The 57,671-nt window shown below is 32.9% G+C and carries 38 protein-coding genes (1 of these 38 running past the window's edge); 12 read left to right on the top strand and 26 right to left on the bottom strand.

The features are described from left to right. Together HNV08_RS11575 and HNV08_RS11570 are read left to right on the top strand one after the other, a co-directional pair. A protein-coding gene (locus HNV08_RS11575; protein WP_173281492.1) for a sulfatase-like hydrolase/transferase crosses the window boundary here: on the top strand, positions 1-116 show its 3' end. Its footprint begins 1,405 nt before the window's first position; the window shows 116 of its 1,521 coding nt (coding positions 1,406-1,521); the start codon falls outside the window, past its left edge; its stop codon occupies positions 114-116. Positions 117-296: 180 nt separating this feature from the next. Then, positions 297-2,789, top strand: a complete 2,493-nt coding sequence (locus HNV08_RS11570; protein ID WP_173281491.1) for a sulfatase-like hydrolase/transferase — start codon at positions 297-299, stop codon at positions 2,787-2,789. A 27-nt stretch (positions 2,790-2,816) separates the two neighbouring features. On the opposite strand, the gene HNV08_RS11565 is transcribed toward HNV08_RS11570, so the two are convergent. The 4 genes from HNV08_RS11565 to HNV08_RS11550 all read right to left on the bottom strand — a co-directional run bounded on the left by HNV08_RS11565 (position 2,817) and on the right by HNV08_RS11550 (position 10,868). Next, positions 2,817-5,531, bottom strand: coding sequence for an outer membrane beta-barrel protein (locus HNV08_RS11565; RefSeq protein ID WP_173281490.1), 2,715 nt, complete (start codon positions 5,529-5,531; stop codon positions 2,817-2,819). A 207-nt stretch (positions 5,532-5,738) separates the two neighbouring features. Further along, entirely contained in the window at positions 5,739-6,521 is a 783-nt protein-coding gene (locus HNV08_RS11560) for a T9SS type A sorting domain-containing protein (RefSeq protein WP_173281489.1), read from the bottom strand. 236 nt (positions 6,522-6,757) lie between these two features. Then, a complete protein-coding gene (locus tag HNV08_RS11555) occupies positions 6,758-8,902 on the bottom strand; it encodes a putative glycoside hydrolase (RefSeq protein ID WP_173281488.1) in 2,145 nt (714 codons plus the stop codon). A 55-nt stretch (positions 8,903-8,957) separates the two neighbouring features. Then, a complete protein-coding gene (locus HNV08_RS11550; RefSeq protein ID WP_173281487.1) occupies positions 8,958-10,868 on the bottom strand; it encodes a sulfatase in 1,911 nt (636 codons plus the stop codon). A 342-nt stretch (positions 10,869-11,210) separates the two neighbouring features. Between HNV08_RS11550 and HNV08_RS11545 the strand changes: the two genes are divergently transcribed. Together HNV08_RS11545 and HNV08_RS11540 are read left to right on the top strand one after the other, a co-directional pair. Beyond that, positions 11,211-13,136: a T9SS type A sorting domain-containing protein gene (locus HNV08_RS11545; protein WP_173281486.1), complete on the top strand. Its 1,926-nt coding sequence runs from the start codon at positions 11,211-11,213 to the stop codon at positions 13,134-13,136. A 13-nt stretch (positions 13,137-13,149) separates the two neighbouring features. Continuing rightward, positions 13,150-14,616 carry an autotransporter outer membrane beta-barrel domain-containing protein gene (locus HNV08_RS11540; protein WP_173281485.1) on the top strand — a complete coding sequence of 489 codons (1,467 nt, stop codon included), beginning with the start codon at positions 13,150-13,152 and terminating at the stop codon, positions 14,614-14,616. A gap of 335 nt (positions 14,617-14,951) precedes the next feature. On the opposite strand, the gene HNV08_RS11535 is transcribed toward HNV08_RS11540, so the two are convergent. The 6 genes from HNV08_RS11535 to rhaD form a co-directional block, all read right to left on the bottom strand. Beyond that, positions 14,952-16,139 carry a carboxypeptidase-like regulatory domain-containing protein gene (locus HNV08_RS11535; RefSeq protein WP_173281484.1) on the bottom strand — a complete coding sequence of 396 codons (1,188 nt, stop codon included), beginning with the start codon at positions 16,137-16,139 and terminating at the stop codon, positions 14,952-14,954. A 202-nt stretch (positions 16,140-16,341) separates the two neighbouring features. After that, entirely contained in the window at positions 16,342-16,686 is a 345-nt protein-coding gene (locus HNV08_RS11530; RefSeq protein ID WP_173281483.1) for a hypothetical protein, read from the bottom strand. A 112-nt stretch (positions 16,687-16,798) separates the two neighbouring features. Then, positions 16,799-20,920 carry a hybrid sensor histidine kinase/response regulator transcription factor gene (locus HNV08_RS11525; RefSeq protein ID WP_173281482.1) on the bottom strand — a complete coding sequence of 1,374 codons (4,122 nt, stop codon included), beginning with the start codon at positions 20,918-20,920 and terminating at the stop codon, positions 16,799-16,801. A gap of 265 nt (positions 20,921-21,185) precedes the next feature. Next, positions 21,186-22,514, bottom strand: a complete 1,329-nt coding sequence (locus HNV08_RS11520; RefSeq protein WP_173281481.1) for an FGGY family carbohydrate kinase — start codon at positions 22,512-22,514, stop codon at positions 21,186-21,188. A 65-nt stretch (positions 22,515-22,579) separates the two neighbouring features. Continuing rightward, a complete protein-coding gene (locus tag HNV08_RS11515; protein ID WP_173281480.1) occupies positions 22,580-24,367 on the bottom strand; it encodes an L-fucose isomerase in 1,788 nt (595 codons plus the stop codon). Positions 24,368-24,382: 15 nt separating this feature from the next. Then, positions 24,383-25,177 (bottom strand): rhamnulose-1-phosphate aldolase, encoded by a 795-nt coding sequence (rhaD, locus tag HNV08_RS11510; protein WP_173281479.1) that lies wholly within the window; start codon positions 25,175-25,177, stop codon positions 24,383-24,385. Positions 25,178-25,360: 183 nt separating this feature from the next. On the opposite strand from rhaD, the gene HNV08_RS11505 reads away from it, so the two are divergent. The 4 genes from HNV08_RS11505 to HNV08_RS11490 all read left to right on the top strand — a co-directional run bounded on the left by HNV08_RS11505 (position 25,361) and on the right by HNV08_RS11490 (position 30,709). Beyond that, positions 25,361-26,260 (top strand): AraC family transcriptional regulator, encoded by a 900-nt coding sequence (locus HNV08_RS11505; protein WP_173281478.1) that lies wholly within the window; start codon positions 25,361-25,363, stop codon positions 26,258-26,260. 387 nt (positions 26,261-26,647) lie between these two features. Further along, positions 26,648-28,087: an aldehyde dehydrogenase gene (gene aldA, locus HNV08_RS11500; protein WP_173281477.1), complete on the top strand. Its 1,440-nt coding sequence runs from the start codon at positions 26,648-26,650 to the stop codon at positions 28,085-28,087. A gap of 90 nt (positions 28,088-28,177) precedes the next feature. Continuing rightward, positions 28,178-29,482: an L-fucose:H+ symporter permease gene (gene fucP, locus HNV08_RS11495; protein ID WP_173281476.1), complete on the top strand. Its 1,305-nt coding sequence runs from the start codon at positions 28,178-28,180 to the stop codon at positions 29,480-29,482. Positions 29,483-29,557: 75 nt separating this feature from the next. Beyond that, a complete protein-coding gene (locus tag HNV08_RS11490; protein ID WP_173281475.1) occupies positions 29,558-30,709 on the top strand; it encodes an alpha-hydroxy acid oxidase in 1,152 nt (383 codons plus the stop codon). Positions 30,710-30,946: 237 nt separating this feature from the next. On the opposite strand, the gene HNV08_RS11485 is transcribed toward HNV08_RS11490, so the two are convergent. The 8 genes from HNV08_RS11485 to HNV08_RS11450 form a co-directional block, all read right to left on the bottom strand. Continuing rightward, a complete protein-coding gene (locus tag HNV08_RS11485) occupies positions 30,947-31,414 on the bottom strand; it encodes a pyridoxamine 5'-phosphate oxidase family protein (RefSeq protein WP_173281474.1) in 468 nt (155 codons plus the stop codon). 135 nt (positions 31,415-31,549) lie between these two features. Further along, entirely contained in the window at positions 31,550-32,350 is an 801-nt protein-coding gene (locus HNV08_RS11480; RefSeq protein ID WP_173281473.1) for a glycerophosphodiester phosphodiesterase, read from the bottom strand. Between the two features lie 91 nt (positions 32,351-32,441). Continuing rightward, a complete protein-coding gene (locus HNV08_RS11475) occupies positions 32,442-34,055 on the bottom strand; it encodes a RagB/SusD family nutrient uptake outer membrane protein (RefSeq protein ID WP_173281472.1) in 1,614 nt (537 codons plus the stop codon). A 19-nt stretch (positions 34,056-34,074) separates the two neighbouring features. Continuing rightward, the gene (locus HNV08_RS11470; RefSeq protein WP_173281471.1) at positions 34,075-37,149 is read right to left on the bottom strand and encodes a SusC/RagA family TonB-linked outer membrane protein; all 3,075 of its coding nucleotides are present in this window, start codon (positions 37,147-37,149) and stop codon (positions 34,075-34,077) included. A gap of 301 nt (positions 37,150-37,450) precedes the next feature. Next, the gene (locus HNV08_RS11465; RefSeq protein WP_173281470.1) at positions 37,451-40,243 is read right to left on the bottom strand and encodes a helix-turn-helix domain-containing protein; all 2,793 of its coding nucleotides are present in this window, start codon (positions 40,241-40,243) and stop codon (positions 37,451-37,453) included. Positions 40,244-40,330: 87 nt separating this feature from the next. Continuing rightward, entirely contained in the window at positions 40,331-41,059 is a 729-nt protein-coding gene (locus HNV08_RS11460) for an MIP/aquaporin family protein (protein ID WP_173281469.1), read from the bottom strand. Between the two features lie 10 nt (positions 41,060-41,069). Next, complete coding sequence (glpK, locus tag HNV08_RS11455; RefSeq protein ID WP_173281468.1) at positions 41,070-42,569, bottom strand: glycerol kinase GlpK; 1,500 nt, start codon at positions 42,567-42,569, stop codon at positions 41,070-41,072. Between the two features lie 54 nt (positions 42,570-42,623). Then, positions 42,624-44,189: a glycerol-3-phosphate dehydrogenase/oxidase gene (locus HNV08_RS11450; RefSeq protein WP_194242007.1), complete on the bottom strand. Its 1,566-nt coding sequence runs from the start codon at positions 44,187-44,189 to the stop codon at positions 42,624-42,626. Positions 44,190-44,372: 183 nt separating this feature from the next. Between HNV08_RS11450 and HNV08_RS11445 the strand changes: the two genes are divergently transcribed. Both HNV08_RS11445 and HNV08_RS11440 read left to right on the top strand, forming a co-directional pair. Next, positions 44,373-45,134, top strand: a complete 762-nt coding sequence (locus tag HNV08_RS11445) for a DeoR/GlpR family DNA-binding transcription regulator (protein ID WP_173281467.1) — start codon at positions 44,373-44,375, stop codon at positions 45,132-45,134. A gap of 10 nt (positions 45,135-45,144) precedes the next feature. Next, positions 45,145-46,635 carry a sulfatase family protein gene (locus tag HNV08_RS11440; RefSeq protein ID WP_173281466.1) on the top strand — a complete coding sequence of 497 codons (1,491 nt, stop codon included), beginning with the start codon at positions 45,145-45,147 and terminating at the stop codon, positions 46,633-46,635. A 92-nt stretch (positions 46,636-46,727) separates the two neighbouring features. On the opposite strand, the gene HNV08_RS11435 is transcribed toward HNV08_RS11440, so the two are convergent. The 8 genes from HNV08_RS11435 to HNV08_RS11400 all read right to left on the bottom strand — a co-directional run bounded on the left by HNV08_RS11435 (position 46,728) and on the right by HNV08_RS11400 (position 54,997). Beyond that, positions 46,728-47,156 (bottom strand): FKBP-type peptidyl-prolyl cis-trans isomerase, encoded by a 429-nt coding sequence (locus tag HNV08_RS11435; RefSeq protein ID WP_173281465.1) that lies wholly within the window; start codon positions 47,154-47,156, stop codon positions 46,728-46,730. 171 nt (positions 47,157-47,327) lie between these two features. Next, positions 47,328-49,565: a TonB-dependent receptor gene (locus tag HNV08_RS11430; RefSeq protein ID WP_173281464.1), complete on the bottom strand. Its 2,238-nt coding sequence runs from the start codon at positions 49,563-49,565 to the stop codon at positions 47,328-47,330. A gap of 118 nt (positions 49,566-49,683) precedes the next feature. Further along, positions 49,684-50,190 carry a hypothetical protein gene (locus tag HNV08_RS11425; protein ID WP_173281463.1) on the bottom strand — a complete coding sequence of 169 codons (507 nt, stop codon included), beginning with the start codon at positions 50,188-50,190 and terminating at the stop codon, positions 49,684-49,686. 324 nt (positions 50,191-50,514) lie between these two features. Beyond that, a complete protein-coding gene (locus HNV08_RS11420; protein ID WP_173281462.1) occupies positions 50,515-52,902 on the bottom strand; it encodes a protein-disulfide reductase DsbD family protein in 2,388 nt (795 codons plus the stop codon). Positions 52,903-53,041: 139 nt separating this feature from the next. After that, positions 53,042-53,452: a rhodanese-like domain-containing protein gene (locus tag HNV08_RS11415; RefSeq protein ID WP_173281461.1), complete on the bottom strand. Its 411-nt coding sequence runs from the start codon at positions 53,450-53,452 to the stop codon at positions 53,042-53,044. Between the two features lie 16 nt (positions 53,453-53,468). After that, positions 53,469-53,786 carry a rhodanese-like domain-containing protein gene (locus HNV08_RS11410; protein WP_173281460.1) on the bottom strand — a complete coding sequence of 106 codons (318 nt, stop codon included), beginning with the start codon at positions 53,784-53,786 and terminating at the stop codon, positions 53,469-53,471. Between the two features lie 121 nt (positions 53,787-53,907). Next, positions 53,908-54,519, bottom strand: coding sequence for a thioredoxin family protein (locus HNV08_RS11405; RefSeq protein ID WP_173281459.1), 612 nt, complete (start codon positions 54,517-54,519; stop codon positions 53,908-53,910). Between the two features lie 4 nt (positions 54,520-54,523). After that, the gene (locus HNV08_RS11400; protein WP_173281458.1) at positions 54,524-54,997 is read right to left on the bottom strand and encodes a TlpA family protein disulfide reductase; all 474 of its coding nucleotides are present in this window, start codon (positions 54,995-54,997) and stop codon (positions 54,524-54,526) included. Positions 54,998-55,232: 235 nt separating this feature from the next. Here HNV08_RS11400 and HNV08_RS11395 point away from each other — a divergent pair, with 235 nt between their 5' ends. Next, entirely contained in the window at positions 55,233-56,633 is a 1,401-nt protein-coding gene (locus HNV08_RS11395; protein WP_173281457.1) for an anthranilate synthase component I family protein, read from the top strand. A gap of 345 nt (positions 56,634-56,978) precedes the next feature. Continuing rightward, positions 56,979-57,557, top strand: a complete 579-nt coding sequence (locus HNV08_RS11390; protein WP_173281456.1) for an anthranilate synthase component II — start codon at positions 56,979-56,981, stop codon at positions 57,555-57,557. Positions 57,558-57,671 lie beyond the last annotated feature (114 nt).

Genomic DNA, 57,671 nt, shown 5'->3' with positions numbered 1-57,671 from the left:
TTGATATTATTAACGATCCAACAGAACAGAACAACTTAGCAACGAATCCCTTATACCAAGAGCAACTCATTCATTATAGACACAGATGTAACAAATTGGTTAAAGAACTATTCTAAAACAGTGATGGAAAGAATTTAATGATTCAATTAAAATATTACATTATTTATCAAAATAACCAAAGTCCTTTTACAACTAATAATATTATAAAACAAATGGTTGATTCGAGTAACATTTTGGTGGTTTAAAGCATAATGTAGGATTGAAAGCCTTATACCTTTACTCAAAATAATTTCAAAATGAAAACCACTACACTCCTTTGTATCCTTAGTTTATTTTTTATCGGTCAAACACATGGACAAACCATTGACAGACCCAATGTTATAATTTTTTATGCAGATGATTTAGGTTGGCAAGACACCGAATTGAATGATGAAGGTGCCATTGTACCATGGGAAACTCCAAATATGTTAAGCTTAGCTGCAGAAGGCGCTAACTTCTCTCAAGCTTATTCTCCTGCACCAACGTGTGCACCATCTCGAAGTGCAATGATGAGCGGTCGCCATACGATGCAAACAAAGATGACACATGTTGGTGGTGGTCGTATACCTTCAGTAAATAGTAGTAATAACGCCAATAAATTGATCCATCCTTATTTCCCAGGACGATTAAAGACAGAAGAATCTACAATCGCTGAAGCATTAAGTACCAATGGCTACACCTCAGGACATGTAGGCAAATGGCATATGGCTTTTAGTCATAATACATATCCTGAAGCAGTAGATCAAGGCTTCGGTTTTCAGTTTACCGGACGAGGAATTGCATCAGGAATGGGAGATAGAACTACGGGTTATGCTACAGATGCTGTAGATGACCCTTACAGAATTGACGAAGACGGTAGACCTTACGATACCGTAACTGAAAATGGTTTACAATTTATGGAAGACAATAAAACAGAACCTTTCTTCTTATATATGGCCACTTGGTTAGTACATACACCAATACAAACAAGGGATTTAGCCTTACTAACCTATTATTGTAACAAATTAGAAATTCCAGTACCAACTACAGATACGGATATAACTACTGGAGGTCAAACCAATCCATATTATGGTGCCATGGTAGCCTCTTTAGATTGGAGTCTAGGTAAAATAGTTAATTATTTAAAAGAAACTGACGATCCAAGACATCCAGGAATGAAATTATATGATACCACGTATATCATTTTTGCATCAGATAATGGTGGAGCAGAATCTAACAGTGGAGAAATCATTACCGATAATTACCCTTTAGATCAAGGAAAAAAGTACATTCAAGAAGGCGGTATACGTACTCCTCTTGTAATTACAGGGCCTGATGTTTTAGTTGGGGACTACGATGAACTCGCTTCACATTTAGATTTCTATCCAACCATTTTAGGTTTAACAGGTACAACTGTAGACCCAAGTATTTCAAATAATTTAGATGGTGTAGATTTATCTTCCTTTTTAAAAGGCACGTCTCCAATAATAGAAGATTCAACCGGAAATGAAAGAACCGATTTGTATTGGCATTTCCCGCACAATAAAGATACCCAAATGCAATCGGCCGTTAGAAGTAATGAGTTTAAACTTTATAAAAATCACATCGATGGCTCTTATGAACTTTATCAACTATATAATACCGATGGTTCCAACCACGATTTAGAAGAAACTACCAATATCATTAACACCGCTAATGCAACAATCGTTAATGAATTAACAAACAAGCTAGAAACATTTTTAGCAGCAAACAATGCGAGATATCCGCAATGGAATTCGGATTATTCCGGTAGTGACTATCCTTTAGAAAACCAGAATAATGTCCCGTCGATAGTCTCAACATACTTCGATCAAGACACACAAACGGCAACCACCTTGGTTACAACTCAACCCACTGAAGCCACAATTAGCAAAGCCTACATGCTTTATACTGAAAATGGTTCAGAATGGTTTGAAGTAGATGCCACTATTAACGGCAATAGTATTACTGCTGATGTTCCTATTTCTTCATCTAGTATTGTTTTTACGCTAATCGATTCGAATAACTTCTTAATTATTTCTGAGCAAGTTTCTACAATACAAACAACGTATATAACCTTAAATGATTCAGATCTTATACAACTTTACAATCCAGGAACAGATCACTCAGAACTCATTGGAGGCACAACAATAAACGGTAATGGTAGTTATTTACAAACACGTACAGAAGGCGGAGGAGATGGCGCAAAATTTCTTGTAAAATCTACTACAGATACTGCAGTAACGTGCAGCAATATCACTTTTGGTGTGAGGTCTCAAGTAGACGACGTTGTAAGTTTTGATGTTACCATTGGCGAGCACACTCAGAGTTTTAATTACACTAGTCTATCTAGTACAGACGATGTAGATTTTAATTTTAACATACCAATAACCTTTACCAATGCTAGCCAAGAATTAGAAATTGTAACCACAGGGCTCACAAATAACAACGGACTGAGTCCTAGATTTAGAATCTATGATCTTACATTTGAAATAGACGAATTTTTAAGTGTTGATGACCAGCATTTAAATGTGCAACCTCTAGGGTTGTATCCCAATCCTGTGACAGGAACTTTTAGTTTATCTAAAGCAGTAAAATCTGGTGTGTTATATAGTCTGCAAGGTGCTAAGACCTTTGAGTTTAACGATCAGTATGAAGATATAGACATCTCAGAACTTAAAGCAGGTTTGTATTTTTTACAAATTACCAATACAGATGGAAGTCAGTCTGTTTTAAAATTATTAAAAGAATAAATAAATAGGTAATACGCTTTTTATTGATTAACTTTTTTGTTGCTTTCGGCTACCTAATCGGTATGTATAACTCAATATAATATAGCGTCCTAAACTCTCTGAAGTGGTTTCTTCAAAATAATTAGTAGTGCTTCGTCTTTGAAAATCTACATTTTTATCTAAAAGATCTATAAAAATGAGTTTAAAACTATTATGGCTATTTCTTAAATAATAAGAAATAGCCATATTCCATATTGGAAGTTCTAGATTAGTGGCGAATTGATTATCAGAAAAAATGAAATAATCTAATTGCGTATTGAAATTCAGTTTTTCAGTAAAATCATAGTCAATAGCCGAGAAATAATGCTGTTGTCTGTAGCTACGATTAAGGTTTTGTTCTATAGAAAACGAGGTATGATTTAAACTGTAATTAACCCCTAACTTTAAATCTACTAAATTTTTATTAGCATTTTCTACAGATAACCCTAGAGTAAAATCTTTTGATACCACATCATTGAGTTGTTGATTAATTAATGAGGTATAGGCGTTATATAAATTACTGTTTTTTAATGTATACCTAATGCCCAACCCTTTTATTTTTTTGCTAAAATTAAAGGCAGTAGTTAATCGTTGACGGTTTCCACTATTAATATAGCTTCTTGTTTTTACAAAATCATCATCAATGGTAATATTTGGGATAATAGCATCATTTGAAAACTGATATTTAATACTACCTGTAAAATTTAATGATGATTTGTAATTAAAAATATTAGCCGTTAATGTAAAATCATCCGTCTTTTCAGTTTTTAAGTTAGGATTACCTTGTCTAATAAACAACGGGTTTAAATCGTTGATAACGGTTGAGCTTTCTGAAGAACGAGGACTACGTATTCTTCTATTATAAACTAATCGGTATTTAATACCTCTCTTTGGTTTATATTGAAAGATAGAAAACGGATTTAAATAAAATTGGGTGCTGTTAAAAGGATTTTCTGAAACGACACCAAAAGATCTATCTAACTGTTGAAACTCCATACCTGTATAAACATTCCATTGCTTAGTGCTGTAATTATAGCCTGCTCTATTTTGGTAACTCCCTTCTCTATTGTTGTATTTGTATGTTAGAAGATCCTGCTCATTATCATCCGTTAATGTCGTTTTAAGTTGGTAGATATCTTCATTTTGGTTTAAAATTTTTAAAGAAGAATGCAATTTAAAATAATGATTATTTCCTAATGGTTCTGTGTATTTAAAATTTAAATTATATAACCCATTATCAAATGTTTCATCTCTTACTGCAAAAATCTCTCTAGGCGATGGTGTATCTGTATTCACATTTCTTACAGTCAAAGTAGATTGTTCATTATCTTTTGTTTGCCCATTAATACTCGTTCTAAAGCCAACACTAAAGCTACGACCAATCTTATCTAACTTCTGATAAAAGTTAATATTGATATTGAATAATTTTTTTAGATTATTGTTTTGATACGCTTGATTGTTTGTTGTTACCAATACAACATCTTCATTATAATATAAGCCCGTTCTCGTAGAATTTTGTATAATTTTATCCGTATTCAACCTGCCTCTTATGGTAAGACTGTTAGTACTATTGGATTTGTTTTTATAATTAAAATTGAAATTATGATTATTAGATATTTTATTGAAACTATTTTCAGCGAGGTAATTAAAGTTATTAGAATTAGCAAATGATATGCGCTTTGAGAACGTGGTTCCGCGATTATCCGAAAAATTATAAAAATAGTCAGCATTAAATACTTCTTTGTCTTTAAACTCATGGCTCATATTAATACCGCTAATTCCCGTTTTTAAAAAACCGCTTAGGCTTTTTGATTTGGAGGTGTTGGCATTATCATCATCAGACTCGTCTGAAATACCATCAGCATTTTCTAAAAATCCCTGTATATTAGACCCTGTAATATTTATGTTATTGTATTTACCAATAACGGCCAATTGTGTTTTTGGCGAGAATTTGTTGTAATTAAGATTTGCAAAATAGCGTCTATCTAACCCTATACCCGAAGAAGCCTTACCAAAACCTTGATTTTTTTTTGACGGTTTTAATGTAAAATTAATGACCAACTGCTTATTACCATCATCTACTCCAGTTAATTCAGCTTCATCACTTTTTTTGTCTATAATTTCAACCTTCTCTATAGCATCTGCAGATAAATTTTTTAAAACAATAGCCGGATCACCACCAAAAAATTCCTTACCATCTACAAATATCTTTGTAACCTCAGTGCCTTGAGCGACCACCTTTCCATTAGACCCAACTTCTAAACCTGGAAGTTTCTTTAAAAGTGTTTCTAGATTATCATTTGGATTAACCTTAAACGAATTGGCATTAAACGCAATGGTATCTTCCTTAATTTGAATAGGTACTACAGCAGACAATGTAACAGCATCTAATTCAAAGGTGTCTTCTTTAAGCACAACTTCCCCAAGCCGTATGGGTTGTTTTTTGAAATGAATTTCCTTGTAATGCGTTATATATCCTAAATATGAAAATTGTAATAACAGGGAATCCTTAGGAACATCAAAAAATGTAAACTCCCCTTTTACATCTGTTATTGTATACGTAACAAAAGTAGAATCTTTTTCTTTAAGTAAAGCTACAGAAACAAACTCTAATGGAGTTTTAGACTCACTAACAACAATCCCATTTATGACTGGTGTCGTTTGGCTGTACAAGCCGTAAGTAACAATACAGAAGATTAACCCCAATATTTTTAAAGAGTTCATATTTTAATTGAGCAACTTTGGTTTTGTGTTTACACTTATAATTTATTCAAACTGTAGTTAATAGGTAATACTTTTAAGAAAGCATAGAAAAATAAGAAGATTAGTTTTTAATCAATTTAAGGAATAAAAAAAGGTAGCAATTTAAATTACTACCTTTCATTACGTTGTTATTACTATTTAATTTGTTAAAAAAAATGAAATCAAAACTTATTCTTTTAAAACTTTGAATGTTTTAGTTCCAAATTCTGTATTAATAGTAGCAAGATAAATTCCATTTGTTAGATCACTTATATCATAATAAGTAGATGCTTCTTTATAAGTCTTAACCAACTGACCTGTAATGTTATACAACTCAACGCTTTCAATATTATTATTAGAATCTAATTGAAAACTGTTTTTTACTGGGTTAGGATAAAGCTTTACACTTGTTTCAGGAGTCTCAAAATCACTTGCCGACAATGTTCCATTTACAGTGACATCATAAACTCTTAATCGAACATTATTAGCTGCATTCTGAGCTAATTCATCAACAGTAATTGTTATATTAGTCGTTGTTGGAGATAAGGATAAAGTTGTAGTGTATTCTAATGTCTTTTCTACTAAGTTATCTGTTCCACCATCGTCTGCTGACGTATCAGGTAAAGTATAAGTCACATCACTTTGACCAGGAATAGAAATGGTTATTACTCCTGTCATAGCTGCTCTTTTTCTATAAGCAAAAGTTAACGTTGCGTCAATTGTACTGCCTGAGGTATTAATACCAAACGATTCTGAAACAGGGCTACCGCTTGCAACCTCTGAGTTATAACTAATAAAACTATTACCTTGGCTAAATTCTGTACCTGAAAGTGCATATATACCTGCAGATGATCCAAAAGAGAAATTCTCACTGTCAGAAGATGTACCAGTAAATGTAAATGTGTTCGATTGTGCAGATGCGCCGCAAATTACTGCGAAGAATGCAAATGCTAAAAGTAGTTGTTTTCTCATAATATAAATGTTTTTAAATTAGTTAGTCAAATTTAGACACATAAAACGAACCTTCTTTGCTTAATTCACCCAAAAGCGTTCTCAAATCTTGTAAAACCACTAAAAATCTTATAAAAATAAGGCACATTAAAAAAAATGAATATATCTAGTACTTAATTGTAAATAGGAGAATAAAGTAAAATTTATTAAATTCTACAGTAGGTAGTTAAAAACAAAACTAGCGAGACAAATGCTACTTATTTTTTTACAAAACGAATGGAATGCTTTTCGCCATTTTGTAATTTGATCGTAATAATATAAATACCATCTTGTAATTGAGATACGTCATATTCTTTTTTATACTCAGAAAACGACAAAACCTTTTGACCATACATATTATATATAGTAGCCATATTTATTCTTTTTGAAATACTAAGCGTATGGCTAACTGGATTAGGAAAAATATATACCGTATCCTTAATATCTATATCGCTGATAGATAATGCGGTCTCATCTATCCAATTAAAAACAGTTTCCTTGGTTTCTATATTTACCCATAGATCTAAATTTTCGAAAGAGCGTTCGTATATATATCCATTTTTAATAGGATCGCTTAGTGGCTCCCCCAAAAAATAACTAAACTCGTCTATAAAACTAGTATCCCATAAGTCAGAACTATTACTTGCAGCATTTACGCCTGTTTTATAACTAAAATAAGCATTTTCTTCAACGATAAGTAAAAATACGGCCAACGGAAATTTAACGTTATCTATCGTATAAGCCAATAATTCATCGGGATCTGCAGGTTCTTCTTCAATTGCGGAATAACTTGGACTTGATTGAAAATTAATCATTTTCCCTTTTTGTAATGCCTCCCTCATTAATTGTATAGACACGGCTATTGCATCTGCACGCGATTGGTCTGTACTCGGAAAATCCCAACGCTCTATATAAGAACCATCCATAATTTCCATCAGCGCTCTATTTCCTCCTTCGCGCTCATTCCTTAAAGTATTTCCTACAATAAGCTTATCGGATGGCAACTGATCATTAAGGTCACTTAACATCGTCACATAATTATTTGCCAATGCTCCGTTGGTGTTATACAAATCCCCATTTTCATTTGGGTTTGTAATTTTATCTACAAACACGCCATCAATAACATCTAAATTTGCCATATTAACACAAGTATTAATCCACCAATTTCGCATAGCTTCAACATCATGATTATACCAATAATAAAGATCTTTAAAAAGATATATCTCACCATCTAAATATGTGCTCCAACTAGCAACATTGCTATTATATTCTTCATTGGCTTCATAACCAAAGTAGTTGATACGTGTGTTGTAATAAAATAGAGTTGTTAGATTAGGGTTCTGTGTTTTAATCCTTGAAGCTAAATTTTCGATACCATCTTCAATATATTCAAAACCTTGAAAATTTGCTTTTTCTAACATAACTAACTGATAATTCTCAGCTATACTTGTAACCGCTTCTTCTGATAGTGCATTATTACTTCTAACGGCTACCCATCTAGGAATTTTATTCCAAGAAAAGTTGGGTAAAGTTGGAAGTAATACCGTTTGTTCAGGGTAATCATGATAAAAATCTGGGCCTTTTTCAAAAACAGAATAATCCGTTACATCCCAAATGGTATTATCTGGCCCGTTTATTTCTAACTTTAATTTTAAAGCTTTAATAGCAATTTCGCGCGGTGCCGTTGTAAGACTTCCTGTACCTGTAACCGAAAATAAATTACTTAACTCAGAAAACATATAACTTTGATTACTATCAATTTCGAGAGATTCCAAACCGTTACCTAAGCCAAAAATCATAGTATGGTCTCTACCACCATTTGTTTCTACCAAATCAATTGCCGAAAAACCTATAGCATAAGTAAAATTAGAGTTTAATCCATTGATCATTAAATTATCGATTTCAAAAACTAATGATTCGCCTGGGTCAATATCAAAATCGCTCATAACTCCCCAAGAATTATCTATATTAGTGACGTCAGTTTGGGTTCCATAATTAGTAACAGAAGAAGCGTTTGGTTCTGCACTGTAAGTGTACGTGGCATCGGTATAGGCTTTAATTACGACATCGAAAGCTACTTGTTCATTATCACCATCATTGTCTAAATCATCTTCGATATAGGTAACTGAATACACTAATTCATTAGCATCGTTAAGAACAAAGCAACCGACGTTACTCGACGTGAAATTTTGAATTATAGTTCCGTTGTTAATACTTATATCCTCATTTAACTGAGTGGAATGACCTGCATTAGGGTTGAGTTCAACCCATAAATTAGAAACTTGACCATATGACAGCCAACAAACAAAAAACAATAAATGGTTAACGACCACTTTTAAATTATTACATAACTTTTGTCCCATACTGATTGTGACTTAACGTGAAGTTTTTTTATTTCTTATTTTGATATTTTCAGCTTTAATTATTCAATGCATATTCAGAGTACTTCTGTTTATTCATCCTAAGTGTTTTATTCGCAGGAATTTCGGGATAACTTATTAAGAAATTATTTGAATCTACTAAGTTAATAATATAGTGCGTTGTACTTTTCGGTAAGATTGCAGTTATGGTGCCATTAGAATTTACGGTAGCATCAGTCTTAAACCATTCTTCATATCGATGTCCTCCATTAGTGGTATAAATTAAATCTGCCTTTACCACCGCAGCACCATTTTCTTTGAACTTAAAAACAACTTGATTATTTTCTTTTGAATCTGATAATACCGTAGGTACTGTTTCTTTATGCTCTAAGTCATTTTTATAAAAAGGATTGTAATACGGATAACTTGCCTCCATTTCGGTTAATATTGAAGTTAATTGGTCATTCATCTCCTTTGTTTTCTCCGGATAAGTTGTTGCTAAATTATGAGCCTCTTCGATATCTACACGTTTCACTTTACCATTACGCGTACTGTATAATTGATATAATTCAAATTCTGGTGTATCAGCATTCGATTTATAGTCATAATTTCTTATCAACTTATAATCCCCTACTCGCAAAGTACTTTGAAAAGAAGCATGTGGAAAATGCCACATCATCTCAGATCGGGTGTTACCATTTTTATCCTTTACTAACTTAGAATCGGTTGGATCTATTAATAACAGGTCTGATAAATCAGCGCCATCCAAAAGTTTGTCTTTTGGCTTTTCTATACCTAACAAGGATAGAATCGTTGGGTAAAAATCAAGCCCATTTACAACAACCTCAGATGCTACTCCAGACTTAATTCCAGGTCCTGAAATTATAAGAGGCACTCTAGTTCCACCCTCTTTAGCATTAATTTTCCCTTTGTCTAATGGGTAATTATCAGTAACAATATCGCCATGTGCCTTTTCCATACCGCCATTATCCGAAGTAAAAATAATATACGTGTTTTCAATTAACTTATGCCCTGGCCAACGCGGATCATCGGTTGCTTCTAAATAATCAAAAACCTGCCCAACGTAGTAATCTAGCATTTCTACCATAGCACAGTAATACGGATTATTTTGCCCTTCTACCTCCCAATGTTCTGGGTCTGTTGGAAATGGCACCCCTAATTTTTTACAATATTTTTCTAAAAGTGCTTTACTTCTAGTATGTATAGGCGCATGGACTAAAAACGTTGCATAATACAAGAAAAATGGATCTTGTTTATTTTCTTTTAAAAAATTTAAAGCATCTTGGTTGTTTTGATGATAAGGAAAGCCATTATCATCTAGACGGTAAGGGTCTGTGGCATTTGTAGTGGCAAAATCTGTTAAACGATGTGGTTTTTGTGGACTTGTTGCTCCTCGATCTGAGGTAGTAACATCAAATCCTTGATCTTCGGGCTGAGGAAAGGCGTGATGATTTATAGCCATATGCCATTTCCCTGCATGTCCTGTTGTATAACCATTTTGTTGTAATACTCTTGCTAATGTTATTTCATTTTCTGGCATACGACCACTATACCAAGGATCCATAATGCGTTGTACATTTTTATGACCACTAACTGTTGGAGGAGCACCACCTACAACATGTGTCTTTTGTGCTCTAGCAGGATGATTGCCACTCATAATAGCACATCGACTAGGTGCACAAGTAGGTGCTGGAGAATAAGCTTGCCAAAACTGAATTCCTTTTTTAGCTAAGGCGTCAATATTTGGTGTTTCATAAGGAGAAGGCTCATCAATGTCATAGGCTTTAACATCTTGCCAACCCAAATCATCCGTAAGTAAAAGCAAAACGTTAGGTTCTGGTCTACCTGTATCTTTTTTACTTTGAGTAACTACATCTAACTTTTTGGAATTACAATTAAAACACACAGCTAAAGCTATAAAACCTATCACATAATTTCTGTACTTCATTTTTGTTTTTTTTTAATCACTTGCCATCCAAATGTTTTTCTACAACATCTTTAAATATAAAACACGATCTAAATTCTTTTGCTAAATAACAAAACTATTTAGAAATACCGTATCTGAAATAGCCATTTGTGTTGCTTTAATCCATCAATTTATTTTAGTCTAGCAATGCAGTCTGTAATATTTCAATTTATTATGACTAAGCAAAAAATTAATCTCACTACAACCTTAACACCTTAATAACCAAGCACAAAAATGTGTATAGATGGATTACAGAAAGAGAATGGGTCATTTGAGAAAACAATGTTTTTCGATTCGCTTTATCTTTATAAAAAAATATCAGGCATGGTTAAAAAAATTAATTTATTAATTCTATTTACATTTATTTACATAATTCCCATCTCTTCGCAACAAGTTTGGTATGAGAATGCAAGTAGTACTGAGCATATTAGTTTTAACAGCGTTTCAGCTGGCGTATTTACCACCAATGAAACCAATCCAGAAATCAATACTATTAATTCTAACGCTACCGTTTCTAAATTTGTAAGAGATGGGAATCCTGAACCTACAATAAGTTTTGATCTCACAAATCCCATTACAGATTTAACATCATATACTATTTCACTTAAAGCATATACATCTTTAGCAACTTCAGAATTTAATGCAACCAATACTTCTATTAGACTATATTTAAGGAACTCAAATCTTGGAGATTCTGATGCTATTTTTGAAGAATTACTATTTTCAGAAGGTGAGACTTGGGCGTCTTTTACCTTTGATTTTAACAACGAATCCATCCCAGCGAATGTACTTTTAGAAGGAGGCTATGACCAAATACAAATTGAGTTAGCTTCTGAAGATACTACGGCGTTAACTTCAACATATTATTTTGACACTATTTCTGGATATTCTGAGCAAACCATACCTAAAGCTCAATTTTTGTCAGGATCTTGGGGAATGCGATTTAATCTTCATGGAGGTATTAGGTTAGACAATACAGATCACTATGATTGGGTAATTGGTGCACAACAAATAGTAGATAATTTACCTAGTGTTGGACATATAATCACCAATTTTACACATCCTGCGCACGGCTACTTTTATACTTTAAGAGATAATGCTTACGTAGATATTGCTAACGAAATTCATCCAGGCATGGTACCTACAATAGAAAATGAACAAATAATATTAGATGTCATTAATGTTTTTAAAACAGCAGGAAAAAAAGTAATACTGTATGTAAATGGTGCTGGACCATCGGTTATTCAAGGAAATGTTGATGCTACTGAAGCTGGAATCATTACAGGATGGGAGAATTATTATAACACTAATTTTGCGGGAGATGAAGGCTTAGCATGGCAAACCTTAGCAAGAGGTTTTTTTGAACGTTTTAGCGGACTAGTTGATGGGTATTGGATTGATAATGTTTCAAATTTACCCGGTGACTTAGATGCTTTTATTGCCATGATTAGGGACGTACATCCTGAAGCCGCTATTGCTACAAACCTAACTAAATCATTTATAAAAGATGAGGATGGAAATAACATATATGTTGATTCCGATTCTACAACAGACGAAGACCCAACGGACTATAGAGTGTTCTTTTTAGAAGCAAATGACCCTTACACGGATTTCACAGCCGGACACCCAACTCCATTAGGTCAAGGCGCGCCTCCAAACTCATGGGCTTACGAAGAATTCTCTTTTCCTTTAGTTACAGAAAACCCTTGGTCTTCTTATAATGGAGTTAAGCAAGCGCTAAAACACTATTTTGTTCCAATACGACAACAATGGAGTGTAGCTAGTGCAGATTTAGTATTTGAAATTGAGCAGGCATATCGTTTTGTAAGAACGTTTACAGATCCAGGAGCCACTATGACATGGAGTACTACCATTACCGATGGTTATATCACCGCTGATGAAATGGCTATAATGCAAGAAATAAACAATAGAATGGTTCAGTCACCTAAGCCAGATTTTATTCCCTATACCCGACCAGAAGGCGCTTATTTAGTTGGTGAAACGCTAAGTATAGATTCTGAAACTGATTTTAATCAAATCGTCTTATATCCTAACCCAGTAAAAGATTCCTTTAGACTAACAAAAAACATTTCTTCAGCAATCATATATAATATTGAAGGGCAACAAATTTTAAAATTTAATCAAAACGAACCCTATTTTAACGTGTCTTCATTAAAGGAAGGTGTCTACTTTGTAAAAGCATATTCATCCAATAATGACGTACAGGCTTTTAAAATAATAAAGAAATAATAATCATCTAAATATGAAAAATAACATAATTAAACAACAAGGAATGTATTATAGGAATATTGTATTTTATATCATATTGCTTTTTTCAACTTTTTCGTATGCTCAAATTGGTATAGGAAACACATTACCACAAGCTACATTAGATATAACTGCATCTAATCAAGCCGCACCAACAAATGAAGACGGTTTATTAATCCCAAGAATTGATGACTTTCCATCAACACCACCTACAGCAGCCCAAAATGGAATGCTGGTATACCTTACTACAACAGTAGGTTTAAACACTAAAGGTTTTTATCATTGGGACCAAGTGAATGGATGGACACGACTGTCTAGTATTGAAAAATTAAATGATCTATCGGACGCAAAATCTGATGTAGATGGGTCAGAAGACGGGTCTTCTATTTTTATTGGTATAGACGCTGGTGCTAACGATGATGGCAATGACCGAAGAAATATAGGCATAGGCTATAGAGCTTTAAATGCCAATACAAACGCTGATCATAATTCTGCTTTTGGCTATGCATCACTTGAAAACAATACTACTATCTCTGGAAATAGTGGTAATAACAACTCTGCCTTTGGCTATGTTGCAATGCGAGAAAACACCACAGGTCAAGGCAACTCTGCATTTGGAAAAAGAGCTTTAGAAAACAACACCATTGCCAACCACAATACCGCATTTGGTGCAGATGCCTTAGGCAATAATAATCCTGTTTCTAATAATAGTGGCGGAAGTGCCAACTCTGCAATAGGAAATGCTGCCTTGAGTAATAACACCACTGGAAACGAAAATGTAGCTTTAGGAAATTTAGCCTTGACCACTAATGTCTCTGGAGATAATAATACCGCTGTCGGAACCGAAGCGTTAACCAATAATTTTGATAGTAGCAATAATACGGCATTTGGTTATGGCGCACTTAAACAAAATATATCAGGAAATAATACAGCAATAGGTTCTTATGCAGGAGAATTAATAGCTAGTAATGATAATCTATCATCATCTAATGTTATAATAGGCTATTTATCTGGAAACGAATTAGACGGCAGTAATAATGTTTTGGTAGGACAACAATCTGGTCGTTATTTAGAAGGCGATTTGAACGTGTTTTTAGGAAGACAAGCTGGCCGAGATAACAAGGGGAGTTCTAACGTTTTTATTGGCAATAGAGCTGGTTTCAATGGTGCTTGGGATCTTGTTTCTAATACCTTAGTGATTCAAAATGAAAGTAGCGCAACACCATTAATTTATGGCGATTTTACGTCAGGTAGAGTTGGCATTGCTAAAACGGCATCCACACATGCATTAGAAATAGAAGGTACAACTGAAGCTACGCAGTATAAACTATCTGCATTAAATACGGCACCTGCCAGTGCTTCAGATACCGGAACTGTAGGTGAGATTAGAGTAACGGCAACTTATATTTATATTTGTACAGCTGCTAACACATGGGTAAGGGCTGCCTTATCAACTTGGTAATATAGGCTTACTCATAATTACTTTTATTTTAATACTAAAACCCTTGGAGATTTAAAGGCGTAGTTCGTTTAAATACAGAAAAAACAACTCTGTAGAGTTTAATACCCAAAAAGAAATCTTTGAGTTTAACTATCTTTAAAGAGAAAAACAGATACACTTATCTATAAACGCATAAATATTTAGAAATTACACATTACAATAAAACATAGACAATCCTTTGGTCTAAATTAATAGTAATAAAATAAACCTCAAATAAAATACATTCATTTGAGGTTTTTAAATATATACTCGTTGAGCATATATTTTATACAATATCTATAAAGGTAGTTAGATGATTATTTGTTAGCATACTCAAACTGGGTTTGGATATTAATGCCAAAACTAGCTTCTAATTCCTTAATACTTTTCTTGTAATATTCTGTTGGTGGTGGCATATTAAAATCCTCCCAGAATTGGGCATTATATTTAACTTTTACTTCTTCCATCTTCATCTTGTGTACGTTAGTATAGTTGACATCTATTTTCTTCGTATCAGTTTCAATACCCAAAACAACCACTTCATTACGTTTAGAAATTTTAATTTTATCATTGGTGGTTTTAAGAATTTTTTGATGCTCTTCGGATAATTCTACAAACTTTTTTCCGTAATGGTTATGATAACTTAAATAAAGCTTCCCATCTTTATTTTTTTTATAGATATAGACCACATTTGCAGCTTTGTTCCTTGTTTTATAAACTTTATAGGTATCAATGCCAATATACAACACAGGATCTAAATATTTCTTTCTTTTTTCTACTTGGTTTATGCCTTGAATTATTACGATATCTTCTCCATCATAGGAGGTATCGCCAATTTTTGTCCACTCATAATTACTTGTGTTTATCCCTCGTCTTAAAGGGTCTATTTTTGTCATAAAATTTATAGGATAAATTCGATCCATATTTGGATTTTTATAACTTCTAAAATCTACGGATTGCCTACCCTCTACGACATCAATTTTTCGCACTTCTTTTCCACCTCGTGGACCTACATCTTTTACTTTTACATAATGTTCTACATAAAACTTAGCAATATCATCTTCTACAGCAAAAAATCGATTTAATATTTTTAGTTCGTGCACTGAACTTACCATATTTTCTTTTAATTTTTTAAAAGCTAGGTCAACGTATTGTTTTGGGTTCATGATATTCACTTCATCAAGTGAAACAACATCTTCTTTTAAAACAATCACTTTTTCCTTAAGTGCTATAAAATCTTTTACAACAATTTTTGACGTCGTAAAACCGATACTAGAAACCTCTAGCGTATCTAATAAATTGTTTTGAGATAACATTAGATAAAAATGGCCATCTTCATTACTAGACGTACCCAAATATTTTGAGGTTATACTTATCGCAGCAAAAGGGATACTTAAACTAGTTTCGTCTTTAACAACACCTTCTATTTTTAAGGTTTTTTCTTGAGAATGAACATAATGAACGGAGACCATTAATAAAATTAATATAACTGTTAACTTATGCATATGTCTAATTTTTAAACTTTAGAGATTGATGCTAAATATTACTACAAGAGCTGATCAGCCCCTTTTAAAAGTTATCATTAATAAAAAAACAAGCCCTCTAAAAAAGTATTGTGAAATCTTTTTTTCGAGGACTTATCATTAATTTTGGTACTTAAGTATATAAACTTATAAGATACCTCTATTGAAAATTGTAGACTAATGCTTAGCTTTTTTTCTTTTTTGCCGCATTTTTAATTTCTTTAGCTCGGTCTTTTCCTAGCGCTTTACCTAAGGCTTTATTAAATTCTTGATTGCTCGCTTTTCTTGCAGCCTTAAATTCTTCAGATCCTTTTTCGTGCTTTGCTCTAATTTCTGAAGATTCTTTTAAGTGTTCTGTTTTCAACGCTATTAATGTTTCCTTTTCTTCAGCAGTAAGGGTTAATTTACTCTCAACGGTCTCTATATAAGAAGTGACTCTCTTACTTAATTTTTTATCCGTTTTACTTTGTGCAAAAACCGTACTTGTTAATGCGATACTAAATACAAATAATAATATTGCTTTTTTCATAATGTTTAAATAGTTAATTATTAATTAATTGTTTGTTTGAATCTCAAAATTAATCTAATACTGCGGTCATTTCATTCTATATTATACCATTTAATTGCTTAAAACGCTCATCTTACCTTTTTGAGTATTCAGAAGGCGATACACCATGCAATTTTTTAAATGAAGTAGAAAAATACGAATTTGATTCAATCCCAATTTGATACATGACTTCAGCAACGTTATAACCATGATTACTATCTAATAGCTCTGCCGCTCTTTGTAATCTAAAATTACGTAAATAGGCATTTGGTACCTGCCCTGTTAATTGCTTTAATTTTCTATAAAAATGAGATGAACTTAAGCCTGCCTCTGTCGAGAGCTCTTCTACACCAAAATTTGAGTTTGATAGGTTTTTTTCAATTATCTCAGTAATTTTATCTAAAAACTCTAAGTCTCTTTTAGAAAACCCTAATTCCTTTTTATTCTTAGGTGGTAAACTATTCTTTGAAAAGTAGTTTTTTATCTTCTCATTATTTTCAATTAATTTTTTAAGTCGAAGCTCTAAATGTTTTAATGAAAATGGTTTACTGATATATTCATCTGCACCAAATTCTAAACCTTTTATTAAATCTACATTATCACCCAATGCTGTTAACAATAAAACTGGGAGTTGGCAGGTTTCAGGATTAGCCTTTATCAGTTTACATAATTCAAAACCATCCATCTCAGGCATCATAACATCACTTATTACAGTGCTAAATTCTGTGTTTTTTATGGCTTCTAGCCCTTCAAGTCCATTATTCGCTATGGTAATATTGTATGTATCCGAAAGTGCATTTTTTAGAAAATCTTGAATATCCACTTCATTTTCTACAACTAAAACATTATGCTGTTTTTTAGTTTTTTGTTTGGCTCCAAGGTCTTCTAATTTATTAGCCTGTAATGGTACCCAGTTTTTTATAAAAGATTTCTTCGCATCACTATCTTCAAAATTAACATCCTCAATGGTTGACGATGGAATCACAATTGTAAATCGTGTTTCCTTTTTAGGTTTACTTTTTACAGTAATACGACCATTAAACAACTCTACTAAGGATTTACAAAAAGACAACCCAATACCACCTCCACTCACATTACCATCCTGGTTTCCTAATTGATAAAAGCGTTCAAATATGGTCTTTAAACTTTCCTTTGGTATTCCTTTTCCGGTGTCAATAACATCAATTCTAATATTTTTTATATCATTTTCATACACAATTGAAGCTTCAATGCTAATAGTGCCTTGAACTGGCGTATTTTTAAATGCGTTAGACAATAAGTTAAAAAGAATCCTTTCTAGTTTTTCTATATCAATTACAATCTCTTCATTTGGAGAGCTAATTTTATAATAAAAATTAATATTTTTTTCTAAGGCATAATTTTCAAAAGCTTCTGTGGTTGGGTATAAAAAATCGCCTAAAGTAGATTTTGTAAAGTTCAAATTAAGATAACCTTGCTCTGCTTGTCTAAACGTAATTAATTGATCTATTAAACTTAAAAGCCTATGTGTATTACGTTTAATAATTGCTAAAAACTTTTCACTTTCTGGATTAGTATTGTTATCAATAACTCTGTCTAATGGACCAGAAATTAACGTTAATGGCGTTCTAAATTCATGAGACAAATTAGTAAAATACTTAAATTTACCTTGATTTATTACTTCCATTCTATCTTTATCTAATTGCTCATAAATTAATCTCTGTTTTAATTTTTCGTGCTGAACAAAATAAAATACAATCCCAACGCCAATGCCAAAAAACAACAACGCAAGTATCGTATAGCTCCACCATGTTTGGTACCAAAGTGGTAATACAATTAATGTTAAAGACTTTGTTGAGTCACTCCAAATACCATCTCCATTAGCCGATTTTACTTTTAGAGTATATGTACCTGCGGATAAATTAGTATACGTGATTGCTGATTTTCCTTCATCTGTTTCTACCCAATCTTTATTAAAACCGTCTAATTTATATGCAATTTTATTTTTAGCAGGTGCAGAAGTATGCTCTGCTACTATATTAAATGAAATGATGCGTTGACTCTTAGAAATGGTTACCGTATCGGTTTCTGATATTGCTTTTTCTAAAATAGTGATATCGTTAAATTTTTCACCAATTTTTACGGGTTTATTGTTAAGTAACAATGAGGTTATTAATACACGCGGAGACTGTTTATTTAATGTGATTTTTTGAGGATCGAAAATAGTTAAACCATTAAGGCCTCCAAAATACATGTAACCTGAAGCTCCTAACGTATAGGCAGATTGCCTAAAATTATTTTGTTTTAATCCGTCACTAACATCAAAAACATTAGCATTGTTTGTTGCTTCGTTGAGACGTACTAAGCCCATGTCTGTACTCATCCATAAGTTACCACTTCCTTTTTTAGATAAAATACCATAAATAACATCATCAGGTAGAATATCATGCTTTCTAAAATATTTGATATCTACCGGGTTCCCTTCTTTATCTACAGTTAGTTTATTTACTCCTCCTCCAAAAGTACCTATCCAAATATTGTTATTTTCATCTTCATGTAGTGAAAAAATACTATTATGGCTTAATGGAGTTCCTTCACTTTTCTTATTATTATATGTTCTTAATATTTCTAATTTTCCACCGATATATTTACACTGCAACAGACCATTATCGGTTCCAAACCATAAAAATCCCTTACTATCTTTAAGATAAGATTGTACTCTGCTAGCAGCTATTCTTACACTCGACTTTATTGTAACTTTTGGTTGATTTGAATTATTAACCGTTAACCATGGGTTTTCAATTATTATAATTCTATTACCTGCTAAAACAATATCGGTTTCATTAATTTGAGCAATTTTACGCGTTAAGAATAAGGATAATTTTCCGTTTTTAGATAAAATTTGAATCTCCTTAAATTGTTTTTTTTGTGGGTGATAAACAAACACTTTTTTATCAGTACCTAACCAGATATAATTTTTTTGATCTTGATAAATGCACCTAATAACATCATTATGATCTAATGACAATTTTCCTTGTAAGTCTTCAAACTTAATTTTATTAATAGTGTTTTCAGAAACAGCATCAATACTTCTAAATAATTTGTTATTGTAACCAGAAACCCAAACTGCACCTGTATTATCTTCTAATATTGATGTAATTAAATTATCTCCAAGAGAGTTCTTATCGTATGGGTTATTTTTATAAGAATAAAATGGCTTTTGATTAACATCTAGCTTATTTATACCGCCTTGCGCAGTTCCAATCCATAATACATCAAAAACATCTTGATATACCGCATTTATTTGATGACTACTAACACTATTTTTATCTTTTGGATCGTAATTATAATGTTTAAATGAATTTAGAATTGGATTAAATTTGTATAGACCATCACCAATGGTTCCAATCCAAATAGCATTATCATTATCTTTAAAAAGGCTGTTAACATAAAACTCTGAATCTTTATTTGGAACATTTATTTTCTTTATCAGATAATCCGATTTAGAATCTAAATTAGAACTATATAGTCCTTGGGTGGTTCCTATCCAAAAAATGTTATCCTCTTTTAGGATTTCAGTAATCTCTTTATCTTTAAAAAAATCAAAAGCATTTACATCTGGAAGCGCAGGCTTTAATAGCGAAGAATCTAACTTACAATTTACTTTTTTCAAACCTTTTGTGGTACCTAAAATAATTGTTCCGTTTTCAGCAAAAGCAAACGTATTTAGATCCATATCAGCATCATCCAAAACAAGTATGTTTTCTGATACTTCAAAAACGCCATTATTAACATCCTTTAATTGACAACGAATTAATTCTTTAGAAGATGCGATCCACACATAGCTATTTTTTATTGCTATTTTTTTGACATCTATATTATGTCCTATCGGAACTTTAAAAAAACGTTCTAACCATGGCACATAAACATTAACTCCTACATTGGTACCGATCCAAAGAATTCCGTTTTCATCATTAAACAAATAGGTTATGTTATTACTAGATATGGTTTGCTCACTGTTAGACTGTGTACTAAATGTTTTAAATTCGTAACCATCATAACGGATTAAACCATTAGGTGTAGCATACCATAAAAAACCATATTTATCTTGTTCTATTGCATTAACCGTATTTTGATTAAATCCTTCTTTATTAGAAATTCTTTCAAAATTCTGAGAGTATGCTTGTTGAATACATAATATAATTACAACACTAATAATGCCTATAATTCTACGCATGTTATTTATTTAGTTTGATATAAAAATATGCGTATTTTAATGTATGGACTAATAAAATAATTGTTTTTTACATCAGACCACAAAAACAATACGCTTAATAAAAGTATATACAATATAAATATACTAAAGTAGTATATCTTGTCTTTAATTTTAAATTAGAATTGCTACTGCAATTTAGTACAATTCTATTGCTATACTAAATTAACCTTAAACTATAGTTGAACATCGATTACCGATAATTAATTATTCTTAATAATTGGAATTCTTACTGCGATGGTAAGTCACCCAAATAAGCTTTCATCATCATGGCAGCGCCCAACGCACTCTCATTTTTACAATCGGATATATGTATTTCAATATCCGTTTTTAACAGTTTTAAAAAGTGAATAAAGATTAAATTCTTATTAAATCCTCCAGAAATAAAAACATCTTTTATGGTTGAGTTTTCATCCGAAATTAAATGGATGCCTTGAATCACTTTTTTACTAATTTCAAAAACTATTTGGTAATATGCAGCTTCGTAACTACTGTAATTGGTTAACAAATAAGGATGTGCTTCAAAATCACTATCTATGCCCTCAGCTAAAAACACACGAGAATCCGTTTTGATTAACTCTTGGCATAAAGTTGTATTGAGTGTTAAGCTGAGATGCGCATCCATATCCTCTTTAAAAAAGTCGCTTAATGCTGTGATATAAACTTCGTGAATTTTACCTAAAAACTGCATTGAAGATTTTATTTGCTGTTTTTGTGGTGTCATAAAACACAAACAGTTGTTTTTTAATTGGTGTTGCGTCAAGGTTTCCTTACTGAATGGATTCATAGCTATAATCCAAGTTCCTGTTGACAGTAATATAAATTCATTCTCGCTTTCAGATTCTAACAATGGAATAATTGAAGCCGAGCTATCGTGCAATCCAGTACCTATTGCAATTTCTTGTCCATTAAAATTAGTAATTACAGCGGCTTTCCCATTTTGCGGTATTGGTAAATTTAATTTATAATCTGAAACCCATTGATGATACTGCATGGTATCAAAATCCCAAGTCGCTGTATGCGCTCCTACTGACGTAAAATCAGCAGTTATTTTTTTTGTAAACAGATAACTTAAATATTGTGGATAATGCAAAATAGCTGTTACCTGACTCCATAATTCTGGTTTTTCTTTTTGCAGTTTTAAAATTTGAAGCCCAGTATTTAACATACCATATGCAGGAGATGCAGTTTTTCTAGAAAACGCTTCTTGACCTCCATATACTTCATAAAACTCATGATATTCATCTAAATTTAAAGACTTCAGATAATTATACAAAGGGGTTATTCTATTGCCGTTTTTATCAAGATAAATAAGACTTGCGCCATGTGTAGAAAAATTAATAGCCTTTATTAAATAATTACCTTCCGCTTGTATCTTTTTTATCTCATTTTGTATCCAATTTTCTATGGATATGATATCATCACAAGGGTATCCATCTTCATCAACAATTTCATCAAATCGTGTTGCATTTCTGTATACAACAACAAAATCTTCATTAAAAAGAAGTATTTTTTTGTTTGTTTTCCCTATATCAATTACAGCAATTACATTTTCCATCACAATTATACATTAAAAAAAGGGTGTTTGATTTTAAAGCCAAGCACCCTTTGGAGTTATTCTAACTAGTTTTTAAATCCGTATAACGGACCATAATTTTCGCAAGCTCTATAATCAGCACCTTCTAAGCCTTCGCCAAATGCAGACCATGCACTTGGTCTAAAGACGTCGTCTTCACTAACGTTATGCATATTAACAGGAATACGTAACATCGCTGCTAATGAAATCAAATCAGCACCAATATGACCATGAGAAATTGCGCCATGATTGGCTCCCCATTTTGCCATAACGGTATATACATCTTTAAAGCATCCACTTCCTGTAGTTCTTGGTACAAACCAGGTGGTTGGCCAAGTTGGATTTGTTCTTTCATTCAATATCTCGTGTACATCCTCTGGCAATTCAACACTCCAACCTTCTACTATTTGAAGTACTGGTCCTATACCTTTTACAAGATTAATTCTACACATAGTTAAAGGGATTGTTCCCTTTGTCTTAAATTGAGAAGAGAAACCACCACCTCTAAAATACTCAGCAATAGCTGCTGGCCATTTGGTGTTATCTAAGCATTTTTGTACTTCGTCTTCTGTGATTTCCCAAAATGGTTTCATAGTTGGATTTCCATCTGCGTCCGTTTGCTGTGCTGTGGCATCTAGTGTTGTAGAACCAGAATTGATCAAATGAATAATACCATTTTCTGCTATTCCTGTTAATTTTTTACCCGTTACACGTTCTACAGACTCAGGACTCCAATACGTACGAACATCAGAGAACAATTGTGCTTTGTTAGTTAACAAGTGTCCAAACAACATTGAAATAGCGTTTAAACAATCATTTTCTGTTGCAAATGTGTACGCTTGACGAATTCCATTCCAATCAAAAGATGAATTTAATATTGATTCTGTAAAATCTGCATTGGGTTGGTAATCGGTCCACTGACGTTGTCCTTGAAATCCTCCCATAATGGCATTTCTGCCTTTAGACTCTTCACCAAATCCCATGGCTTTTAACCTTGGATTTCCGTTCATTAAATCTTTACAGATTAAAGTCATTTTTACCACCTTTTCCCATTCAGCATCTTTTACTTCTGCTGATTTTTGAGCTCCAGGACTGTTATAATCTTTTCCTTCTTTACAGTTTGCTTTGGTCCAAGCTAAAGCTTTTTCAAACTCATCATGGTCGTAAATACCTTCGTCCATACGTCTTAATAACTCTACGGACTCTACAAACTCTGCCCTTACACCTAAGTAATCTTGCAAAAAGTTAACATCGACCATAGAACCCGCAATTCCCATAGAACTGTAGCCTATTGATAAATACGACTTCCCTTTCATTTGAGCAACTGCTAAAGCGCCTTTAGTAAAACGTAGTATTTTTTCTGAAACATCTTGAGGGATGGTTTGGTCACCACTATCTTGAACCTCTTTACCATAAATTCCGAATGCTGGTAATCCTTTTTGAGAATATCCTGCTAATGCCGCTGCTAAATAAACAGCACCTGGTCGCTCTGTACCGTTAAAGCCCCAAACAGCCTTAGGAGTTAAAGGGTCCGTATCCATCACTTCAGTACCATAACACCAACAAGGTGTTACAGTTAATGACACGTCTACTCCTTCTCTTTTAAATTTATCTGCGCAAGCTGCTGCATCTGCAACACCTCCAATTGTAGTATCTGCAATGACAACCTCAACGTTTTCGCCACTAGGGAAACGTAAATTATCTGTTATTAATTTTGCTGCAGCCTTCGCCATATCCATGGTTTGAACTTCTAACGACTCTCTTACACCTAACTCACGTCCATCAATCACCGGACGAATGCCTACTTTTGGTAATCTACCTATTAATCTACTCATGATTATTTTTTTATATTATATAAATTGCTCTAATTCGGTTAATTGCGCATTGGATAGTCCTGCAGGTTTAAAACCAGCTGACCAACACATCATTAACATTTTAGCGCCTTTATTTGCCACATCTAAAAAGTCCCAAGCTTGCATTACATCTGGTGCTGTAGCAGTAGCACCATGTTTTTCCCATAACGAAACATTCCTTGTTTTAAAAGCTTCCATTGTAACTTCTGCCAAAGCCGCAGTACTAGAAAGCGCATAAGGCGTGCAGTGAATACCTTTTGGCACAAAAACTTTTACCTCAGGACACATGGCCCATATTTGTCTGTTTAATTCTTCTTCATCATTAAATAACTCATGATGACTCATACAAATCAATTCTAAAGGATGAGTATGCACAACAGCTAAGTTTTCTGGATGGTGAATAGAATTAAAAAGATGAATGCTTGAATGCGAAATTAACTCACAAGTTGGGCCAAAATTTTCTCGTTTTCCGCCCCAAATAATAGAATAAGCGGTAGCATCTTCATTAATATATAAGATACACGAAGCTTCTTCGAGTTTATTAACAAGATCTCTAAGATAACAACCTGTACCAGTTATGTAGATAACAAAGCCAGCTGCTCCTTTCGGAAAATCAAAAGGCACCTCTGTACCAATGCCCTGAACTTCTTCTTTTTTAAAGTAAGATGTTAGGTTCATAGAAATGTTTCCTGCATTTCGTTCTGCCCATTCACGTTGCCATAAATAACCTGCAACTTCGGATACTTTTTTTAATTCTGCTTCTACTTGTACTGGAAGTTTTATCGTTTTCATTTGTTTTTGTTTTTGTGTTTCATATGACATATGACACGTCTTAAAGACTCATAACAAATCGTATTCGTTATGGATGACATATACCGTTATAAATAAATTTATGTAACAAAATTATACACACATTAAGAGATATTAAATATTCAAAATCTGTATTTTTGTATCTAATTCAAACATTAGTGAATTATGAAGTTTGTAAAAGAAATTGAATTAGGAGATCCTTCTGCAAATCACCAAAACTTTATTGACCTGAAACTCAAACTCTTATGTTGCAGGTATTGGTTGTTAGATTTATGGGACTGCCATGAAATGGTTTTTCCGTTTTGGAGATTATATTGGAATAAAAACACAGGCGGCGAATTAATTCATCGTGATACTGTAATTGAAATGGATCCAAATCATATTTACATTATTCCTCCATTCACTTCTTTTTCTTCACGTTACACAAAAAATCACACATATAATGAAGGTATTCATGTGTCTGGGAAACAATTAAACATCAAGCACAATGAAGCCGATTTAGAAAATATGTTTCTCATCCACTTTTTTGCACATTTTAATTTAGGTGTACCGTTTGATAGTGTTTACCCAGGCATTTTGAAAATTGAATTAACAGACTATTTAAAAGATCGGTTAGACTATTTAACCCATCGACTAAAAATTGAAAACAAAAATTTTAAGCTTACATTTAATCTAAAATTACAGGCATTTATTAAAGAAGCACTTACTAATATTGGTCCCGAATTATGGAAAACAATTAATATTGACGAGCGCGTCCTAAAGGTTATACGGTTTATAGAAGTTAATCTCGAAAAAAAATTGAGCAATACACAAATGTCTTCACTTGTTAATATGGCGCCAAATTCATTTGCTCGATTATTTAAAGAAGAAATGAACGTCACCTTGCATCAATTTGTTCAAAATAGAAAAATCGCAAAATCTTGTGAGTATTTTGAACACACTAATAAATCTATAGAAAATGTTGCTTTTAATTTAGGCTTTTCAGATCGTTACCATTTTTCACGCGTATTCAAATCCGTAACAGGCTTAACACCTGCCTCCTATAAATCAGGAAAATACACCTAAACTTCCCATTCAAAATTCTACAATACATACTGCAATGATGTTTATTTTTAGGTCAATGAAGATTTTGAGCAATTAATTGATGGATTTGAGAAATCGACTTAAGCTTAATTTATCATTCTTTGTATAGACCAAATGCATTTGCGGTTTGGCCCACAAATTTGTAACTCAATAATTTTAAGACATCACTATTTTACTACCGTAAATTAAAACGTGAAAATCTATCAATGTTTAAATTGTACATATTATTGATTATAATGGATAAATGCAAATACTGCAAGTCATTGTAAGTTTGTGTTACATTTTACTAAAAAGTATTTCGAATATTTATCTATATACAAAAAAACCATCGAAATATTTACACATATCATAAACTAAATATAAACGAATATGAAAGAATTTAATCAATTTATAAACGGAAAGTTTGTTAAATCTACATCTTCAGAAACAACAAAAGTACTTAACCCATGTACCGAAGAAGTTTTGTCTGAGATACCAAAAGGTTCCGTTGAAGATGCGAATAAGGCCTTGGATGCTGCAAAAAACTCACAATTTGCTTGGAAATCTTTAACTGCAATTGAGCGTGCTGGTTATTTACACAAAATGGCTACAGTAATACGTGAGAATCGTGTGTTTTTAGCAGAGACTTTAGCAGCAGAGCAAGCCAAAGTAATAGGATTAGCGCAAGTAGAAATAGACGTTACTGCAGATTATTTTGATTATTATGCTGGTTTCGCAAGACGTATTGAAGGTGAAATTATTCAAAGTGATCGTAAAAAAGAACATATCTTTCTTCATAAAGCACCTATTGGTGTTGCCGTTGGTATTTTACCATGGAACTTTCCATTTTTTGTAATGGCAAGAAAAGTTGCAGCATCTCTAATAACAGGTAATACATGTGTTATTAAACCAAGTTGCATTGCACCAAATACGATTATGGAATGGGTAGATTTAATTCAAAAAATTGAATTACCTGCTGGTGTTTTAAACTTTGTTTGTGGTTCTGGGCCAGTTGTTGGTAACGCTTTATCTAAAAATCCAATTACAGGAATTATCAGTTTAACTGGTAGTGTTTTTGCAGGCCAGAAAGTTATGGAAGCTGCTTCTGAAAACATTACTAAGGTATCCTTAGAATTAGGTGGTAAAGCACCTGCTATTGTTTGCGCTGATGCTAATTTAGAATTGGCAGTAAATGCCGTGGTGGGTTCAAGAATTATCTATAGCGGACAGGTCTGTAATTGTGCAGAGCGTGTGTATGTAGAAGAATCTATACACGATCAATTTTTAGAAATGGTTACGGCTAAAATGAAAGCCATAAAAGTAGAAGATGCCTTCTCAGAAAATAATCCAGATATGAGTGCCATGGTATCTAAAGCACAATTAGACAAGGTTGCAGAAATGGTTGAATTTGCAAAAAAGGAAGGCGCAGAAGTTCTATTAGGTGGAGGAAAATCTACACAGTTTGACAAAGGATATTTCTACCAACCAACATTATTAACCAATGTAAAACAAGACATGCAAATTATTCAAGAAGAAGTTTTTGGCCCTGTTTTACCAGTTATGACTTTTAGCACTTTAGACGAGGCCATTGCATTAGCAAACGACTCTGAATATGGTTTAACATCATCTATTTTTTCTGAAAACTTCAATAAAGTTATGCATGCCGCAGAGGAGTTACAATATGGAGAAACATACATCAACAGAGAACATTTTGAAGCGATCCAAGGGTTTCACGCTGGATGGAAAAAATCTGGTATTGGAGGTGCAGATGGAAAACATGGTATGGAAGAATACCTTCAAACTAAAGTAATTTACGCACAGTACAGATAAAAATTAATAGCACATTACAAAAGCACTATTCATCTATAGACTCTAACTTGAATGGTGCTTTTTTTCCTTTAAACTAATAAATACCAACAAATGACGACATCAAAAAAAATACCTGTTGTTTCTAAAGAAGTGTTAGTACCTTTTGTACTCATTACATCTTTATTTGCACTTTGGGGATTTGCTAACGACATTACTAATCCTATGGTAGCTGCATTTGCAACAGTTATGGAAATTTCTACGGCAAAAGCGGCATTGGTACAATTAGCTTTTTATGGAGGTTATGCTACTATGGCTATTCCTGCTGCGTTATTTGTTAGAAAATACAGTTATAAAAAAGGTATATTGCTAGGTTTAACGCTATATGCGATTGGCGCTTTATTATTTTTTCCGGCAGCTAAATTTGAAGTTTTTGGATTCTTTTTAGGCTCATTATATATCTTAACTTTTGGATTAGCCTTTTTAGAAACTACAGCAAATCCATTTATTTTATCTATGGGTGACGAGCGTACTGCGACCCAACGTTTAAACTTGGCTCAAGCTTTCAATCCTATTGGTTCTTTATTTGGCATGTTTGTGGCTTCAAAATTTATTCTTGTAGCATTAGATTCTGATAAACGTAATGCTGCAGGTGAACTTATTTTTAATACGCTTGATGAAGCAAAAAAAGCCGTAATTAGAACACACGACTTAGAAATAATCAGAAATCCATATGTTATACTTGGTTTCGTAGTTATTGCCATGCTGGTTGTAATTTCTATCACTAAAATGCCTAAAAGAACGGTTAATGAGAACCCGACAAGTGCGGCATCTTCGTTCAAAAGATTGTTTAAAAATGGAAAATACAAAGAAGGTGTTTTAGCCCAATTATTCTATGTTGCTGCTCAGATTATGTGTTGGACTTTTATTATTCAATATGCAGGTAATTTAGGGATTTCAAAAGCTGACGCGCAGAATTACAATATTGTAGCAATGGCTATATTTTTATGTAGTAGATTTATTAGTACCTTCTTAATGAAGTATATTAATTCTAGGAAACTACTTATGATTTTTGCACTATGCGCTATGGCAACCATGTCTGGCGTTATCCTTATTGAAGGTATCGTAGGCCTGTATTTACTAGTTGCAACTTCTGCTTTTATGTCGTTAATGTTTCCAACAATTTACGGTATTGCCTTAGATGGACTTAGAGAAGATGACACTGCTATTGGTGCAGCAGGTTTAGTTATGGCAATTGTTGGTGGAGCCTTAATGCCAATTTTACAAGGATTGATGATAGACACTGAAAAAATTGGACCATTTTCTGGTGTTAATTTCTCATTTATTTTGCCTTTTATTTGCTTCTGCTTTATTGCACTTTATGGATATAGAACATTAAAAAAATACAAGGATCACTAAAAACATCTCGATGTTCCTTTCAATAGAAAGAAACCCTTGAGATACAATAACAGAAATGACAATACATATATTAATATGGCTTTAGAATTCAACACAAAATATCCATCAATAGATGATTTAAGAACAAAGGCAGAAAAAATGATTCCTAAATTTGCTTTTGAATACCTTGATGGTGGTTGTAACGAAGACGTTAACCTACATAGAAACACTTCTGAACTAAGAGATGTACAATTAATTCCGCAGTATCTAAGAAACTTTAATGGTGCCAATTTAAAAACTAAACTATTTGGTATTGAGTACGATGCTCCATTTGGAATTGCTCCTGTTGGTCTTCAAGGTTTAATGTGGCCCAATGCGCCAGAAATATTAGCCAAAGCAGCTCACAAACATAATGTACCATTTATATTAAGCACAGTAACAACCACAAGCATAGAACGCGCCGCAGAATTGACAGAAGGCAAAGCATGGTTTCAACTCTATCATCCAACTGAAGATCGCCTAAGAGACGATATTATTAAAAGAGCAGCCGCAGCAGAATGCCCAGTATTAGTCATTCTATGTGACGTGCCTACTTTTGGTTTTAGACCTAGAGATATAAGAAACGGGTTGGCTATGCCTCCAAAAATGTCTATAAATAATATTCTTCAAGTTTTAGGAAAACCTAAATGGGCAATGAATACACTGCGCTACGGACAACCAAACTTTGAAACTTTAAAACCATATATGCCTAAAGGCCTAGATTTAAAACAATTGGGCAAATTTATGGATGCTACATTTTCTGGACGATTAAACGAAGAAAAAATTAAACCTATTCGCGATATGTGGAAAGGTAAAATTGTACTTAAAGGTGTTGCATCTGAAGAAGACACAAAAGAAGCTATTCGTCTTGGTCTAGATGGTATTATCGTATCCAATCATGGCGGCAGACAACTTGATGCTGGAGAATCTACAATAAAACCGCTTGTAAATATTGCCGCAAAATATGGCGATCAAATAGATGTTATGATGGATAGCGGAATTAGATCTGGACCAGACATCGCAAGGTCTCTTGCCAGTGGTGCAAAATTTACATTTATGGGACGCTCATTTATGTATGGAGTTTCCGCATTAGGAAACAAAGGAGGAAATCATACAATTTCGCTCTTAAAAACAGAATTACAACAAGTTATGGAACAATTATGCTGTGAACAAGTAGAGCATTTACCAAAACATTTAGTTATAAAATAACTTCATTAGATTATTTAGTTAATAGTTATGTAATTGCACTCTTCGCAATTATTTTTAAGAAAAAGTCACTGTAGGGAGTGGCTTTTTTTTTATTTAACAATAACATTATATTTCATAAACTATTGTTGAAATCTAAATTTTAATTGCGCTAATAGAAGTCTATACTCTTAGAAAAACACGAAACATCATACGATATATTAACGTTCTCTTACGTATTAGAAGTCATCTGTATTCAATTTATTTCACTGATTGATGATTTCTTAATCTACCTGTTAATTCGTTGACTTTAATTTGAAAAATAATTGGCTTATCATCGGCTTCGATCTTACTAGAAAACTCACTTATAAAGTCTAGTTTTCTAAATTCTTTATTTATAATTAAATCTTTTATACCCAATGAAAATTGATGCAATTTGGCTTTAGCTGTACTAGCGTTGACTTCTTGATATTCACCATGAGCAAGAACAGATTTCCAATCATTAATAGAATCTATATCCGAAACGCAAAGTGACACTTTTGCATTTTTTCTCATAGCCTCTATCTTATGTCCTTTTGCGGAATAACCAAGAATAACATTATTCTCTAAATCAAAAAAATAAGTTATGGGCACAACAAAAGGCTGGTCTCTGTGGATATAAGATAAATACCCAATATAATTAAGCATTAATACTGCAATAGACTCTTTTTCTGTTAGTTCTCTAAACATCACGTTTCGTTTTAGTTTAGACCAAATTATCTAATGTTATCTTATAAAACTATGATATTAATCAGCTTCTTGATTTAACAGCACCTAAAGAGAACGATTATTAAATATACACCATATAAAAGGTATATCTTTGTTTTAATGATTTGCAGCTTCTTCTAGTCTTTTAAAAGCCAGTTCTGGCTCATCTGTTGTAATGTAATCGAAATTGTGCGTTATTAACCAGTCTATATCTTCTTGTTTATTAGCTGTCCAAGCATTAAGCTTTAAACCTAGGGTTTTAGCTTCGGAAATCCATTCTGGTTTTTCTTTTAGCTTGTAGACAAAATAATCTAACCCAGTAATATTATCTGTTTTTAGTACGTCTGGTGTTTTAGATCCATCTAAATATAACACCTTAGAATTGGGATCAATTTGTTTAATATGTTTTATAAGTTCATAACTAAAACTGATATAATAAGAGATATAAGATTCTGCCTTTAGTTCTTTTACTAAAGCCACAGCTTTTTCTGCCATTAAGATATTTCGTCCTTCAGTTTTAGACGGTTTTATTTCGCAAACCAAACCTGTTGATATATTATCTGTCATTCCTGCAATTATAAAATCCTTTAAGGTTGGTAGCGTTTCACCATTAGGTAATTTATGTTTTGCTAGTGTTTCATAGGTAGATGTTTCGATATTCAAACCTGCGAAATCTGCATCATGGGTTACAATTAATACACTATCTGCGGTCATACGAACATCAAACTCCGAACCTGTACATTTTAATCGAATAGCTTCCTTTAAGGCTGCTACAGAATTTTTTGGTAAGCCATTAGTTTTCCAAGCACCTCTATGGGCAATAACAGGATTATTAGCAAATTCAATTTCTGGTTCTGTAGATGCTGTGTTACATGCTGAAAAAACTATACATATAAACACAATTAATAAATATTTCATTTGGAATTTTGTTTTAATAAATAGAGTAAAACCCTCTTTAAAAAAGAAAAAAAAGGGCAAGAGAACTTGCCCAATTTAAAACTAATAATAATTATTCATAACCTAGATTCTGCGGGTAATCTGGCCCTAATAAATCTAAATCTCTTTGTGCAATTGGCCAATTAATGAAATGTGATTGCCAATTTTCTCTTGGGTCTTTAGAACCAAGGTTCGCAGGGAAGTATTCACCATCACCTGCATAATTTGTGATTTGAAAATCAATAACATCTTGTCCCATTCTTTTTAAAGTAAACCATCTTTGACCTTCAAAAGCAAGTTCTCTTGCGCGCTCATCTAAAATAGTTTGTTGCGTTACACTTGTAACTGGTGCAGCACCAGCTCTCTCACGTACGGCATTAATATATGGTAATGGGTCTCCTGAAGATCGCATTATAGCCTCAGCCGCTATTAAATACGTCTCAGCTAATCTATATACGGTAATATTGCCTCTAATTAAATAAGACGCTTCATTACCATCTTCTTGCGCAAATTTTATACAACATGGATGCATTCTTTGGTAATAAGATGCATACGTAGAACTTGGATTATTTAAATCCGTTATCGGTTCATAGTTATCAACTTCCTCTCCTATTCTATCTCCAGATGTGTAATAAAATTTTAATCTAAAATATGTATTATCATCTCTTGTATCGTTAGGATCTTCTGCTAAAAGATTTAATAAATATAAATTTGGTAAAATTCTAGCAAATCCTCTTCCTCCTTGCTCATTATTGTAATCTACACCAGATATCTGGAAAAACTGAGCGACATAATTTGCATTCATCATCGTTGTAGATCCACCTCCTAATACATCATCTTGCGACTGGATTACAAATAAAGATTCTGAATTATTTCTATCTCCAGCAAAAACGTCTGCGGTAGAACTCACTAAACTGTGAGGAGAATCTGGTCCTTCTATGACATCTAAGGCTTGCGTTTTTGCCTCTGTCCAATCACCTTGCCACATTGCAACTTTTGCCTTAACGTGTTTTGCCGTACCTTTAGTGACACGTCCAAATGTATCTATCCAATCTAAGTTTTCTATTGCATAATCAAGGTCACTATTGATTAGTGCAAATATTTCTTCTTCTGTTGAACTATCGTTAACAACATCAAATGCATTTTCAACAGTAACAGTTTCTGTAGTTACAAAAATATTGTTATACATTCTGTATAAATAGAAATAAGAATGTGCTCTAAAATACTTGGCTTCAGCTAGTACTTTTTTTCTAACATCTTCATCGACACCATCAATAGCGTCTGCTGCATTAATGATTGCCGTTGCTTTATTCGTCATGTTATAGAAATGCTTCCAAAACAATGTAGACGCCAACGTTGATCCATAATCTACTGAAGATATTCCTCTTTCGTATCTTCCCATTAACCCAGTATAACCAGATCTAGAAAAGGCCAAATCACTTCGAGATGACATGAGAACGGATCCCATAAAATCTTCTGTTCCGTTATCGTAACGATCGCGTTCAAATTTATATAAACTTACAACTCCAGATTTTAATCCTTCTTCTGTAGTAAATATATAATCAGAATCAATTAATGTACTTGGCTGTTCTTCTAAGTAATCTTCACAAGAAGTTACACTTATAATAAGCGCCATGGTTAGCAATATGCTTCCCTTTAATTTTGTATAAAAAAACTTCGTTTTCATAATCTTATTATTTTTTTAATTAAAATTTAACTCTAACACCAAATGTGAACGATCTTGCATCAGGATAACCTGTGTCTGCGTTAGAAAATGTAGATCTAATGTTTACTTCTGGACTATAACCAATATAATCAGTATCTGTAAATACATTTGTTGCAGTTACGTAAAATCTTATTTGATCAAAATTTAATTTATCTGTTACTTTTTCTGATAATGAATACCCAAGACTTACAGTTCTTAATCTAATATAAGAAGCATCTTTAACTGCTAATGCATTTAAATATGGATCTGCAGAATCTGCATTTGGTCTTGGAAAAGAGTTTGAAGGATTTTCTGGTGTATAATAATCTACTTTTACACCATTTATATCACCTCTTAAAGTACCACCATTATTATATGTATTTAAAAACGGGTTGACTTTTGTTGCGCCTTCAACGGCATAGAAATCTAAAAGTAAATCGAAACCTTTATACTCTAAAGTGGTAGATAACGATCCGAAGAAATCTGGATTAGGATCTATAAACACACGATCTTCTTGGGTAATTTTACCATCAGGACCAGGTATAATATTTCCTTCATCATCAACACCGTTAATATCTTTAATTTTAATATCACCAGGCTCTAAATCTGTTTGAGTAAGCGCAGAATCTGGATTGGCTTGTGGCGCATTAGCAAAATCATCTCCTTCTTGCCAAATACCATCAAATGCATATTGATATATAACACCTACAGGCTGCCCTACATAATAATTGTACGTAGTATCATCTGTTATAGCATCTCCATTTCCATCATTGTATAGTTCTAAAATTTTGTTTCGGTTATTAGACCAATTTGTAGATACCGACCATTTTAGATCATCATTATTGATAATATTAGCGGTTAAACTAAGTTCTATACCTGTATTCTGCATTTCACCTGCATTAAAGAACGTAGACGTATATCCTGTTGTAGATGGCACACCTCTTCTTAACAATAAGTCATTTGTTCTGGCATCGTACCAGTTTATATTTCCTGATAATACACGCTCAAATAAAGAAAAATCTAGACCTAAGTTTAATGTTGTGATTCTTTCGAATTTTAAATCTGGATTTGGCAATATTGTAGATGGAGAAAACCCAGATGCTGTTTCACTATCAAAAATATATTGTTGGGCATCTGCTGTAAATAGCGATGTATACGCACGTCCTAAATCGTTAACTAAAGAACCATAACTTGCTCTAAACTTTAATTCTTGAACCGCCTTAGCATCTTCCATAAAACTTTCTCTGTGTATTTTCCAAGCAAAAGAACCAGCAGGATTATAACTCCATTTATTTCCTTCTCCATTTAATGAAGCGCCATCTGCTCTTAATGTGCCTTCAAAACTATATTTATCATATAACGTATAACGTGCTCTCGCCATATAGCCTAAATATCTAAATTTATTTCCATCACGCTCTACAGTAACATTACCAATAGCACTAGCAATACCATTATAGCCTAAATCTTCGTTTGAAAACCCTTGCCCTTCTGTAAACGTTCTTGAATATTCATTTTCTTGAGACGATTGCACTAAAGTTAAATTAAACTTATGGTCATCTCCAAAATTTTTATCATACGTTAAAATGTTTTCTATTAAATAAGACTCTCTTAACTGATTATCTATTCTTGCAATACCTCTAACATCATCACCAGCACTACTTAATGAAGATTGGTACTGTCCTCTTTCTGAGGTTCTTCTTGTTAAATTGGCTTTTAATTGATACTGTAAATCTTTTGTGATTTGCCACTTAGGTGTAACATTAATAACAAAATCATTGCCTTTTTCATCGTGATCTTGTTCATTTAAATTCCATAATGGATTTACCGCAGACCCTTCTTCACCACTAGGAAAACGCATTATACTACCATCTTCATTATAAGCACTACCTAAAGGTGATGTTGTAATTACATTAACATTGGCTGCTCTTTCTGTGTCATCATTTAAAATATTTATATCAAAATTTACAGAAAACTTATCGCTAATTTTTTGATCTACGTTTAAACGTAATGTTTTTCTTTCGTAGCTTGATGTTGGAATCAATCCATTTTCTTTAAAGTAATTAATACTACCAAATACTTTAGTTAAATCTGTACCACCACTAACACTAATGGCTTGGCTATTTACAGAACCCGTTTTCATTAACTCTTCTTCCCAATCTACAAAACGATTGTTCGCTAAATTATCTAATTCAATTGGCGTAAACACATTATCGAGCTCGTCATCCGCGTAACTATCATCTGCTCTTGTGGTTCTAATGGCCTCACGTCTTAATTGTGCAAATTCTTGTCCACTATATACATCAAAATTACGTTCTATGGATTTAGTAGAGACAAATCCATGATAACTCACACTTATTTTACCAGCTTTACCACGCTTGGTTGTAATTAATACGACACCATTTGCTCCTCTAGATCCATAAATGGCTTGTGCTGATGCATCTTTAAGGAATTCAATAGACTCAATATCATCAGAATCAATATCTTCTATACCACCATCTCTAATAATACCATCTACAACATAGATAGCACTTACCGCACCTTCAATAGATCCTTGACCTCTAAAGATAATATCTGAAGTACCACCTGGTCTTAATGTTCCGCCTCCTACATCTACTTGTAAACCAGCGATTCTACCACGTAGCATTTCATTAACATCTGAAGTGGGCGTTAATATTGCTTTTTCTAAATTAGTTGTTGCTACTGCGTTAACAACATCACTTTTCTTTTGTGTACCATAACCAACAACAACCACCTCAGATAATGAATTATCATCTTGTAGTGCGATTGTCATTTCTCCATCAGTTACGTTAACATCTTGACTTTTAAAACCAACATAAGATACAGTTATTACTGAAGCATCACTAGACACTTCTAAAGTAAATCTACCATCAAAATCTGTTTGCGTTCCGTTAGTCGTACCTTTTTCTATCACAGATGCACCTGGTAAAGGCATATTATCTGCTCCAGAAACCACTTTTCCTTTTATTGTAGTCTGTGCTAAAACAGCAAATGAACTACACAATAAAAAGACAAAAAAGAATATTTCAATTCTTGATCTTTGAAATTTTAATTTCATAAATATTGTTTTGATTAATTATTTAGTTACCAAAATTAGAAAATACCGAAACTCTATTCAGATCTTCAAAATTTAAGATATTGTAAATTTAATCTTAAGAATATGTTAATATGATAATTTATACCTCGATAAAAAACGAACATCGCAAATTTTAACAACATTTTACTTCAAAAATCCTCGTCAACATACTGTAAACATTGGATTTTTAAAAATTGCAAATTTTTCAATAAAACCTTGATTTATAGCCCAAATGGACGTTTGTAGTGGTAAAGTCTAGGTATTTAATGTTATTGTCAAGGTGCTAGAATTTTAAGATATAGTTAACAAGACTATCATCATGATGTAATTGTAATCTTTTGCGTAAACGATAACGTTTTGTTTCGACACTTTTTGTAGAAATGTTAAGCAATGGTGCCATTTCTTTTGAAGACAGGTTTAATCTTAAGTAAGCACAAAACCTTAAATCGTTTGGCGTAAGGTCTGGATGTGCCGCTTTTATTTTATCCATAAAATCCTTATCTGCATTATTAAAAGCTTGCTTAAAGAAATTCCAGTCCTTATTGTTATTTAAGTTGGTATCTATCAACTTAATTGCACTACTGATGTCTTCTTTATTTTTTGTAACCTTTAATTCTTTTTTAATTTTTCGAAGTAACTCATTCTTCTTAATGATACTCATTGTAGAAATGGCCAACTCTCTATTTTTACTTTCAATGTCTTGATTTAACTTTTCGTTTTTAATTTGAATAAATGCACGTTCACTCTTTATATGCTCTAGCCTCAAAATCCTTTCGTAATAAAATTTATAGGCTCTATGAATTAACAATCCAATTACCAAAAGCATTAATACATATACAAAAATGGCCACATTAGAGAAATACCAAGGTCTATTTACTTTAAATTGATATGCCACTACATTTTCGGTGAGTTGATTACCAACTTTACCTCTTACTTCTAACTTATAATTTCCAAACGTTAGATTTTCGAACTGAATATTTGGCGTTTCTACCCAAGCACTCCAATTATTCATTTTACCATGTAATCTATACTGATAATTAACTTCTAAAAATTTATCATATTCTGGCACTGAACAATTAAAATGTAATGTGCCGTAATCATAGTTAAATTCTCGCTCTTCATTTAATGGTAAATCTTGAGTTTCATCATTTAAAGAAGATACTGTTATAGCATTTAGATGAATATAATAATTAGACTCATGTTTTAACTGAGATAAATCTAGAGTTAAGTATCCATTTGAGGTACCTAATACATATTTCCCTTTTTCAATATGCTGAATATTCTCAAACCCTAAAACGCCTTTTCGTAAATTAGCTGGTATTGATATGGTCACAACATCTGGCTTATTCGTTAAATTGTCATAACTGACATAACTAATATTATCTTCTGAAAACAACCACAACTTACCTTTTTGGTCCACAACCATTTTTACGGATTTATAGGGCGAAAATTTCTCGGATAAATCAATGTTCTTTTTAAATTTCTCTTCGGTTTTGATATAATCAAAAACACCATCTTCTGAGGTATAAAGTATGTTATTCTTATAAGAAATTAACCCTGAATTCTTCCCTAAATCTAATTCTGATTGGCGTTTAATATCTATTACTTTATGTAACGTGTTATCTAATTGAATTCTAAAAACCCCTTTATATTCATGATTAACTAATATTTGATTATTGTCATTAATTTCAAAAAAACGTGATGAATTCTTAAAACCTTCTATTTTATTTCGCAAGTGCCATTTTCCATCTTCTTTTTGAAGCACATACAACCCATCATAATTGCCTTGAAGCAAAAGATTTTCTCGATTTGGAACGGTTTTAAAATTCCAGGCACCTAAAACTGAGCTTATGCTATTAGCTTTCCCCTCATCAATTAAAAATGTACCTAAGTGATGACCACAAAATAAGTTCTTATCATTATCATTATATAAACTCCAAACTTGGCCAGCTGTACCTTTTACAATTTTAAAATCTTGACTTTTTGATTCTAATGACCTAAAAAACAGTCCTTGATTTGTCCCTACATAGAGGTAATTATTAAAAATCAAGGTTGTGTAGACAGTACCAATACTACCATTATAGTCTATAAAGGTTTTTATTGAAGAGTTAACATTAATACAGTTAATTCCATTATCTAATCCTGTCCATACATTGTTTTCAAAATCCTCAAAAAGAGTAAGCACAGTATTATTTGCTAAACCTTTCTTTTGATTTATTTCGTAATCAACAACTCCGTTCTCTTTAATTTTTATAAGACCATTAGAAATAGTACCAAATACAAAACTGCCATCTCTTAATTGAATACTACTAAAAACATTAAGTTCTTTTAAGCGTTTATTAGAGGTAACGTCCCACACTTTAAATTCTCCTTCTAAATATTGAAAAAAACCTGAATTTCTAGTAAGAATAATTAGTTTTTCATGTTTATAAAACACATCAATTACGCGGTCTTCAATAACAATTTCGTGATCTATGATTAACTTAGGCTTCCCTTCTTCAAGCACATAAAGCCCTTCATTTGCCACGTGATAATAAATTTTATCATTTACATTAAAGACTTTATATATTATATTTTTTGAGCTTATAGTTTTAAATTTTTCTGACACCTTATCAAAGAAATACAAGGCATGACCAGCCTGAAACAACACCCAATCTTCATAATCTATGATATCCCAAATCTGATCATCACTTAAAATCTTATCACCTAACTTAGGTATAAGCGATTCATACACTAAATGACCAAACTCATGTCGTTCCCAGTATCCAAATTCCTCGTAACAACCTGAATATATTCTATTATCTATAGCTTTAACAGCTCTTAAAATAGTGTGATTTGGCGATCGATAAGGCTTCCAATCTGTACCATTATATTCTAATAAGCCTAAATTGTTTGCCACATAAATGTACTTATCAGCATTTTGTGTAATCATCCAATTCTGATTCTCACCTTTATAATCTGATGTTGTAAAGGTATCAATTGGAGGCAATTCTTGCCCAAAAGTCATCAAACACAAAAACCATAAAATAAAAAACGAATAAGTCTTCATTTGTCTCATTAAAATAATTCTACTCATGTAAATATAGTTTTTAGTATACGAACAAACAAAATGCCAACCCTAATCGAATTGACATTTCTAAAATAAATTAAATAAAACCGTATACTATTGTAATGCAAGCATTAAAATTGCAGCGAGCGCACCACCAACCAAAGGCCCTAAAACAGGAATCCAAGCATAAGCCCAATCACTCTTTGCCTTATTTTTTATAGGCAAAATAGCATGCATTATCCTTGGCCCTAAATCTCTAGCCGGATTTATAGCATAACCCGTTGTACCTCCTAAAGACAAACCAATAGACCAAACTAAAAAGGTTACTGGCAATGCACCTAACGACCCCAAACCAATGACGGTTTCCGTGTCGTTAATACTTGCATCTGTAAAAAAGAATATTGTAAACAATAGTACAAACGTGCCTAACATTTCACTAAAAAAGTTTGAAAACGTATGTCTAATCGCAGGTGACGTACAGAAAACCGCCTTTTTTGAATCCGCATCTTCCGTATCATCAAAATGATTTTTATACAACGCCCACACAAAAAATGCACCAATCATTGCGCCTATCATTTGAGCCACAATATACAATGGTACATCTGCCCAAGGAAATTTACCTGCAATAGCAACAGCTACTGTAACAGCCGGATTAATATGTGCTCCACTATAAGGACCAGCAATAACAACAGCTACATAAACGGCCAATGCCCAACCTGTAGTAATAACAATCCAACCGCTGTTATTTCCAATAGTTTTATTAAGAACCACATTAGCTACAACGCCTCCTCCAAGTAAAATCAATATTGCTGTACCTATAATTTCTGCTATAAATGGTGTCATAAGTCTAGGATTAATGAGTTAATGTTGTCCAATATTCTAATGCATCGATTGCCTTATACCAGCCTTTTATATTGGCTTCAATATCCGCTCTATCCGTTGTAGGATTAAATATTTTATCGGTTTGCCATATATCTTGTATTTCTTCAGGATTCTCCCAATAGCCAACTGCTAGACCTGCTAAAAATGCAGCACCCATTGCTGTAGTCTCTACCACCTTTGGTCTCACCGTTACTGTATCTAAAACATCTGACTGAAATTGCATAAGCATATTATTAATGGTTGCTCCTCCATCAACACGTAATTCTTTTATTGACAAACCAGAATCAGCTTCCATAGCCTTTAATATATCCATAGTTTGAAAAGCTATAGACTCTAGAGATGCTCTAGCGATATGCGCATCTGTACTCCCTCTTGTTAACCCAAACATAGTCCCTTGTGCATGTTGATTCCAATGTGGTGCACCTAGACCTGCAAATGCTGGCACAAAATATACACCATCGGTACTCTTTACGGATGAGGCCAATGCTTCCACGTCTGAAGAATTTCTGATAATTTTTAAACTATCTCGTAACCATTGCACTACGGCGCCTGCGATAAAAACACTGCCTTCTAAAGCGTATGTTGTTTTTCCGTTAATTTTCCATGCCACAGTAGTCAATAAATTATTCTTAGATGCAATTGGATGTTCACCAATATTCATAAGCATAAAACAACCTGTTCCGTAGGTATTTTTAACCATACCTGGCTTTGTACACATTTGTCCAAATAATGCCGACTGTTGGTCTCCAGCTATTCCAGAAATTGGAATATGTGTATCATAAAACGTAGAATTGGTATGACCATATACTTCACTTGAAGCTTTTACTTCTGGCAACATACTTTTGGGTATTGTCAGCAACTCTAAAAGCTCATCATCCCACTGCATTGTATTGATATTAAACAGTAACGTTCTCGATGCATTTGTGACATCTGTAACATGTTGTTTACCTTTAGTAAAGTTCCAAACCAACCAACAATCAATCGTTCCTAAAACTAAATCTCCAGCTTCTGCCTTAGCTCTAGCACCATTGACATTATCTAAAATCCACTTCACTTTTGTCCCAGAAAAATAAGAATCTACAACGAGCCCAGTTTTTTCTTTTATGACGGCCGCTTTTCCTTCATTTTTTAGTTGATCACAATAACCTGAAGTTCGTTTATCTTGCCAAACGATGGCATTATAAATAGGTTCTCCTGTATTTCTATCCCAAACCACAACGGTTTCGCGCTGATTAGTAATGCCAATAGCAGCAATCTGCTCCGCATCTAACCCTTTATTAGCTATTGCCTCTGCCGCTACTCCTGCCTGTGTAGACCAAATTTCTTTGGGATCATGCTCTACCCAACCTGGTTTTGGAAAATATTGCGTGAATTCTTTTTGAGCACTAGAAACAATATTGCCTTTTTTATCAAAAACAATAGCTCTAGAACTAGTTGTACCTTGATCTAAGGATAAAATATATTTCCCCATAGTTTGTTGTTTATTAATTAGTTTGCTGAATGTAGAGGTTCAGTAAACATTAGTTTATTTTATTATATATTGATCTGCTATCTTTATAAATTTTGAAATTTGAGCAGCTCGCCACTCATTGGTTTCATTTAATTCTTCCCTTAATAATTCACCAACCAATGGTGCAATTTCTATCGCAGCTTTAGCATCTAAGAATAATACTCGCACTCTTCTAGCCAATATATCTTCTATACTTCTAGCCATCTCATATCTTGCCGCCCAAATCACTTCGGCCTTTGTAAATTCTAATCGCTTGTGTAATTTTTCACCAAATGCAGGATTTTCACGTATTAAGTCTTCAATACCTTTTTGGTCTGAACCATAAATATATAAATGATTTTCACGATCTACAGTACCGTTTGATCCATGGATTTTTAAATTCTGTGTTTTACATTCCGATTTTGGCAACTTATTTAATTCTATAATTTTATTGACAGTATCCTGAGCCATTCTTCTATATGTGGTCCATTTTCCTCCAGTTATAGTTACTAGCTCAGATTCTGAAATAATAATTTTATGACTTCTAGAAATCTCCTTAGTCTTTTCGGATTTATCTTTAGGAGCAGCCAATGGTCGTAAGCCCGCAAAAATGCTTAACACGTCACTTTTATTAGCGGTCTTATTTAAATACCTGTTCGCTGTTTCTAATACAAAATCAATTTCTCTATCTAATGGTTTTGGTTCTAAACTATGACTATTAAGCAACGTATCTGTTGTACCAACCACCACTCTATTATGCCAAGGTACTAAAAATAAAACACGACCGTCATCCGTTTTAGGGATCATTATTGCATCATTACCTGGTAAAAAAGATTTATCGAATACTAAATGAATTCCTTGACTAGGTCTTATACTATTTTCAGCATGCTTATTATCCATTTGCAAAACCTCATCCGAAAACACACCTGTTGCATTCACCACTACATTGGCAGATAACGTATATTCCGTATTAGTTTCTGTATCAAGAGCTATAACGCCATTAACTTTACCTAATTCATTTTTTTGAAGTTGTTTTACCTTAAAATGATTTAATATAGTACCTCCGTTTTCTATACATGTCTGCGCGATATTTACCGCTAATCTAGAATCATCAAATTGTCCATCTTGATATACAACACCTCCTTTTAACTGATCTGTTTTTAAAGTAGATAGCCTAGAGATCGTTTCATTTTTCTTTATTCTAATAGATTTACCAAAACTCAATTTACCAGCTAAAAAGTCATAAACCTTTAGACCTACAGTATAGAAAAAATTATCCCACCATCTATAATTCGGAATAATAAAGGATTGATTACTCACTAAATGAGAAGCATTCTGCAACATTAAACCTCTCTCATACAACGCTTCACGAACCAAATCAATATTGCCTTGCGCCAAATATCGAACGCCACCATGCACCAATTTTGTACTTCTACTTGATGTCCCTTTAGCAAAATCCACCTGTTCTAATAACAATGTTTTATAACCTCTGGTAATACAGTCTAAAGCCACACCTAAGCCTGTTGCGCCACCTCCAATTATTATCACATCCCAATGACTTGACGCTTTTAACTGCTCTAATAAAGTTTCTCTTTTGAACAAAATATATTGTATTTATTTCAATTATGTTTCAAATATATAAAATATAATACAAAATGAAACAAAACGAAATTAAAATTTACTTAAAAATAAAAAATACCGAAACAAAACCCTTCATTTACTTTCGTTTTAATATATTTGTGTTTTATTTTAAAAACGAGGACAATAACAAATCACCTAGAACGCATGAAGCGACACCAAGATATACTAGAAAGACTAGCTAAGGAAAAACACTTAGAAGTGCTAGACTTATGCGAAATACTAAATGTCTCTGCCGTAACTATACGAAAGGATTTAAAATTATTAGAACAAAAAGGCCTCTTATACAGAACTCATGGTGGCGCTTCATTAGACAACCCTTACATAAACGAACGCACTGTTCTAGACAAGGAAAAGGTTTCCGTAATAGAAAAAAACGGTATTGCCCAACTAGCCGCAAGCAGAATTGTAGAAAACGACTCCATACTAATTGCTTCAGGAACTACTGTACAAGCATTCTCTAAATACATTAAAGCAAAGAACAAATTAACCGTAATTACCTCTTCCTTACATGTTGTTTTACACCTTATCAATGATAAAAACATTGAAATCCTACAACTTGGTGGTTACATAAGACATAGCTCTGCTTCTGTAATTGGTAATTATGCCGAATACATTTTAAAAAATGTGTCGTGCAGCAAATTGTTTTTAGGTGTAGATGGTATCGATTTAGAATACGGACTATCTACCACCAATTTAGAAGAAGCCGAATTAAACAAAAAAATGCTTCATGCAGCGCAAAAAGTCATTGTACTTGCAGACTCTTCTAAATTTGGAAAAAAGAGTTTTGCTAGAATTTGTGACCTCTCTGTAGTTGACGAAATAATCACTGATAGTGGCATTTCAAGTATCAAACGAAAAAAACTAGAAGAAAAAGAAATTAAAGTCACTATAGTTGATGAACTATAAATTAATTTTCATGAAACCATATTTATATTTAATCGTTTTTGCTGTTCTTTTTTCTTGCTATACCAACAAAAAGAACAAGGAAAGCTCTACTGAAGAAACAACCCAACCCAACATACTTTTAATTGTAGTTGACGACCAAGGTTATGCTGATTTTGAGCCTTTCGATAATTTTGACACCACAGTATCTACACCTAACATTGCTAGATTAGGTAATACTGGCACTGTATATTCACAAGCCTATGTTACGGCACCTGTATGTAGTCCATCAAGAGCCGGAATTATCACCGGAAAAAACCAATTTCGTTGGGATATTCCCGCAAGTTGGGGACCAGGCTTACCAGAAAATGTAAAAACACTTCCGGAATATTTAAAGGAAGTGGGCTATACGACTGCACGTATTGGCAAAAATGATTTAGGTCGCAATTTTCACAAATACGACGTAAGAGAATATCCTTTAAATCATGGATATGATGAATTTTTAGGATTTTCGGCACATGCACATGATTATTGGGCAAACTCAAAAAGTATTCAAGACAAAACTCCAGATCCTTATGGCACCAGTGCCGCTTTAGGCCCTCTGATGCATAACATGGGAGAAAAAAGCTATGAAGACGGTTATCTTACTAATATTTTAACAGACGAATCTATTGCTTATTTAAAACGCAAACACAATAAACCTTTCTTCCTTACAATTTCCTATAGTGCAGTACATCATTTAATCCATGAAGTACCAAAACAATATCTCGACAAATACAATGTAAAAGAAATACCCAAATACGATCCCAAAACCAATCTTGAATATAGCCATCACAAACCTGGTAGCTACGCAGCATATTACGACAAATACTCTAGAATTGGAGCCATTAACACAGATGATTTACGACAATATTATTTAGCAAATTTAAATTGCTTAGACGACAATATTGGACGCGTATTAGACGCGTTAAACGAAACAGAATTAGACAAAAACACACTTATTGTATTTATTTCAGATAATGGAGGATCTCCACTTACTGGCGCCAACAACGCACCTTTAACTGGTGGCAAATATGCGCTTTGGGAAGGCGGCATTCGTGTTCCTTTAGCTATGAGCTGGCCAGGCCATGTCGAGGCAGGCAAAATTGAAACGCAATATGTGTCTGCGACTGATATATTACCAACCTTAACACATGCTGCCGGAATAACATTAACGGATAAAAATTTAGATGGCAAAGACTTATTAGAACCTAAGGATAACGACCGCTTACTCGTTTGGAAATGGCAAAAAACTTGGGCTGTAAGATTAGGACAATTGAAACTAACCAACACAAAAGAAAACCACTGGAAGAGCGAACCTTCTGCTCAATACATCCCACCAATAAAAGATGACCTTACGCTTAAATTATTTAATATTGAAACAGATCCAGGAGAACGCAATGACCTTTCTGAAAAACATCCAGATATTGTAGAACAATTAGAAAACGCATACAAGGATTGGTGTGCTACTAATATTAAGAATTAATCCTACCCTTATTTGATTAATAGCAATTTGTTCAAATGAAAAAACCTGTGAATTAAGTTTCACAGGTTTTTTTCTTGTCGCATATGTAATGCTTACTTTATCTCAACTAATTCAAGCTCAAAAACTAATTCTTGTCCTGCTAAAGGATGATTACCATCAACAATAACATGATCATCATTTACCTCTACTATTCTAAATTGATGCTCATTACCTTGTGCATCACGCGAAGCAAGACCTAATCCTACTGCAGGCTCCATTTCTGGTGGCAATTGTGCTTTATCCACCTTATGGAAAAGTTCTTTTATTATCGCACCATACGCCTCCTCCATAGGAATATCAACTGTTTTCTTTTCATTTACCTTCATATCAACGACCGCCTTTTCAAAACCAGGAATTAACATACCTTGCCCTAACGTAAATTCTAAAGGTTCACGCTCTAAGGAACTATCAAAGATTTGTCCGCTTTTTAATTTTCCTGTGTAATGAACCTTTACAGTATCATTCTCTTTTACTTGACTCATATATTTTTAATTTCAAATTAAATAAGTTGCAAAACTATTATTAATAATAGAGAATAAAGAATGAAATCTTGATTATCACTTGTAATTATGATAATCTTAACTTCATTCAAAAGCTCTTAAAAAAAGTGCACCACACATATCGTTAAATACAACATCAATGAAGCATAAGACTTAAAAGGTAAAAGCAATTTTACCTCTTAAGAAAAACGGTGTTCCTGGTGTGTATGTAATTTCTTCAACAGATTCGGATTCATTAAACAATCTCGTTTCTGTAGCAAACTGCGTTTCATTCCATTCTACATTAAATAAATTCTCTATAGCGAACCCAACAACGAAACTCTTAGAAAGATTATAATTAATATTAAAATCGGTAACAAAATAGCCATCTGCTACAATTGAGTTATCTTCATTTGCTGGCCTATCATCTATAAATCGATAGCTCAAGCTTCCTGAAAAACCGTTTAAATTATTTACAGTCAATGCACCTGTAGACGTAAAATCTGGCGCCAATGGTATATAATCTTGTCCATCTAATGCTTCTGTACTTCTAGCAATTGTATAATTCACATCACTATTTAAAAATAACCAATCCGTGATCTGATATTGAAAACCAAAATCCACACCATAACGTTTAGATGCTCCACTAGGTTCTACAACACCTGCATCACCAACATAAACAAATTCTTGCTCTGATAACAAATGCCAAAATGAGGTATTTACAACAAAACGATTTACAGGTTTAAATATAAAACCTAGATCTGCTCCTAATGCATATGGAAGTGTTTCTTCACCTGTGCTTGCTGTAACTACACGTGCATCATTAGAGTGAAAACCATATCCTAATTTTGCAAACACTTGTAGTTTTTTTGAAGCCGCAAAAATAGTATTGAACTTAGGACTAACTATAACATCCGTTTTGTCTAATGTTTCATAATTTTCTGATAAAAAATCCACATAATTAAACTTAAAATAGTCTAAACGTATTCCTGGGTTTAATGTCCACTTTTTAAATTTTAAATTACCATTTAAAAAAGTATACCCATTTAGCTCATCTATATTGCCAAAGGCTAACCTTTCTAAAGTTTCACTTCTATTTTTTGTGCGTGATAATTCTACATCATTGACATCATCATATCTAAAACCTACACCTGCATCAAAACGAAATTGCATATCATGATTTTCTAAATGAAATGTACGTTTGTAAACACTCTCTGCACCAATAATTGTTCTGTTTTCTTTTTGCTTAATTTGATCTCCATTTACAGGATCTTCTAAAAAGAATGTAAAATTAGAATACAGTTCAAAATCGTATTTAGATAAAAATGCTTTAGACTTTATTTGTTGATGTTCGTCTAATTGTTTTGTATGGTTTACCCAAATGTTAGACCGACTTGTATTACCGCCTTCGGTATCATCTATAGCACCAAAACGACCAATAATTCCTTGTTCAACTGCTCTCGTAGGAATCTGACCTGATGCATCCCACCGACTTTGAAAATGAGACATTGATAGTGTTAATTCTTCATCTTTATAATTATTATAATTATAGCGTCCTAAAACATTTAAACGATTAAAATTTTGAGACGAATCAAACACACCATCTGTCAACACCAATTCTGAGGCAATAAAAGCACTACTATGCTCACCTTCTGAGATTTTAAACAAATTAACCGATCTTAAGCTGTTAAAATCACCTACTTCTATTTTAACAAGATTATCATCAATAGATTTTTTTGTGTTTAATTCTATATAACCTGCTGTATTAAAATTCCCTTTGTCTGCATAATAGGGTCCTTTACCAAAATCGATATTATCTATAATCTCTGGAATAACAAAATGTAAATCTGCATAACCTTGTCCATGTGCATGCGAAGGAAGATTAACAGGAATTCCGTCCGTACTAATTGCTATATCTGTTCCATGATCGATATCAAAACCTCTTAAAAATATCTGTTCAGCTTTTCCTCCTCCTGCATGCTGACCAATAATTAATCCTGGAACTTTTCGTAAAATTTCTTGAGCAGATTTTATAGGATTGGTTTTCACATCTACATTAGCAAACTGACTTAAAACATTAAGTTTTGAAACCAAAACCACTTGATCTAAGGATACTTCAGACACTAACATCACTAAATTGATGGTAGCATCTAATTGACTACCAAGAACCACTATCTCTTGATTTTTATAACCCAAACTACTAAATACAATCACATCACCTTCTGACACATCATCGATTTCATAATAACCTGAAACATTGGAATATGCATAACTTCCTGTGTTTTGATTGTAGATATTTACACCTGCTATAGGTGTTTTATTTTCTGTAAAAATTGTGCCGTTTATTTCATGTGCAAAAACGGTAGGGCACAGTGCTAAACATATAGCACATATTAAAAATTGTTTTATCATCTTAATTTAAATCGTTTAATAAATAATCTGTTTTTATTGAATAAACTACGTTATTCAAGGCTTAGAAATTCCTGTCCTATCATAAATAGGAAAATGAAAAACTAATATAAAAGCGTTATTAAACTTTAGGTGGTTTAAACCTTTGATCTAGAAATCGATTTTTAAAAAATGTTGGTTTTTCTAGAGAAACTTCAGATGATTCCCTTTCCAAATACTGAATAACCAAACCACTAGCATATGGCATACTATATTTACTAATTTTGAGATCTATAACGGATTCTCCTTGATGCTTATTTTCTTTATTAAACGTATTATTAATAACTAAATCTAAAAAATCTATAACATTATGCTTATGATCATGACTATGATTATGCTCATGATTATGCTCATGACTATGTTGAATATTCCGTGAACCAGACAAAACCACTAATGTTCCATTGCTATCATTAGTGTTTAAATCTTCTTGCTGAAACACCAAACTAGAAGCATCTATATAATGAGAAATAGAATGTAAAATATGGTGTAATCTTGTAGGCATCAAACTAAAAAAATAACCCATCAGAATAACAACTGTGGTTATTCTGAACAAATTAATCTTTATTTTATCTAATGGATTGGTTTGCATTATTAATTGACTAGTAAACTTATAAATAGCTTGTCAACATAAACTACTTCGACAGCTACAATAAGACATACGTAAATAAGACCTAGGAGGTTTTATATTTTGTGCATTTTAAAAATGCGCCACTAAATTTTAATTAAAATTAATATTTCGCGTAGAAGTAAATCGAGGACAGTCTTTTATATTTTTTGATAGCAACAATCATATTCAAGACACCAAAAATCATGTTATAAAGTCTAAATACAGGACCATTTCAACCAATAAAACATACATGGTAAGTTATTATTACTAGGTATTAATATCTAGCAATATGGAACTGAGCGCATTTTACTTAAAATTTTCTATACCTTCTTTTAACCAATTGTTATATTCAACATAATTTGGCGTATACGCAACAGGCTCATTAAGATTTTCTTCATTATGATCCATTAACACATAATAAGGTTGCGTATTGGTTTTGTACTTTATGGTTTGCATTTCACTCCATTTTTGACCTTTATTCCTCAATTTTTTTCCCGGTCTCAATTTAGAATCTGGCGCTTCGCCTTCAGGAAAATCAATTTGCTCATCCACATAAAGCGAAATAAGTACAACGTCATTTTTTAATTTTGACAAAATTTCTGGTTTTACCCAAACGTTTTGCTCCATTTTACGACAATTAACACATGCCCAACCTGTAAAATCTAGCATTACTGGTTTCCCAACGGTTTTTGCATAAGCCAGCCCTTTGTCATAATCATTAAAAGCTAAAATATCATGAGGCGCTAACAAATGTGCACCTTCTGGCAAATCTGAATGACTAGCTGACCCTCCACCTTTAGCATAACCAACTCCATAAGGCGATTCGGAATAATCTAATGGTGGCGGAAATGCACTTATTAAATTTAAAGGCGCACCCCAAAGTCCTGGAATCATATAAATTGTAAACGTTAAGGTAAGTAATCCTAACATTAGCCTACCAACTGAAATGTGTTTTAATGGCGAATCGTGAGGCAATTGAATTTTACCAAACAAATACAAGGTTAATGCACCAAAAACAGCTATCCAAATTGCAATAAATACTTCGCGTTCCAACAAATGTCCTTGTAAAACTAAATCCGCTTGAGATAAAAATTTAAAAGCTAATGCTAATTCTAAAAATCCTAAAACTACTTTTACCGTATTTAACCAACCTCCAGATTTTGGTAATGAATTTAACCAACCAGGAAAAGCCGCAAATAATGCAAACGGTAATGCAATAGCAGATGAAAACCCAAGCATACCTATTACTGGTGCTAAGCCACCTTTAGAAGCCGCTTCTACCAAAATCGTTCCGACAATTGGCCCAGTACACGAAAACGAAACAATAGCCAAAGCCAATGCCATAAAGAAGATGCCTACAAGTCCACCTTTATCTGCCTGTCTATCCGCTTTATTAGCCCAAGAATTTGGTAACACTATTTCAAAAGCACCCAGAAAAGACATTGCAAATACTATTAATAAAACAAAGAAAATTAGGTTAAACCAAACATTTGTAGCTAACGCATTTAATGCATCTGCACCAAAAATTGCCGTAATAATTGTTCCTAATAAAACATAAATTATAACAATAGATAAACCATATATAACAGCGTTTCTAATTCCTTTAGCTTTTGATTTACTTTGTTTAATAAAGAAACTTACCGTCATAGGAATCATAGGAAACACACAGGGTGTTAACAGCGCTACAAATCCCGAAAGAAATGCGACTAGAAAGATAGACCAAAGCCCTTTGTTATCTTCGTTTTTTTGCGTCTCAAAATGGTCAGCGTTTTTTTTTACAGCTACACTTTTAGTTAAATCGTATTCTAAATCTATGTAAGTCGGTGCCAAACAACGCTCATCATTACAGGCCATAAAACTTACTTCAGAGGACATGGACGATATATTCTTATCTGAAATTTTAATCTTTTGTCTAAATTCGGCTGCGTTTTTAAAGAACTTAATCTTCATCTCAAAAACCTTATCTAAAACTTCCTTTCCCTTTTCCTCTATAGTTTCACCTTCTAAAGTCACATTACTATCGCGCTTATACTCAAAACCAGTTGGTATTGGTCCACCATCTGGTACAACTTGAGAATATAATTTCCAGCCGTCATCAATTGTAGCATTTGACACTAAAATATATTCTGTATCATTAATTTTTTCAACTGATGTAGTCCATTTTACTGGCTCAAAAATCTGCTTTTCTGTAGCGCCAAAACTAATGGCTGACGCTTCGGGCTTATCCTCTACTAATTGCGCTTCTTTAAGATTAAATTTGAGATCTATATAATTCGGTGGCATGCATTTTTCATCATCACAAACCATGAATTCTACTTCACCTTCCACTATAGAAAGTTCTTTATTTAATACTGTGATACGCTGCTTAAATTCCGCTTTATTTTCGAAAAACTTAATTTTCATTTCAAAAACAGGGTCCATTATAGTATGCCCTTCTTCCTCACTAGTATTCCCAACAACACTAAAATCTGAATTAGTTTTATAAGTAAAACTTGTAGCAATTGGTCCTCCTTCTGGCACCTTCTGAGAATACAAATGCCAATTATCTTCAATAGTGGCAATAGAAATTAAATCATACTCCGTGTCTGAAATTTTTTCTGTTTTTGTTTCCCATTTTACTGGGTCATATACCTGAGCAAATGTATTGAATGATATCGCCAATAGGCACAGTAGAAATACTCTTTTTATGTTCATAAATAACGTATTATTTTACAAATGTAATAGAAGTCTTGTAGTCTTCTGTTTACATTCGTCTAAATTATAAAAACCTTAAGAGTTTTGAAAGTGAATAGTACCAATAAAAAAACCGAACGTAGTGTTCGGTTGTGAATGTTTAAGACTTAACTTTAATGTCTAATATGTCGGAATGTTTCCATTTAGAAATCCCGCCTTCTAAATCGTAAACTTTCTCAAAGCCTGCATCTTTCATCTTTTTTGAGCATTTTGAGCTTCGTCCTCCAGATTTACAATACACAATAACAGGTTTCTTTTTATCTAATTTAGAAATATCTTCTTCAAAATTAGCCGACGAAAAATCAATATTTTGCGAGTTTGCAATATGCATTTCTTCATGTTCTTGAGGTGTACGCACATCTACCAATTGCACGTCTTCTAACTCTAAGATAGATTGCATCTCTGCTGCAGTCACTAATTTTACTTCAGTAGCCTCTTGCTTATTTTCTAAACAACTATATGTACTACTGCACACTAATAACAAACAAAGTAAAGTATATATCTTTTTCATAATGTATTATTTTATGCTAGTCTGGTGTAGCGACATCACCTTCCCACTCCATAAATCCACCTTCTAGATTATATGCATTTTCAAAACCTAATTGATCCATTATACCACAGGCTTGACCACTTCTTGCACCAGACCTACAATACACATAATAGTTTTTGGATTTATCTAATGCCTCGAGTTCATCTATAAATTCTTGCCCTTTGTAAATGTCAATTTTAATTGCATTAGGAATAAAACCATCGTTTATTTCCGCTTCTGTTCTAACATCTAAAATTACTGCATTATTGTCTGCTTCTAATTGTTTTACCCAATCGTCTTGTGATAAATCTGCCATATTATATATTAAATTTCAGGTAAAATTAACATTTCCTTGTGATATAGACGAAAAAAAATCTGAAGTGTTACACTCCAGATTCAATTTTTAACATATTTCTTGCGAAAACCCACCTAAATCGTTACACTTTAATAGAACAACCTATTGCTTTGGTTTCTGCTACTTTTATGGTTTCACCTTTCAATAAAGCATCTACTGCATCTTCAACATATTTCACTTTTACGGCCTTTGCGTCTTGGTAATTATCATCTATTGCACCAATATATCTGACAACATTTCCATCATTTGTTTTTTCTAACACATAAATATGTGGTGTTTTAGTCGCTCCATATTGAGGGTAAATCTCTTGATCTTTATCCATTAAATACGGAAAAGTAAACCCTTTCTCTTTAGCTCTTGTTTGCATTGATTTCATGTTATCACCAGGTTTTACATCTATATTATTTGGCATAATTGCAATAACAGGAAAACCTTGAGACGCGTATTTTTTATTTAAGGCTTCAATTCTATCTTCATAAGCCACTGCATAAGGGCAAGTGTTACATGTAAATGTTACTATAAATCCTTTCGCATCTTTATAATCTGATAAAGACACCATTTTACCATCTATGTTTTCAAGACTAAAATCAGTTGCTTTATCACCAATATTATACCCTTTATCACTCGTATTAATTGTAAAAGCAGATAGTGCAAAAACTAACACTACTGCAGAAAATAATTTTAAAGTTTTCATAGTTTTATTTTTTTAAAAATTGTTTTATTTCGGTTTCTAATTCCTCTTGTGTAAAAGACTTTTCGTAAAATTGACGCTTATCGCCTTTATAAATAATAGTAGCAGGTAATGCTCCAGACCAGTTTTCATCAATCGCTGCAATCCAACGATTTTGATCCGTATCATTCAATGCCACGACTTTCGATTTTAGCTGATGCTTTTTAATATATGGTTTTAATGCCGTCTCATATTTACTCGGAAAATCCAAGCTTACTAAAAGCACATCAACTTGATCTTCTTTGTATTTCTCATTTACGGCTTCAAAATAAGGCAACTCTTTTATACAAGGACCACACCACGTCGCCCAAAAATTTACCACATGTACCTTATCATCTTTTTGATGTAACAAAGGCTCTAAACCATCATAATCATACACCTCCAATTTTACATCTTGAAATGGTAAACCGATAATTAAAATGAATAAAAAAAACTGCTTCATGTCATAAAATTAATACTCTAACTAATGGAACTCTTAATAATTAACAAAAAATTAATTAAATGTTTGACATTAACAAAATTCATTTCTATATTTGACCTTGATTATGAAAATAAATACAAATCATATTTGGTGGTGGAATTTCTCAAACGCATGTTAGTGAAACCATCCTTGTTATGAAAAAATATATAAAAAAGGCTTGTCATTCACGACAAGCCTTTTTTAATTTAAAATTGATATGAAAACATTTAGTTTATATACACATTATAAAAAAATATTAGCCGATACTATCACTCCTGTTAGTATTTATCTAAAAATTAGAGATAAATTTCCTAATAGTATTTTGCTAGAAAGTAGCGACTATCATGCTAACGATAACAGTTTTTCTTATATCTGCTGCAATCCAATAGCTTCTATTAAGGTTGAAAACAATAATATTCATCAAACTTATCCTGATGGTAGTTCTAAATCTAATTTTGTAGAAACCGTTGGTGTAGTTGAAGAAATTCACAAATTTACACAACGCTTTAAAGTCGATACAAATGAAGATTTCAAATTTATCAATAACGGAATTTTTGGCTATACCTCATATGATGCTGTAAAATATTTTGAAGATATAGAAATTTCAAAAAAGGAAAATTCGGCAACAATACCAGATGTATATTATGCTGTTTATCAAAATATTATTGCCATAAATCATCAAAAAAACGAAGCCTATATTTTTGCGCATTGTTTTGACACAGAAAACAACATTGACGATATTCTGCAATTAATTCAAACCAGACAATATGCGTCTTACGATTTTAACACCAATGGCGACATTGATTCTAACCTTACAGACGATGAGTATAAAGAGCATGTAGAATTAGCGAAAAAACATTGTGGACGAGGCGATGTTTTTCAATTGGTATTATCTAAACAGTTTTCGCAAAAATTTAGTGGCGACGAGTTTAATGTTTACCGAGCATTAAGAAGTATAAACCCGTCGCCATATTTGTTTTATTTCGATTACGGCAACTTTAAAATCTTTGGAAGCTCGCCAGAAGCCCAATTGGTTGTTAGTGAAGGTAAAGCCGAGATTCATCCTATTGCAGGTACTTTTAAACGTAGCGGAAACGACTTAAAAGATGCAGAACTTGCTGAAAAATTAATAAAAGACGACAAAGAAAACAGCGAACACGTAATGTTAGTTGATTTGGCTAGAAATGACCTAAGTAGAAACGGAAGCAACGTCACTGTAGAAAACTATAGAGAAGTTCAATTTTTCTCTCATGTCATCCATTTAGTAAGTAAAGTAACTGGAACCATTCATAAAAACACAGATACAATGCAAGTGGTAGCAGATACATTTCCTGCAGGAACATTAAGTGGCGCACCAAAGCACAAAGCCATGCAACTTATAGAGAAATACGAAAAAACAAGCAGAGGCTATTATGGTGGAGCAATTGGTTTTATGGATTTCAGTGGCAATTTTAATCATGCTATAATGATTAGAACATTTTTAAGTCAGAATCATAAATTATTTTGGCAAGCTGGCGCAGGATTGGTAGCAAAATCTAATGCCGAAAGTGAATTACAAGAAGTATATAATAAGCTTGGTGCATTGACAAATGCGATTGAGTTGGCGAAGGATATTTAGTAGTTGGTAGTTGGTAGTTGGTAGTTGGTAGTTGGTAGTTGGTAGTTGGTAGTTGGTAGTTGGTAGTTGGTAGTTGGTAGTTGGTGAAAAATAAAATACAATTTGGGAAAGAACAAAAATTAGTAAAAATTAATGTCCCAAATTCCGATATAGTCGAAAACATCAAAATTCAGAAATAATCAGCAAAAGAACGAAAATGCGAGGCGCAGCCTCAACCACGAAGTTCTGAAAGCGAATGGTGCTTTTACAAATGAACAGAAAGAAAGAAAGAAAGAAAGAAAGAAAGAAAGAAAGAAAGAAAGAAAATAGTTTAATTAATAGATACCTGCTTCAGCAGGCATTAAAATGAAAAAAGTATTAGTAATAGACAATTACGACAGTTTCACATACAATTTAGTCCATTATTTAGAAGACTTAAATTGTGAGGTTATAGTAAAGCGAAACGACAAATTAACCCTAGATGAAGTTGATGCTTTTGATAAAATTGTGTTATCACCAGGACCAGGAATTCCTGATGAAGCAGGTTTATTAAAAGAAATCATTGCTACCTACGCACCCACAAAAAGTATTTTAGGTGTGTGTTTAGGTCAGCAAGCCATTGGCGAAGTATTTGGCGGTTCATTAGAGAACCTAGAAGATGTATATCATGGTGTTTCTACCACAATTACACTTTCTGTGGAAGACGAACCTTTATTTAAAGGCCTGGGACAATCATTCGAAGTTGGCAGATACCACTCGTGGGTTGTTAACGCAAATTTACCCGATAGTTTAGAAGCCACATCTTTTGACGACAACGGACAAATTATGTCATTAAGACATAAAGTATATGATGTAAAAGGCGTTCAATATCATCCAGAATCTGTGTTAACTCCAGATGGAAAAAAGATTTTAGAGAATTGGGTTAATGATATAGTTAGCAGTTAGCAGTTAGCAGTTAGCAGTTAGCAGTTAGCAGTTAGCAGTTAGCAGTTAGCAGTTAGCAGTTAGCAGTTAGCAGTTAGCAGTTAGCAGTTAGCAGTTAGCAGTTAGCAGTTAGCA

The organism is Winogradskyella eckloniae (genome assembly GCF_013249045.1).
Lineage (GTDB): Bacteria > Bacteroidota > Bacteroidia > Flavobacteriales > Flavobacteriaceae > Winogradskyella > Winogradskyella eckloniae.
Note: the sequence above shows the minus strand (reverse complement) of the source record. Positions and strands in the feature narration are given on the sequence as shown.

Bases quoted from the DNA above. Each gene is read 5' to 3' on its own strand.
- HNV08_RS11475 (WP_173281472.1), bottom strand. From the start codon at position 34,055: ATGAAAACGAAGTTTTTTTATACAAAATTAAAGGGAAGCATATTGCTA.
- HNV08_RS11405 (WP_173281459.1), bottom strand. From the start codon at position 54,519: ATGAAAACTTTAAAATTATTTTCTGCAGTAGTGTTAGTTTTTGCACTA.
- HNV08_RS11540 (WP_173281485.1), top strand. From the start codon at position 13,150: ATGAAAAATAACATAATTAAACAACAAGGAATGTATTATAGGAATATT.
- HNV08_RS11430 (WP_173281464.1), bottom strand. From the start codon at position 49,565: ATGATAAAACAATTTTTAATATGTGCTATATGTTTAGCACTGTGCCCT.
- HNV08_RS11525 (WP_173281482.1), bottom strand. From the start codon at position 20,920: ATGCGTAGAATTATAGGCATTATTAGTGTTGTAATTATATTATGTATT.
- HNV08_RS11425 (WP_173281463.1), bottom strand. From the start codon at position 50,190: ATGCAAACCAATCCATTAGATAAAATAAAGATTAATTTGTTCAGAATA.
- HNV08_RS11445 (WP_173281467.1), top strand. From the start codon at position 44,373: ATGAAGCGACACCAAGATATACTAGAAAGACTAGCTAAGGAAAAACAC.
- HNV08_RS11560 (WP_173281489.1), bottom strand. From the start codon at position 6,521: ATGAGAAAACAACTACTTTTAGCATTTGCATTCTTCGCAGTAATTTGC.
- HNV08_RS11570 (WP_173281491.1), top strand. From the start codon at position 297: ATGAAAACCACTACACTCCTTTGTATCCTTAGTTTATTTTTTATCGGT.
- aldA (WP_173281477.1), top strand. From the start codon at position 26,648: ATGAAAGAATTTAATCAATTTATAAACGGAAAGTTTGTTAAATCTACA.
- HNV08_RS11485 (WP_173281474.1), bottom strand. From the start codon at position 31,414: ATGTTTAGAGAACTAACAGAAAAAGAGTCTATTGCAGTATTAATGCTT.
- HNV08_RS11545 (WP_173281486.1), top strand. From the start codon at position 11,211: ATGGTTAAAAAAATTAATTTATTAATTCTATTTACATTTATTTACATA.
- HNV08_RS11395 (WP_173281457.1), top strand. From the start codon at position 55,233: ATGAAAACATTTAGTTTATATACACATTATAAAAAAATATTAGCCGAT.
- HNV08_RS11420 (WP_173281462.1), bottom strand. From the start codon at position 52,902: ATGAACATAAAAAGAGTATTTCTACTGTGCCTATTGGCGATATCATTC.
- HNV08_RS11435 (WP_173281465.1), bottom strand. From the start codon at position 47,156: ATGAGTCAAGTAAAAGAGAATGATACTGTAAAGGTTCATTACACAGGA.
- HNV08_RS11460 (WP_173281469.1), bottom strand. From the start codon at position 41,059: ATGACACCATTTATAGCAGAAATTATAGGTACAGCAATATTGATTTTA.
- HNV08_RS11515 (WP_173281480.1), bottom strand. From the start codon at position 24,367: ATGAGTAGATTAATAGGTAGATTACCAAAAGTAGGCATTCGTCCGGTG.
- HNV08_RS11480 (WP_173281473.1), bottom strand. From the start codon at position 32,350: ATGAAATATTTATTAATTGTGTTTATATGTATAGTTTTTTCAGCATGT.
- fucP (WP_173281476.1), top strand. From the start codon at position 28,178: ATGACGACATCAAAAAAAATACCTGTTGTTTCTAAAGAAGTGTTAGTA.
- HNV08_RS11400 (WP_173281458.1), bottom strand. From the start codon at position 54,997: ATGAAGCAGTTTTTTTTATTCATTTTAATTATCGGTTTACCATTTCAA.
- rhaD (WP_173281479.1), bottom strand. From the start codon at position 25,177: ATGAAAACGATAAAACTTCCAGTACAAGTAGAAGCAGAATTAAAAAAA.
- HNV08_RS11565 (WP_173281490.1), bottom strand. From the start codon at position 5,531: ATGAACTCTTTAAAAATATTGGGGTTAATCTTCTGTATTGTTACTTAC.
- glpK (WP_173281468.1), bottom strand. From the start codon at position 42,569: ATGGGGAAATATATTTTATCCTTAGATCAAGGTACAACTAGTTCTAGA.
- HNV08_RS11530 (WP_173281483.1), bottom strand. From the start codon at position 16,686: ATGAAAAAAGCAATATTATTATTTGTATTTAGTATCGCATTAACAAGT.
- HNV08_RS11505 (WP_173281478.1), top strand. From the start codon at position 25,361: ATGAAGTTTGTAAAAGAAATTGAATTAGGAGATCCTTCTGCAAATCAC.
- HNV08_RS11440 (WP_173281466.1), top strand. From the start codon at position 45,145: ATGAAACCATATTTATATTTAATCGTTTTTGCTGTTCTTTTTTCTTGC.
- HNV08_RS11415 (WP_173281461.1), bottom strand. From the start codon at position 53,452: ATGAAAAAGATATATACTTTACTTTGTTTGTTATTAGTGTGCAGTAGT.
- HNV08_RS11465 (WP_173281470.1), bottom strand. From the start codon at position 40,243: ATGAGTAGAATTATTTTAATGAGACAAATGAAGACTTATTCGTTTTTT.
- HNV08_RS11470 (WP_173281471.1), bottom strand. From the start codon at position 37,149: ATGAAATTAAAATTTCAAAGATCAAGAATTGAAATATTCTTTTTTGTC.
- HNV08_RS11555 (WP_173281488.1), bottom strand. From the start codon at position 8,902: ATGGGACAAAAGTTATGTAATAATTTAAAAGTGGTCGTTAACCATTTA.
- HNV08_RS11390 (WP_173281456.1), top strand. From the start codon at position 56,979: ATGAAAAAAGTATTAGTAATAGACAATTACGACAGTTTCACATACAAT.
- HNV08_RS11490 (WP_173281475.1), top strand. From the start codon at position 29,558: ATGGCTTTAGAATTCAACACAAAATATCCATCAATAGATGATTTAAGA.
- HNV08_RS11520 (WP_173281481.1), bottom strand. From the start codon at position 22,514: ATGGAAAATGTAATTGCTGTAATTGATATAGGGAAAACAAACAAAAAA.
- HNV08_RS11550 (WP_173281487.1), bottom strand. From the start codon at position 10,868: ATGAAGTACAGAAATTATGTGATAGGTTTTATAGCTTTAGCTGTGTGT.
- HNV08_RS11535 (WP_173281484.1), bottom strand. From the start codon at position 16,139: ATGCATAAGTTAACAGTTATATTAATTTTATTAATGGTCTCCGTTCAT.
- HNV08_RS11410 (WP_173281460.1), bottom strand. From the start codon at position 53,786: ATGGCAGATTTATCACAAGACGATTGGGTAAAACAATTAGAAGCAGAC.